General features: G+C 62.6%; 54 protein-coding genes (1 of these 54 running past the window's edge). 31 read left to right on the forward strand and 23 right to left on the reverse strand.

Translation table 11 applies throughout. The annotated features are described in order from the left end of the window. The first annotated feature begins 12 nt into the window (after positions 1 to 12). Positions 13 to 1,491 (forward strand): cysteine--tRNA ligase, encoded by a 1,479-nt coding sequence (gene cysS / locus ABIE62_RS02310; RefSeq protein WP_354323208.1) that lies wholly within the window; start codon positions 13 to 15, stop codon positions 1,489 to 1,491. Positions 1,492 to 1,603: 112 nt separating this feature from the next. After that, complete coding sequence (locus ABIE62_RS02315; protein ID WP_354323210.1) at positions 1,604 to 2,542, forward strand: D-2-hydroxyacid dehydrogenase; 939 nt, start codon at positions 1,604 to 1,606, stop codon at positions 2,540 to 2,542. Positions 2,543 to 2,567: 25 nt separating this feature from the next. On the opposite strand, the gene ABIE62_RS02320 is transcribed toward ABIE62_RS02315, so the two are convergent. The 3 genes from ABIE62_RS02320 to ABIE62_RS02330 form a co-directional block, all read right to left on the reverse strand. Continuing rightward, positions 2,568 to 3,269 (reverse strand): TonB-dependent receptor, encoded by a 702-nt coding sequence (locus tag ABIE62_RS02320; protein WP_354323212.1) that lies wholly within the window; start codon positions 3,267 to 3,269, stop codon positions 2,568 to 2,570. 66 nt (positions 3,270 to 3,335) lie between these two features. Continuing rightward, a complete protein-coding gene (locus tag ABIE62_RS02325; protein WP_354323213.1) occupies positions 3,336 to 3,761 on the reverse strand; it encodes a hypothetical protein in 426 nt (141 codons plus the stop codon). Further along, positions 3,758 to 3,961: a hypothetical protein gene (locus ABIE62_RS02330; protein ID WP_354323214.1), complete on the reverse strand. Its 204-nt coding sequence runs from the start codon at positions 3,959 to 3,961 to the stop codon at positions 3,758 to 3,760. Before ABIE62_RS02330 ends, ABIE62_RS02325 begins: the two co-directional genes overlap by 4 nt. A gap of 122 nt (positions 3,962 to 4,083) precedes the next feature. Here ABIE62_RS02330 and ABIE62_RS02335 point away from each other — a divergent pair, with 122 nt between their 5' ends. Further along, entirely contained in the window at positions 4,084 to 4,764 is a 681-nt protein-coding gene (locus ABIE62_RS02335; RefSeq protein WP_354323215.1) for a S24 family peptidase, read from the forward strand. Between the two features lie 12 nt (positions 4,765 to 4,776). On the opposite strand, the gene ABIE62_RS02340 is transcribed toward ABIE62_RS02335, so the two are convergent. Then, the gene (locus tag ABIE62_RS02340) at positions 4,777 to 5,352 is read right to left on the reverse strand and encodes a hypothetical protein (RefSeq protein ID WP_354323216.1); all 576 of its coding nucleotides are present in this window, start codon (positions 5,350 to 5,352) and stop codon (positions 4,777 to 4,779) included. A gap of 135 nt (positions 5,353 to 5,487) precedes the next feature. Here ABIE62_RS02340 and ABIE62_RS02345 point away from each other — a divergent pair, with 135 nt between their 5' ends. Next, positions 5,488 to 6,129 (forward strand): MBL fold metallo-hydrolase, encoded by a 642-nt coding sequence (locus ABIE62_RS02345; RefSeq protein ID WP_354323584.1) that lies wholly within the window; start codon positions 5,488 to 5,490, stop codon positions 6,127 to 6,129. Positions 6,130 to 6,227: 98 nt separating this feature from the next. Here the strand turns inward: ABIE62_RS02345 and ABIE62_RS02350 are convergent, their stop codons facing one another. After that, positions 6,228 to 6,623, reverse strand: coding sequence for an MAPEG family protein (locus ABIE62_RS02350; RefSeq protein ID WP_354323218.1), 396 nt, complete (start codon positions 6,621 to 6,623; stop codon positions 6,228 to 6,230). Positions 6,624 to 6,850: 227 nt separating this feature from the next. On the opposite strand from ABIE62_RS02350, the gene rpmF reads away from it, so the two are divergent. The 5 genes from rpmF (at position 6,851) to ABIE62_RS02375 (ending at position 10,017) form a co-directional block, all read left to right on the forward strand. Continuing rightward, on the forward strand, positions 6,851 to 7,027 hold the full coding sequence (rpmF, locus tag ABIE62_RS02355; RefSeq protein WP_354323220.1) for a 50S ribosomal protein L32: 177 nt from the start codon (positions 6,851 to 6,853) through the stop codon (positions 7,025 to 7,027). Positions 7,028 to 7,065: 38 nt separating this feature from the next. Then, positions 7,066 to 8,157, forward strand: coding sequence for a phosphate acyltransferase PlsX (gene plsX / locus ABIE62_RS02360; RefSeq protein ID WP_354323222.1), 1,092 nt, complete (start codon positions 7,066 to 7,068; stop codon positions 8,155 to 8,157). Further along, complete coding sequence (locus ABIE62_RS02365) at positions 8,154 to 9,128, forward strand: beta-ketoacyl-ACP synthase III (RefSeq protein WP_354323224.1); 975 nt, start codon at positions 8,154 to 8,156, stop codon at positions 9,126 to 9,128. Before plsX ends, ABIE62_RS02365 begins: the two co-directional genes overlap by 4 nt. A gap of 138 nt (positions 9,129 to 9,266) precedes the next feature. Then, a complete protein-coding gene (locus ABIE62_RS02370) occupies positions 9,267 to 9,566 on the forward strand; it encodes an integration host factor subunit alpha (protein ID WP_354323226.1) in 300 nt (99 codons plus the stop codon). A 19-nt stretch (positions 9,567 to 9,585) separates the two neighbouring features. Further along, positions 9,586 to 10,017: a MerR family transcriptional regulator gene (locus tag ABIE62_RS02375; RefSeq protein ID WP_354323227.1), complete on the forward strand. Its 432-nt coding sequence runs from the start codon at positions 9,586 to 9,588 to the stop codon at positions 10,015 to 10,017. Here ABIE62_RS02375 and ABIE62_RS02380 read toward each other — a convergent pair. The 5 genes from ABIE62_RS02380 to ABIE62_RS02400 all read right to left on the reverse strand — a co-directional run bounded on the left by ABIE62_RS02380 (position 10,014) and on the right by ABIE62_RS02400 (position 16,357). Further along, positions 10,014 to 10,739: a class I SAM-dependent methyltransferase gene (locus tag ABIE62_RS02380; protein ID WP_354323229.1), complete on the reverse strand. Its 726-nt coding sequence runs from the start codon at positions 10,737 to 10,739 to the stop codon at positions 10,014 to 10,016. The genes ABIE62_RS02375 and ABIE62_RS02380 overlap by 4 nt on opposite strands. Position 10,740: 1 nt before the next feature. Next, positions 10,741 to 14,163, reverse strand: a complete 3,423-nt coding sequence (gene smc, locus ABIE62_RS02385) for a chromosome segregation protein SMC (RefSeq protein WP_354323230.1) — start codon at positions 14,161 to 14,163, stop codon at positions 10,741 to 10,743. A 29-nt stretch (positions 14,164 to 14,192) separates the two neighbouring features. After that, positions 14,193 to 14,942 carry a DsbA family protein gene (locus tag ABIE62_RS02390; RefSeq protein ID WP_354323232.1) on the reverse strand — a complete coding sequence of 250 codons (750 nt, stop codon included), beginning with the start codon at positions 14,940 to 14,942 and terminating at the stop codon, positions 14,193 to 14,195. A 92-nt stretch (positions 14,943 to 15,034) separates the two neighbouring features. Then, entirely contained in the window at positions 15,035 to 15,793 is a 759-nt protein-coding gene (locus ABIE62_RS02395; protein ID WP_354323234.1) for a DsbA family protein, read from the reverse strand. Positions 15,794 to 15,817: 24 nt separating this feature from the next. Next, positions 15,818 to 16,357, reverse strand: a complete 540-nt coding sequence (locus tag ABIE62_RS02400; RefSeq protein WP_354323236.1) for a DUF721 domain-containing protein — start codon at positions 16,355 to 16,357, stop codon at positions 15,818 to 15,820. A 29-nt stretch (positions 16,358 to 16,386) separates the two neighbouring features. Between ABIE62_RS02400 and ABIE62_RS02405 the strand changes: the two genes are divergently transcribed. Next, positions 16,387 to 17,430, forward strand: a complete 1,044-nt coding sequence (locus tag ABIE62_RS02405; protein ID WP_354323238.1) for an A/G-specific adenine glycosylase — start codon at positions 16,387 to 16,389, stop codon at positions 17,428 to 17,430. Here the strand turns inward: ABIE62_RS02405 and ABIE62_RS02410 are convergent. Beyond that, positions 17,427 to 17,648: a hypothetical protein gene (locus ABIE62_RS02410; protein WP_354323240.1), complete on the reverse strand. Its 222-nt coding sequence runs from the start codon at positions 17,646 to 17,648 to the stop codon at positions 17,427 to 17,429. The two genes, ABIE62_RS02405 and ABIE62_RS02410, sit on opposite strands and share 4 nt — an antisense overlap. Before the next feature lie 117 nt (positions 17,649 to 17,765). On the opposite strand from ABIE62_RS02410, the gene ABIE62_RS02415 reads away from it, so the two are divergent. The 4 genes from ABIE62_RS02415 to ABIE62_RS02430 are packed head-to-tail and all read left to right on the forward strand — an operon-like array spanning position 17,766 to position 21,032. Continuing rightward, positions 17,766 to 19,088, forward strand: a complete 1,323-nt coding sequence (locus tag ABIE62_RS02415; RefSeq protein WP_354323242.1) for a serine hydrolase domain-containing protein — start codon at positions 17,766 to 17,768, stop codon at positions 19,086 to 19,088. Beyond that, entirely contained in the window at positions 19,088 to 19,978 is an 891-nt protein-coding gene (nudC, locus tag ABIE62_RS02420) for an NAD(+) diphosphatase (RefSeq protein WP_354323244.1), read from the forward strand. The genes ABIE62_RS02415 and nudC overlap by 1 nt, the downstream gene beginning before the upstream one ends. Next, on the forward strand, positions 19,975 to 20,661 hold the full coding sequence (locus tag ABIE62_RS02425) for a DsbA family oxidoreductase (protein ID WP_354323246.1): 687 nt from the start codon (positions 19,975 to 19,977) through the stop codon (positions 20,659 to 20,661). Before nudC ends, ABIE62_RS02425 begins: the two co-directional genes overlap by 4 nt. 23 nt (positions 20,662 to 20,684) lie before the next feature. After that, positions 20,685 to 21,032, forward strand: coding sequence for a hypothetical protein (locus ABIE62_RS02430; RefSeq protein ID WP_354323248.1), 348 nt, complete (start codon positions 20,685 to 20,687; stop codon positions 21,030 to 21,032). A 7-nt stretch (positions 21,033 to 21,039) separates the two neighbouring features. Here ABIE62_RS02430 and ABIE62_RS02435 read toward each other — a convergent pair whose 3' ends face one another. Then, positions 21,040 to 21,432 carry a DUF1489 family protein gene (locus ABIE62_RS02435; RefSeq protein WP_354323250.1) on the reverse strand — a complete coding sequence of 131 codons (393 nt, stop codon included), beginning with the start codon at positions 21,430 to 21,432 and terminating at the stop codon, positions 21,040 to 21,042. A 41-nt stretch (positions 21,433 to 21,473) separates the two neighbouring features. Beyond that, a complete protein-coding gene (gene mgtE, locus ABIE62_RS02440) occupies positions 21,474 to 22,922 on the reverse strand; it encodes a magnesium transporter (protein WP_354323252.1) in 1,449 nt (482 codons plus the stop codon). Positions 22,923 to 23,025: 103 nt separating this feature from the next. Between mgtE and ABIE62_RS02445 the strand changes: the two genes are divergently transcribed. Genes ABIE62_RS02445 through miaB form a run of 3 tightly spaced genes read left to right on the forward strand, consistent with a single transcriptional unit; the run spans position 23,026 to position 25,832 of the window. Then, a complete protein-coding gene (locus ABIE62_RS02445; protein WP_354323253.1) occupies positions 23,026 to 23,487 on the forward strand; it encodes a peptidylprolyl isomerase in 462 nt (153 codons plus the stop codon). Positions 23,488 to 23,523: 36 nt separating this feature from the next. Then, complete coding sequence (locus tag ABIE62_RS02450; protein WP_354323254.1) at positions 23,524 to 24,459, forward strand: alpha/beta hydrolase; 936 nt, start codon at positions 23,524 to 23,526, stop codon at positions 24,457 to 24,459. 35 nt (positions 24,460 to 24,494) lie between these two features. Next, the gene (gene miaB, locus ABIE62_RS02455; protein WP_354323256.1) at positions 24,495 to 25,832 is read left to right on the forward strand and encodes a tRNA (N6-isopentenyl adenosine(37)-C2)-methylthiotransferase MiaB; all 1,338 of its coding nucleotides are present in this window, start codon (positions 24,495 to 24,497) and stop codon (positions 25,830 to 25,832) included. Between the two features lie 27 nt (positions 25,833 to 25,859). On the opposite strand, the gene ABIE62_RS02460 is transcribed toward miaB, so the two are convergent. Further along, positions 25,860 to 26,765 carry a hypothetical protein gene (locus ABIE62_RS02460; RefSeq protein ID WP_354323258.1) on the reverse strand — a complete coding sequence of 302 codons (906 nt, stop codon included), beginning with the start codon at positions 26,763 to 26,765 and terminating at the stop codon, positions 25,860 to 25,862. 251 nt (positions 26,766 to 27,016) lie between these two features. On the opposite strand from ABIE62_RS02460, the gene ABIE62_RS02465 reads away from it, so the two are divergent. The 5 genes from ABIE62_RS02465 (at position 27,017) to ABIE62_RS02485 (ending at position 31,616) form a co-directional block, all read left to right on the forward strand. Then, positions 27,017 to 28,048: a PhoH family protein gene (locus ABIE62_RS02465; RefSeq protein ID WP_354323259.1), complete on the forward strand. Its 1,032-nt coding sequence runs from the start codon at positions 27,017 to 27,019 to the stop codon at positions 28,046 to 28,048. A 231-nt stretch (positions 28,049 to 28,279) separates the two neighbouring features. Then, positions 28,280 to 28,792 (forward strand): hypothetical protein, encoded by a 513-nt coding sequence (locus tag ABIE62_RS02470; RefSeq protein ID WP_354323261.1) that lies wholly within the window; start codon positions 28,280 to 28,282, stop codon positions 28,790 to 28,792. A gap of 410 nt (positions 28,793 to 29,202) precedes the next feature. Continuing rightward, positions 29,203 to 29,682: an rRNA maturation RNase YbeY gene (gene ybeY / locus ABIE62_RS02475; RefSeq protein ID WP_354323263.1), complete on the forward strand. Its 480-nt coding sequence runs from the start codon at positions 29,203 to 29,205 to the stop codon at positions 29,680 to 29,682. Positions 29,683 to 29,708: 26 nt separating this feature from the next. After that, positions 29,709 to 30,638: a hemolysin family protein gene (locus ABIE62_RS02480; RefSeq protein WP_354323265.1), complete on the forward strand. Its 930-nt coding sequence runs from the start codon at positions 29,709 to 29,711 to the stop codon at positions 30,636 to 30,638. A 93-nt stretch (positions 30,639 to 30,731) separates the two neighbouring features. Further along, entirely contained in the window at positions 30,732 to 31,616 is an 885-nt protein-coding gene (locus ABIE62_RS02485) for a LysR substrate-binding domain-containing protein (protein ID WP_354323267.1), read from the forward strand. Positions 31,617 to 31,623: 7 nt separating this feature from the next. Here the strand turns inward: ABIE62_RS02485 and ABIE62_RS02490 are convergent, their stop codons facing one another. From ABIE62_RS02490 to ABIE62_RS02520, 7 genes are all read right to left on the reverse strand, one after another. Next, complete coding sequence (locus ABIE62_RS02490; protein WP_354323269.1) at positions 31,624 to 32,535, reverse strand: lysophospholipid acyltransferase family protein; 912 nt, start codon at positions 32,533 to 32,535, stop codon at positions 31,624 to 31,626. Then, on the reverse strand, positions 32,528 to 32,950 hold the full coding sequence (locus tag ABIE62_RS02495; protein WP_354323271.1) for a Fur family transcriptional regulator: 423 nt from the start codon (positions 32,948 to 32,950) through the stop codon (positions 32,528 to 32,530). The genes ABIE62_RS02490 and ABIE62_RS02495 overlap by 8 nt, the downstream gene beginning before the upstream one ends. Positions 32,951 to 33,112: 162 nt before the next feature. After that, positions 33,113 to 33,556, reverse strand: coding sequence for a Ros/MucR family transcriptional regulator (locus ABIE62_RS02500; protein ID WP_354323273.1), 444 nt, complete (start codon positions 33,554 to 33,556; stop codon positions 33,113 to 33,115). A gap of 116 nt (positions 33,557 to 33,672) precedes the next feature. Continuing rightward, positions 33,673 to 34,149, reverse strand: a complete 477-nt coding sequence (locus ABIE62_RS02505) for a GNAT family N-acetyltransferase (protein WP_354323275.1) — start codon at positions 34,147 to 34,149, stop codon at positions 33,673 to 33,675. After that, positions 34,146 to 34,778, reverse strand: a complete 633-nt coding sequence (gene tsaB / locus ABIE62_RS02510; protein ID WP_354323277.1) for a tRNA (adenosine(37)-N6)-threonylcarbamoyltransferase complex dimerization subunit type 1 TsaB — start codon at positions 34,776 to 34,778, stop codon at positions 34,146 to 34,148. The genes ABIE62_RS02505 and tsaB overlap by 4 nt, the downstream gene beginning before the upstream one ends. A gap of 54 nt (positions 34,779 to 34,832) precedes the next feature. Beyond that, positions 34,833 to 35,441: a malonic semialdehyde reductase gene (locus ABIE62_RS02515; protein ID WP_354323279.1), complete on the reverse strand. Its 609-nt coding sequence runs from the start codon at positions 35,439 to 35,441 to the stop codon at positions 34,833 to 34,835. Then, a complete protein-coding gene (locus ABIE62_RS02520) occupies positions 35,438 to 36,016 on the reverse strand; it encodes a NifU family protein (RefSeq protein ID WP_354323280.1) in 579 nt (192 codons plus the stop codon). Before ABIE62_RS02520 ends, ABIE62_RS02515 begins: the two co-directional genes overlap by 4 nt. Positions 36,017 to 36,110: 94 nt before the next feature. Here ABIE62_RS02520 and ABIE62_RS02525 point away from each other — a divergent pair, with 94 nt between their 5' ends. The 4 genes from ABIE62_RS02525 (at position 36,111) to egtD (ending at position 42,959) form a co-directional block, all read left to right on the forward strand. Then, the gene (locus ABIE62_RS02525) at positions 36,111 to 39,125 is read left to right on the forward strand and encodes a M16 family metallopeptidase (RefSeq protein WP_354323282.1); all 3,015 of its coding nucleotides are present in this window, start codon (positions 36,111 to 36,113) and stop codon (positions 39,123 to 39,125) included. 141 nt (positions 39,126 to 39,266) lie between these two features. Next, positions 39,267 to 40,646 (forward strand): class II 3-deoxy-7-phosphoheptulonate synthase, encoded by a 1,380-nt coding sequence (locus tag ABIE62_RS02530; RefSeq protein WP_454184776.1) that lies wholly within the window; start codon positions 39,267 to 39,269, stop codon positions 40,644 to 40,646. Between the two features lie 83 nt (positions 40,647 to 40,729). Beyond that, positions 40,730 to 41,971 carry an ergothioneine biosynthesis protein EgtB gene (egtB, locus tag ABIE62_RS02535; protein WP_454184777.1) on the forward strand — a complete coding sequence of 414 codons (1,242 nt, stop codon included), beginning with the start codon at positions 40,730 to 40,732 and terminating at the stop codon, positions 41,969 to 41,971. A gap of 1 nt (position 41,972) precedes the next feature. Then, positions 41,973 to 42,959, forward strand: coding sequence for an L-histidine N(alpha)-methyltransferase (gene egtD / locus ABIE62_RS02540; protein ID WP_354323285.1), 987 nt, complete (start codon positions 41,973 to 41,975; stop codon positions 42,957 to 42,959). A 43-nt stretch (positions 42,960 to 43,002) separates the two neighbouring features. On the opposite strand, the gene ABIE62_RS02545 is transcribed toward egtD, so the two are convergent. Continuing rightward, positions 43,003 to 44,508, reverse strand: a complete 1,506-nt coding sequence (locus ABIE62_RS02545; protein WP_354323287.1) for a tryptophan halogenase family protein — start codon at positions 44,506 to 44,508, stop codon at positions 43,003 to 43,005. Positions 44,509 to 44,703: 195 nt separating this feature from the next. Here ABIE62_RS02545 and ABIE62_RS02550 point away from each other — a divergent pair, with 195 nt between their 5' ends. The 5 genes from ABIE62_RS02550 (at position 44,704) to ABIE62_RS02570 (ending at position 53,729) form a co-directional block, all read left to right on the forward strand. Then, positions 44,704 to 47,997: a TonB-dependent receptor gene (locus ABIE62_RS02550; RefSeq protein ID WP_354323288.1), complete on the forward strand. Its 3,294-nt coding sequence runs from the start codon at positions 44,704 to 44,706 to the stop codon at positions 47,995 to 47,997. 13 nt (positions 47,998 to 48,010) lie between these two features. Then, the gene (locus tag ABIE62_RS02555) at positions 48,011 to 48,988 is read left to right on the forward strand and encodes a glycoside hydrolase family 16 protein (protein WP_354323290.1); all 978 of its coding nucleotides are present in this window, start codon (positions 48,011 to 48,013) and stop codon (positions 48,986 to 48,988) included. A 22-nt stretch (positions 48,989 to 49,010) separates the two neighbouring features. After that, the gene (locus tag ABIE62_RS02560; protein ID WP_354323291.1) at positions 49,011 to 50,066 is read left to right on the forward strand and encodes a LacI family DNA-binding transcriptional regulator; all 1,056 of its coding nucleotides are present in this window, start codon (positions 49,011 to 49,013) and stop codon (positions 50,064 to 50,066) included. Further along, positions 50,063 to 51,259 (forward strand): MFS transporter, encoded by a 1,197-nt coding sequence (locus ABIE62_RS02565; RefSeq protein ID WP_354323293.1) that lies wholly within the window; start codon positions 50,063 to 50,065, stop codon positions 51,257 to 51,259. Before ABIE62_RS02560 ends, ABIE62_RS02565 begins: the two co-directional genes overlap by 4 nt. Positions 51,260 to 51,350: 91 nt before the next feature. After that, complete coding sequence (locus tag ABIE62_RS02570; protein WP_354323295.1) at positions 51,351 to 53,729, forward strand: glycoside hydrolase family 3 protein; 2,379 nt, start codon at positions 51,351 to 51,353, stop codon at positions 53,727 to 53,729. Here the strand turns inward: ABIE62_RS02570 and ABIE62_RS02575 are convergent. Beyond that, positions 53,726 to 55,539 carry the 3' portion of an alkyl/aryl-sulfatase gene (locus tag ABIE62_RS02575; RefSeq protein ID WP_354323297.1) on the reverse strand. It continues 151 nt past the right edge of the window, so 1,814 of the gene's 1,965 nt are visible here — the last part of the coding sequence; its start codon lies beyond the right edge, outside the window — the gene reads right to left on this strand; the stop codon is at positions 53,726 to 53,728. The two genes, ABIE62_RS02570 and ABIE62_RS02575, sit on opposite strands and share 4 nt — an antisense overlap.

Consider the following 55,539-nt stretch of genomic DNA (forward strand, 5'->3'; position numbering starts at 1 on the left):
AAGGCCGCCCATATGACCGACCTCAAACTGTTCAACTCGCTCACCCGCAAGCTCGAACCCTTCACCCCCGTCCACCCGGGCGAGGCGCGCGTCTACACCTGTGGGCCGACGGTCTATAACTACCCGCATATCGGCAATATGCGCGCCTATGTGTTCGCCGATGTGCTGGGGCGGACGCTGAGCTGGAAGGGGTATACACTCACCCACGTCATCAACATCACGGACGTGGGCCACCTTACCGACGATGCCGACGCGGGCGAGGACAAGATGGAGAAGATGGCTGCGGAAAAGGCGCAGTCGATCTGGGACATCGCCGAACATTACAAGCAGGCCTATTGGGCGGACGTGAAGGCGCTCAACATCCGCCAACCCGCGCAGTGGACGGTCGCGACCGATTACGTCGTGCAGATGATCGAATTTGCGCGAGGCATCGCGGACAAGCATTGCTACGAGCTCGACAGCGGGCTCTATTTCGATGTGTCCACCGTGGCCGATTACGGACGCTTGGCCCGCGCCGTGACCGAAGACGGAGAGGGCCGGATCGAAAGCGTCGAGGGCAAGCGCAACGCGGCTGACTTTGCGATCTGGCGCAAGACTCCGCCCGGAGAGACGCGGCAGATGGAATGGGACAGCCCGTGGGGCCGGGGCGCGCCGGGCTGGCATCTTGAATGTTCGGTGATGAGCGGCGAAGTGCTCGGCTTCCCCTTCGATATCCACACCGGCGGGATCGACCACCGCGAAATCCACCACCCCAATGAAATCGCGCAGAATCAGGCGCATTGCTGCACCAATGGCCTAGACGACCCGAAGAATTCGGGCGCCAAAATCTGGATGCACAACAACTTTCTGGTCGAACGCCGGAAGGATTCAGGGGGGGGCAAGATGTCGAAGTCGTCAGGCGAGTTCCTGCGGCTGCAATTGCTGGTGGACAAAGGCTACCACCCGCTGGCCTACCGCATGATGTGCCTGCAGGCGCATTACCGCAGCGAGCTGGAGTTCAGCTGGGAAGGGTTGGGCGCGGCGCTGACGCGGCTGAAGCGGATGGTGATGGCGCTGGCCAAGTGGCAGGCAAAGCACGATGAACAAGGCGGCCCGGTCTATGGCGATGCGTGGGAGCGCAACAGCGACACTGTCGCCCTGATCGAACGTTTCGATGCCGCCGTGGCCAATGATCTGAACACGGCGGACGCTTTGACCGTGATCGATGAATGTCTCGGGCTAAAGGGGGACAGCAATTCTATCATGTCGGCGGTAAGCCGGATGGATATGGTTCTCGGCCTTGGCTTGTTCGACCTCACCCGCGCCGACCTGCGCATCCGCCCCAAGGCGGCGACCATCACCGAGGCCGAAATCGAAACCGCGCTCGCCCGCCGCAAAGAGGCGCGCGCCACCAAGGACTTCGCCCGCTCCGACGCGATCCGCGATGAACTTGGCGCGGCTGGCGTCGAAGTGATGGACGGCGACCCGCTCGGGTGGGAGTGGAGGCTGTGAACCCCATTCCGTCACCCCGGCCCCCGAGCCGGGGTCCCGCTGCCTTCAACCGCGTTAGAAAAAAAGCGGGACCCCGGATCAAGTCCGGGGCGACGATAGGGGAAAAAGACCAATGACCATCCTAGCCATCTCCGGCCTGATCCGCCCGATGCTCGAAAGCCGCCTCCCCGAAGGGCTCGACGTGCGCTGGTTCATGACCCCCGAACAGGCGATGGACGCCGTTGCCGATGCGGAAATCGGCTGGTTCGACATGAACGATCAGGCCGCGATGGCGCAAACCCTGCGCGCGGCGAAAAAGCTCAAATGGCTCAATTCGATCTACGCAGGCCTCGATTTCCTGCCGTTGGACGTGCTGATCGAGCGCGGGATCACCGTCACCAACGGGGCCGGGATCAATGCCATCACCATCGCCGAATATGTGGTGATGGGGATGCTCAATATCGCCAAGGGCTACCGCGACGTGGTGCGAGCGCAGGAACGGCGCGAATGGCTGCTCGACAGCCCCGGCAAGCGCGAATTGGCGGGATCGAAGGCGTTGCTGCTCGGCTACGGCGCGATCGGCAAGCTGATCGAGCCGCGCCTCGCCGCGTTTGGTGTCGATGTCAGCGTGGTGCGCCGGTCGGGCGGGGATGGCACCTTGCGCCCCGACGAATGGCGCGCGCGGCTTGGCGAGTTTGACTGGATCATCCTTGCCGTGCCCGCCACGCCCGAAACCGAAGGCATGATCGGCGCAGGCGAACTGGCGGCGATGAAATCGGACGCGGTGATCGTCAACATCGCGCGCGGATCTGTGATCGATCAACCCGCGCTGGTGGATGCGCTGTCCGCCAAGGCGATCGGGGGCGCCTTCCTCGACGTGACCACGCCCGAACCGCTGCCTGCCGATCACCCGCTATGGGCGCTCGACAATGCGCATATCACCATGCACCTGTCAGGCCGGGCGCAGGACAAGATGTTTATCCGCTCCGGCGACCGTTTCCTGGATAACCTCGGCAAATATCTGCGCGGAGAGCCGGTCGCCCCGGTGTTCGACCCGCGGCTGGGTTATTGAAACTGGGACATATCTGCTGCTCAAGTCAGCGTTTCGGGATGATCCTCAGTTCATAGGGGATGAACAGGAGTACCTCGCCCGGTCCAGACTGCGCCCATTGCACCGGCATATTGAGCCCGGTCAGTTCCACGCCATAGCCATCGCCAAGCACTTCGGCCTGCCGTTTTGCATCATCTGCCACCAGCGCAACGATCTGCGATCGGTAGCTGTCCGGTCCGACGATAGAGAGGGTGGGGTCTTCAAGTACATCCATCTGAGCTCGGCCAACCTCCGGAACACCTTCGACAAATGCCTTTATCGCCGCCTGCGCCTGCGCCACCCCGCGTGTCCCGAGCGGGGCTTTGACCAGAAAGTCGATCCGTTCGCTGTCCGGTCTGCGGTCGTTGATCAGTTCCAGTTCGTCGGCATTCTCTGGCGTCAACCGTGTGAGAATGTAGTCGCCTGTGGCCAGTTCCACGCCTTGCTTGTCAGCCGCCCGGATTGCGTTGGCCAGCATGGAGCGGATTTCCTTTTCACGTCGATCAGGATCGCGAGAGTCGCCGCGAATGGTGACCTGCTGGACGAGGAAATCGGCCTTGCGTCGGAGGCCGACGGCGGGCCGAAAGTCGGAGTAATCATCCTGATCAACGCGTGATGCGGTAACGACGATTTCCTGCTGATGGAGATCCTGCGCTGCTAGCGGTGCCGCAATTGCCGTGGCGAGCATAGCGAAAATCAGCCGACGCATCGCAAATCTCCTTTTGGTTTCGTCGGTTTATCCGGCAAGCGGAGATCATGGTCAAGCAGTCCGCGCTCACCCGTCCTCCAGCAGCAGCAACACCGCCGTCACCTCCAACCGCTCCATTGCGCCGAAGCGGTGGTCGACGCTGGTGATCGTGGCATCGGCCACCAACTGTCCGGGGATCGTGAATTCGTGATCGGGCAGGCGCTCGATCAGTTCTTCGCCGTGGGCCACGGCCTCGGCCCCGCAGAACTCCAGCACCACTTCGTGGCGCGTGCCGGAAAAGGTGATCGAGGCCCAGGCCTTTTCCTCATGCGAGATCAGCGTGCCCGCGCCGTCGGTCAGCGCCATCAGCGCGCTGCGCACGCGGTCTGCGGTGGTGCGGCGGGCGCGCAAGGCGGGGGCGGGTTCAGGGGCGGGTGCGGATTTGACCTCGATATCACCGAAATCGGCAAAGATGTGGGCGAAGGGATCGCGTAAAGATTCGGTCAGCATCATGCGGCCTCCTTCATCTGATCGGCGACCCGGTCAGCATAGCCCTGCATCCATGCGCGGGTGCGCAATTCGGTATCGGGACGCGCGATGCGCCCCATCCGAAGGTCGAGCACAAAGCGCGGGTCATGGGCGGCGAGCCGCCCGAATTTGGTGGCGGGCATGGCGTGTGTCCGCAGGAAGGTTTCGATGGTCCGAAGCAGCATGGTTTGCGTCCCTGTTGAATGCTTGGCGTTGGGCGGGCATTGGGCGAATCGCTCAATGTTCCTTAAATGTTCCAGCTGAAATCCTACTTGTCTAGGAAAAATCCTTCGTGTAGGATGTTTCCATGAAAAAAGCCGATCAAAACCATGGTGAGAGCCCCGCTGGCCCGCGCGCCCGGCTGCTGGAACTGGCGCAGGCGCGCGGGGTGAGCCTTGCTGCGCTGTCCGAAATGCTGGGGCGTAATCCGTCCTATCTCCAGCAATTCATTCGCAAAGGTTCGCCGCGCAAGCTGGAAGAACAGGACCGCGCCACACTCGCGCAGTTCTTCGGCGTGGGGGAGGAGGAATTGCGCGATGTTAAGGATAATTCCTATATCGCGCCACTCAAGCCGCGCGAATCGGGCGCGTGGGTGGATGTGCCCCGGCTTGATCTGGGCGCGGCGGCGGGGCCGGGCCGGGTACCGGGAAGCGAAGCCGCGTTCGACACCTTCCGCTTCTCACGCCGCTGGCTGGCCGAACACGGGCTCGAACGCGCGCAGCTATCCGCGATCACGGTGGAGGGGGATTCGATGGAGCCGTTGCTCAATAATGGCGATGAGATTCTCGTCGATTGCGCGCCGCGCCCATTCCGCGACGGCATCCATGTGGTGCGGCTGGGCGAAACGCTGATGGTCAAGCGCGTGGCGAGCACGGGCGCGGGACGGGTGGCGCTGCTATCGCAGAACCTCGCCTACCCGCCGGTCGAGGTGGCGGCGGACGAGGTGGTGATTATCGGGCGGGTTGTGTGGAAGGGGGGGCGGGTGTGATGCCTGCGCCTGTCAGTCCAGGAGATAGGGCATATGCTTGCGCATGTAGCCCTCGGACACGAGTTCAGCCTCACCAATATCGTGGTAGGGCATTTTCGCGGTCTGTGGTGGGATCGGCCGGGCGAACATGTTTCGCGGAAAGCGGGGATCGTGGCCCAACTCTGCTAGCAGCTTAGGGCGTTCCTCTTCCCAGCCCGGCTCCAATCCGATGCCGTGCTCCGGCCATGTCCTTTGCTTGTCCAGTTCGCAAAGTCGGTCAATGATACGATTGATGCCGCGCTGTCTGCTGCGATAGGGCTCAGGCATATCTTCAGGAGGCAACACCCCTCCCGTGAGGCGATTTTTCCCGTTGGACTGCGCCATGAAGATTGCGAGCGCCGTCACGCGGTCCATGCGCTCCTGCTCCACAAGCCAGGCCATAAAGTCTTCATTCTCGACGCCGAAGATGACCATCGAGAGGGCCACCACGTGCCAGATGAGAGGGTCGCCCCTCTGTTTCACCCATGCCATGTCGTCGGCGTTCGTGAAATCGAGCGAATCGCGCAGTGGTGAGGATCCCGGTTCGCTCGTCGATTTCCTGCCAAACATGGTTCAGACTCCTGTAATTCGGACAGAAGATTGCACGACACGGGTTAAAATCGCGTGACTTGCCAGTCCGGCTGCGAAGACTATCTTGCGCGCATGATCGACACCGCCAAGCCGCTGCCCCCCCAAAGCCTACCCATGCGCGCCGCGATTATTCCGGTAACGCCGCTCCAGCAGAATTGCTCGCTGATCTGGTGCACCAAGACCATGCGCGGCGCGCTGGTTGATCCCGGCGGCGATCTCGACAAGCTCAAGGAAGCCGTCGCCAAGGCTGGCGTGACGCTCGAAAAACTGCTCGTTACCCACGGGCATCTCGACCATTGCGGGCAGGCGGGGATGCTGGCCGAGGAGTTGGGCCTCCCCATCGAAGGCCCCCACCCCGATGACCGTTTCTGGATCGAGCAATTGGATGATGACGGTGCGCGCTGGGGGATGGTCGCCAAAAGCTTTGAACCGGCCCGCTGGCTCCAGCAGGGCGACACGGTGACGGTGGGCGAACTGACTCTCGACGTGATCCACTGCCCCGGCCACACCCCCGGCCACGTGGTGTTCTACCACGCGCCCAGCCGCTTCGCGATTGTCGGCGATGTCTTGTTCCAGGGCAGCATCGGGCGGACGGACTTCCCGCGCGGCAATCATCAGGATCTAATTGTTTCGATCACCCAGCGGCTCTGGCCGCTCGGCGAAGACGTGATGTTCATTCCCGGCCACGGCCCGACCAGCACCTTTGGCCGCGAGCGCAAGACGAACGCGTTTGTGAGCGACTACGCCTTGTCCTGAATGATCGTCATTGCGAGGTGCCGAAGGCGCCACGGCAATCCAGAGCGTAACGCGAACTGCTCTGGATTGCTTCGCCTGCGGCTCGCAATGACGGGGTGTTACATCACCCCCGCTGCCACCAGCGCCGCGACCACCGCCAGCCCCAGCTGGGTCAGCATCGTGGTGAGCGTGCCGATCATCCGGCCGACCTTGGCGTTGCCGCCGTCCATCCCGAACCCGTGCGCCACCCGGCCGATAAAGTATGCCGCCGCAACGTAAGCCAGCCACCAGCTGCCTGCGCCCGCCAGTTCGATTGCCGCGATCAACACCAGCACAAACGCAGTGTTTTCGACATAGTTCAACTGCGCGCGCATCCGGCGTTGCAGCGGCTCGCTGCCGCCGTCGCCCACGCTGATGCCGAGCGCGGTGCGCAGTGCGCCGATGCGGATCGACAGCCAGATATTGAGCACAGCGGCGGCCGCGGCGGCGGCGAGTGTGACTGGAAGCACGGTCATGGTAAGATCCCCTCGTTATTGTGCCGAGCGTGCTAGGCGCGCGCAGGGCGGGTTGCAACGTGCGAATTTTCAGCTATAGCGCGCCCCTTCCCGCCGCTGCTGGCCAAGGAATGCACGCATTTGCTGCGGCTTGTGCGCTCGCTTCCCTTGCCGTAGAGGCGACCTTTCGAGAATCACGGCGCCCGGTGGCGCGATCAAACGCATTTAGTTGAGGAATTGGTGCCGCCATGGCTGTCCCCAAAAGAAAAGTATCCCCGCATCGTCGTGGCAATCGCCGTTCGCACGATTCGCTGCCGGTTGAAGCCTTCGGTGAATGCTCCAACTGCGGTGAATTGAAGCGCCCGCACAATATCTGCGGACACTGCGGCCATTACAACGGACGTCAGGTTGTTGCTGTCGGCTGATTGCCGGTGGCCCTCACCATAGACCGGAAGGAAGCGCAATGAGCCTCCCGCGTATCGCTGTTGACGCGATGGGCGGCGATGTAGGCGTGCGCGTGATGGTCGAAGGCGCCGCGCTCGCCCGCCGCAAGCATGAAGGTTTCAACTTCCTGCTGGTGGGTGATGGCAAGCGCATCGAAGCGGCGCTCGCCGACCATCCCAATATGCGCGGCGCTTCGGAAATCCTCCATTGCGAAGACGTGGTGGGCGGAGACGAACTGCCGAGCCGCGCGATCCGCCGGGCCAAGACCACTTCGATGGGCCTCGCCGTCAACGCCGTGAAAACCGGCGATGCTGGCGCTGCGGTCAGCGCGGGCAATACCGGCGCGCTGATGGCGATGAGCAAGATTGCGCTGCGCACCATGCCGGGGATTGATCGCCCCGCGCTCGCCGCGATCATGCCGACCTTGCAGGCGCATGATGTGGTGATGCTCGATCTGGGCGCCAATACCGAAGCCGATGCGCGCAATCTGGTGCAATATGCGGTGATGGGCGCGGCCTATTCGCGGATCGTCAACGGCTTTGAAAAGCCGGTCGTCCGCCTGCTCAATATCGGCACCGAAGAAATCAAGGGCACCGAAGAACTGCGCGATGCCGCCGCGATGCTGGTCGCCGCCTGCGCCCGCGAAGATGGTGGACTGGCGCTGGTGTTCGATGGCTTTGTCGAAAGCGACAAGATCAACCGCGGTGAAACCCATGTGGTGGTGACCGATGGCTTTTCCGGCAATATCGCATTGAAAGCGATCGAAGGTTCGGCGCGGTTCGTGACCGACCTGTTGAGGCAGGCGTTTACCTCCTCGCTGCGGTCGAAGATCGGGTTCCTGGTTTCGCGTCCGGCAACCGAATTGCTGAAGCATCACCTTGATCCCAATAATCACAACGGCGCGGTGTTCCTTGGCCTCAACGGCGTGGTGGTGAAAAGCCACGGCAGCGCCAATGCCAATGGTGTGGCCCATGCGGTCGCAGTGACGGCGCGGCTGCTTGAAAACAAGCTGACCGAACGGATCGCGCATGATCTTGCAGCCTTGGGCGAAGGCGCACTCAGCCGCAATGGGCGTTCCAGTGCCGCCAAAACCAGCGAGCCGGACGCGTGAACGGTTCGCGTATTATAGGCACGGGATCGGCACTGCCGCGCCGGATTGTGACCAATGCCGAACTGGCCGAGCGGGTTGATACCTCGGACGAATGGATCGTCGAACGCACCGGAATCCGTCAACGCCATATCGCCGAACCTGATGAGACCACCGCGACGCTGGCGACCGCTGCCGCGCGCGCTGCGCTGGCCGATGCGGGGGTGGATGCCTCCTCAATCGGGCTGATAGTGCTGGCCACGGCAACGCCCGACAATACTTTCCCCGCCACCGCAACCAAGGTGCAGGCTGCATTGGGATGCCGCGGCGGGATTGCGTTCGATGTCGCGGCGGTGTGTTCGGGCTTTCTTTACGCGCTGGCGACCGCCGATTCGCTGTTGCGCACCGGGATGGCCAAGCGCGCGTTGGTGATCGGCGCGGAAACCTTCAGCCGCATTCTCGATTGGGAAGACCGTACCACCTGCGTGCTGTTTGGCGACGGGGCAGGCGCGGTCGTGCTCGAAGCGCCGGACGCGGATGCGGGCGGCAGTGATGCGCCCGGCATCCTTGGCACCCGGCTCCATGCCGACGGGGCGTGCCATGATCTGCTGTATGTCGATGGCGGGCCTTCGACCACGCAGACCGTCGGCCATGTGCGGATGCGCGGGCCTGAGGTGTTCCGCCACGCGGTCGTCAACCTTTCCAGCGTTCTTAAAGAAGTGCTTGAAGAAACAGGCATTTCATCGGACGAAATCGATTGGGTCGTGCCGCATCAGGCCAATGCCCGGATCCTTGATGCCACCGCAAGGAAGCTTGGCATTTCGCCGGACAAGGTGGTGGTGACCGTGGATCGCCACGCCAATACCTCGGCCGCATCGGTGCCGCTGGCGCTCGATACAGCGCGGCGCGATGGGCGGATCAAGCCCGGCGATCTCGTCATGCTCGAAGCGATGGGCGGCGGCTTTACCTGGGGTGCCAGCCTGATCCGCATGTGATTGGGACGCGGGTAAGTGTCCCGTTCGCTGACACAATTGCTGAAAACTCAACATTCGGTTCGGCATCGCATTGCGAAACCGCCGAATATTTGTAAGATATCGGTCTTTAACGGGGTCGCACCGCTAGGGAGAAATCGCATGATGCGTTCGGTAGGCACGTTGACCCGCGCTGATCTGGCAGAAACCATCAACCGCAAGATGGGGTTCAGCCGGGCAGAATCGCTTGAATTGGTAGAAGCCATCCTCACCAAGATGAGCGATGCCTTGGCCAAGGGTGAAAACGTCAAGATTTCGGGTTTCGGCAGCTTTGTGCTGCGCGACAAGAACGAACGTATCGGCCGCAATCCCAAGACGGGCGTTGAAGTGCCGATCACCCCGCGCCGGGTGATGACGTTCCGCGCGAGCCAGCTGCTCAAGGAACAGATTACCAAGGGGTGAGCAATCAGGGTGAGGTTTGATGACCGGATTCGATGACGGCAAGGATGATGGCGCGCTCCGCACCATCGGTGAAGTCAGCGATGCACTGGGCATCAAACCGCACGTGCTGCGCTATTGGGAAGCGCAATTCCCGTTGCTCAAACCGTTGAAACGCAGCGGCGGGCGGCGCTATTACCGGGCCGCCGACGTGGCGATGGTGGAAACCATCGACCGGCTGGTGAACCACGAAGGCTACACCTTGAAAGGTGCCGAGGCGGTGCTGCGCGGCGCTGCCAAATCCGCGCTCGACCGGCGCGGTCAGGATCGTCGTAGCGGAGATCGCCGGGTTGCCGCCGAAACGGTTGAGACCCCCGGTGTGCGGCTGATGGTAAGCGACGGCCCCGACATGGCCGAAACCATCGCCGCGCTCAAAACGATCCGCGCAAAGCTGGCGACCGCGCTGGAGGCTTAGCCGCCGGGCTTGGTGCCGCACACCCCCGACGCGCAGCCAAAAAAGAAGCGGCGATAATTGGTCGCAAGACCTGCATTTCCAAGCATTTGCGAAAACTCTTCAGCATTGCCAAAGTTGGTCGAATAGGTGGCGATCATTGCAAAGTCTTGTGCTCCGCGAAGAAGGAGGCGTTCGACTGTGGGCAAAACCGTTTTCAGATGAAAAAGATAAAGTGGACGCAGGATCCAGCCCCTGGGATCGGACGCCTCAATGAAAGCGAAGCTGCCGCCGGGTTTGAGTACGTGGGCAGTCAATTGCGCAAGGCGTTCATGCTGCGCTGAATCGAACGTCTTGAGACCGAAGGTCGAGATGACGAAATCGGCGCTTTCGCTCGGCAGGTCGCTGGCGAGCACATCGTCTTCGACAAAGGTGATTTTGTGAGCGCGCATTGCGTGCAGGCGATCCATGGCGCGCAGATGCATCCCCGGCGATATGTCGACAGCGATTATCTCGCCAATGGTTGGATTGGTGCTCAAGAGATGGGGCCACACCTCCCCTGTACCGGCCATGAAGTCGTAGCCCTTTGCGCCCGGTGGTAGCTTCTCAAGCATTTCCGCACACTGTCGCCGCCAGCGCTCGGTGAAGCCGAACGAACACGCCGTGCTAAAGGCAATGTATTTTCCAGAGCAGCGGTCAAAGACATCGCGGACATAGGCAGGGTCGTAAATATTTGGCTTGGTCATATCACTCCGCCGCCAACAACGCGGCTTCGCCCAGATCCACGCTCACCAGCCGCGAAATGCCGCGTTCCGCCATCGTCACGCCGAACAAACGGTGCATCCGGCTCATCGTCACCGCGTTGTGGGTGACGATCAGGTAACGCGTGGTGGTGGTGTGCACCATCGAATCCAGCAGATCGCAAAACCGTTCGACATTGGCATCGTCGAGCGGCGCATCGACCTCATCCAGCACGCAGATCGGCGCGGGGTTGGTGAGGAACAGCGCAAAGATCAGCGCGGTGGCGGTCAGCGCCTGTTCGCCGCCCGATAACAGCGAGAGCGATTGCAAACGCTTGCCCGGCGGCTGGGCGTAGATTTCCAGCCCCGCCTCCAGCGGATCGTCGCTGTCGATCAGCGCCAGATGCGCCTGCCCGCCTTCGAACAGTCGGGTGAACAGGACGCGGAAATGCCCGTCCACTTCCTCAAACGCGGCGCGCAGCCGTTCGCGCCCTTCGCGGTTGAGGCTGCCGATTGATCCGCGCAGCCGCGCGATGGCTTCGACCAGTTCGGCCTGTTCGCTGGCGCTATTGCCGTGTTCAGCCTCGATCCGCGCGAGTTCGTCGGCGGCGACGAGGTTGACCGGCCCGATCCGTTCGCGCGCGGCGGTGAGGCGCTCCAATTCGGTCGATTCGTCGGCGGCTGGGGCAAGGTTGGCCTCATCAAATCCGAACTTTTCGCCTAACATCGGCGGCGGGCACTGGAAGCGTTCGCCCGAAATGCGCGCCATTTCCGCGCGGCGCAGTTCCTCGTTCTCGGCGCGTGCGGCCAGGCTGGCGCGGGCCTCGCGTGCCTGCGCCAGCGTTTCGGTGCACGCCGAAAGCGCGGCATCGGCGGCGCGCTGTTGTGCCTCGGCAGCGCGCATGGCCGCCTCGGCGGCGGTGAGGTCTGCGGCAAGGCGGGTGCGCGCTTCCTCACCCGCTTCGATCTCGGCAATCAGCGCGGCGGGTTTGGCGGCGTGGACGGCGCGATCTTCGGCGATTTCCGCCAGCCGACGACCGGTTTCGGCCATGCGGCGCTCGGCATCGCTGGATCGCGCCTGCCACCCTGCATGATCGGCCTGCTGCGCCGCCAGCCGTTCGCGCGCCACCGCCAGCGCCTGATCTTGCGCGGCGAGGTCTGCCAGTGCGGCCTGCACGGCGGTGCGGGCGGCTTCGTTGCGCGCCTGCGCGGCATCCAGCGCGGCGCGTTCGGCATCGCGCGCGGGCAGGCGTTCGCGCTGCGCCCGTGCGGCGGTAACTTCGGCGGCGGCAGCGGCGATTTGCGTCTCGATCTCGCCCGCATTGGCGGCCAGTTCCGCCAGCCGCGCGGCGATCCGTTCCTTGGCGGCCTCAGCCTGATCGAGCCGCCGCAATGCCTGCCGCTCCGCCTCGATTGCGCCGGCGATGCCGCGTTCCTGCGCCACCAGTGCGGCCTGCAACGCGCCGAGTTCTTCGCGCACAGCCTTGTCCTCGGCCTCGGCATTGGCAGCAGCAGCGCGCAGCGGCGGCAGCGCGGCGTCGAGTTCGGCAAAGCGGTTGGCGGCTTCCAGCTGCGCCGCCTCAGCCGCGCCTTCGCCGCGCGCGATAAACCCGTCCCAGCGGCGCAGGTGCCCGGCGCGGGTGACGAGCCATTCGCCGGGCGCGAGCGCGCGGCCATCATCGCCGTCCACGCAATGCACCAGCGCAAGCCGCGCGGCGAGTTCGGGCGGGCAGTTGGACAGCCGTGCCAGCAGGCTGTCCGCCACCGGCGCGGGCGCATCGGCCCCGGTCCAGAAGCGTCCATCCTGCGGGGTGGCGGGCGCGCCCAGCGGCGATTTGCCATCGCGCCCCAACACCGCGGCAAGCGCGCGTTCATAGCCCGGCGCAACGCTCACCCGGTCAAGCGCGGTCGCCAGCCCCTGCCGCCCCGCCTCACGCTTGGCCCGCGCGTCGCGATCACGGGCTAGCGCGGTGTGTTCGCGCTCAACCCCGGCGAGTTCGGCGCGCGCGGCGGCGAGCGCGCTTGCCGCGTTATCGCGCGCGGTCTGCAATGCGGCCTTGCGCGCCTGATCGGCGGTGAGCCTGTCGCGCAAGCCAGCGAGGCCATCCGCCGCATCATCGGCGGCCTTGCGCGCGGCGACCACATCGGCGTCCGCATCCCCGCTCTCCGCCAGATCAGCGCGGGCGCGGGCGATCCTTGCGGCCTCGGCCTCAATCCGGGCGAGCCGCGCCTCGGCCTGTTCGACCGCTGCCTCGGCGACCCGCCATTCGGCCTCGACCCCGGCGTGATCGGCAGTCGCTTTCGCCAGTGCGAGTTCGGCGGTGCGGTGCGCGCGTTCGCGATCCTCGGCCCTTTCGGCCAGCGCCGGGCGGGCAGTTTCTGCGGTGGTGACAGCGGCGCGGCTGGCGGCAACTTCCTGCGTCAACCGCGCCAGCGCCTCAACCGCAGCCGAGGTCAACCGATCGGCATCCTCGCGGTCTTCCTCCAGCCGTTTTTGCTGGCGATCCAGATCGGTGAGCCGGGTTTCGGCGGCGTCGAGCTTTTCAGCCAGCGCCGCCATGCGGTGCCCGTGGGCGCTGGCATCGTCGCGGCGGTCGGCGAGTTCTTCGCGGGCATCGGCCAGCTGCTGCGCCGCGCCTGCCTGTTCGGATTGCGCCGCCGTCACTGCGGCTTGTGCGGCGGCGACCTGTTGTTCGGCCGCCACCGCCGCCGCGCGCGCTCCTTTCGCCGCAGCGGCGGCTTCGCGCCAGCGGGCGAACAGCAGGCGGGCTTCTGCGCCCTGTATTTTGTGGGTGAGTTCGGTGTAGCGTTCGGCCTGTTTGGCCTGCCGCCGCAGCGAGGAAATTTGCGCGTCGAGCCCCGCCATCAGGTCTTCGAGCCGCGCAAGGTTCGCCTCGGCCGCGCGCAGCTTGCCCTCGGCATCCTTGCGCCGCACGTGCAGCCCAGCGATCCCGGCGGCTTCTTCCAGCATCGCGCGGCGTTCGGCGGGTTTGGCCGCGATCACTTGCGCGATCTTGCCTTGGCTGACGAGGGCGGGGGAATGCGCGCCGGTGGCGGCATCGGCAAAGGTTAACGCGACATCTTTGGCGCGCACGTCGCGCCCGTTGACGCGGTAGGCGCTGCCTGCCCCGCGTTCAATCCGGCGGGTGACGACCAGTTCCTCGCCGCCATCATCGCTGGCGTGCAGCACCACTTCGGCAAAATCGCGCGGCGGGCGGGTGGTGGTGCCCGCGAAGATCACGTCCTCCATCCCGCCCGATCGCATCGACTTGGCCGAGGTTTCCCCCATCACCCAGCGGATGGCTTCCAATAGGTTGGATTTGCCGCAGCCATTGGGGCCGACCACCCCGGTCAGGCCGGGTTCAATCCGCAACTCCGCAGGCTCAACGAAGCTCTTGAAACCGCTGAGCTTGAGCCGGTGGATCTGCATCAGGCTGACGTGCCGCCGCGCCTACGGCTTCAGCGCGCGCCGGCGCGTTGAAGCAGCGGTTCAAGCTGTGACCACTGGTTCACGTCCAGCTTCTTGCCGTTGAGCAGGAAGGTCGGGGTGCCGGTGATCTGGAACTCCCTCGCCTGCGCTTCGGTGTCTTTGACCAGAGCTTCTATCTTGGGCCCATCAGACAGGCACGCACGGGCCTGATCGGCGCTGAGGCCGCGCGCGGCGAAGAATTCGGTCAATCCGGTGACTTCGGCGATGCGGGCAAACCGCTGATCAATCGGCAATTGCCCTGCTGCCTCAACCGCGGCCGGATTTCCCTGCAAACCGGCAAAGACCTGATCGAGGTTCAGCCACACCTGATCTGACAGAGGCTGCATCTGCTCTTTCGCGCCGCACTGCGCCATCGCGGCGATGGCGACGTCATAGTGGTTGAGGAACACCTCACGCAGTTCAAAGCTGACTACGCCGGTCGGGATATACTTGTCCTTGATCACCGGCTTGCCGGTAGCGGCAAAGGTCGCGCAGTGGCCGCAGGTGTGCGAGGCGAATTCGACCAGCTTCAGCGGTGCATCGGGGTTGCCGATCATATAGCCGCCTTCTGGCGTGACCGTGACCGTATCAGCCCAATTTGTCCCCGCCGGGGCAGCAATCGCCGCAATCGTTTCGCCCGAAGCGACGGCGCCATCGGTGCCTTCGGTTTCGCTGCAAGCGGCAAGCGCAAGCGGGGCGAGGGCAAGCAAGGGAAGTGAGAGCAGGCGGGAAAGTTTCATCGACCGGGAATCCTTGAAAGTGGTTGCGGAATGAATAGCCGCGCACACGCCCTTGCAGCAAGGCTTGCCGCATGCGGTTGTGAATAAGGGGGTCAGCCGGGCGCGCCGGGGGTGGTTTCGGCGGGCGCGGCAAACCTGGCAGACAGCACCGGATAAAGCGTATCCCAGCTATGCACCTGATCGAGCAGCTTGCCATCCAATGCGAAGCTGGGGGTGCCGGGAACCGCAAATTCGGCATAATCTGCCCGGCCATTCTCGACCAGCTTTTGCGCGGCAGCATCATCCATCAGGCAGGCGTTGACCTCTCCAGCGGATTGCCCGCGCGTGGTCAGCATCTTGCCGAGGCCGAGAGCGTTGGCGGCGTTCATGCGCGCAGCCTTGTCGCCGCGCGCCCAGATTGCCTGCTGGCTTTGCGGCGCGTTGCGCGCCTTGCCCAGCCATTCATCCTGCGACAACATAAAGGCGCGGTGGCGATCCTTGAACCCCGCCGGATCGCCGCATGCGGCCAGCAGCGATACGGTAAGGTCAATCGCGTTGCGGATCACCGGGCGCACTTCCAGCGCCATTTTACCCGGCATCAGCAGCGCTAGTTCCAGTGCGGGTTCGCCCTGCGCTGTGAACTGCGCGCAATGTCCGCAGGTATAGCTGACGAATTCGATCATCTGCGCATCCGCCTTGGGATTGCCGATCAGGTGCCCGCGCGGTGTGCGGGTGATGGTGGTCTGCCAGTTGCCGGGGTTGTCCTGCGGCACAAACGCGCTGTCAGGATTGGACAGGTTCTGCTGCGCGCCCGCCGGGCCGATCGCCAATGCCAGCGCGGCAGCGGCACAAAGGAGGGGAAGCTTGATCATCTGCGGTCGTGTTCCTGTGCGGGTTCAGGTTTCGTTGTTGCCAAGGCTGCGCGCCAGCGATTCGAGCACGGTGCGCAGTTCGGGATCGCCAATATCGCGCAGGCTTTCGCCCAGTTCCAGCGGGATCGGTTTGAGCGATGGCGGCGGCTTGGCGGGCCTGCCATCGGTTGGCGGGGTGACTGCACCTTGCCGCAGCTTGACCCGCGCCACCGCTTTATAGCCGAAGAAGCGGTTCACCCGCTCGATGATTTCAGGGATGACTTGCTGGATCAGCGGCGCGTGGGCGGGCACCACCACCAGTTGCAGGATGCCTTCCGCCTTTTCACCGGGGGGAAAGCGGATCGCTTCGGGGCTGCAGATGCGGGCGTGCTGCGGGCCGACGATTTCGGGCCAACGGGTGACGACCGAACTTTGCACAAAGCCGAACCGGCGAAACGCGGTTCGCCCGATTTCGGGCATCAGATCGCCAATCGCGCGCGCACCCCTGCCGCGCGGGCGGGTATAGGGTTTTGCCTTGCCGGGTTTGCCCCCCGGCTTGCCTGAAGAGGTCTTGTCGCTTCCCATGATCGCGCCCGCCATGCCATAGGCGGGTCGTGACTGCCAGTATCTCCGACATTCTCCTGCAATGGTATGATGGCCATGCGCGCGATCTGCCGTGGCGCCTGCCGCCGAGCGCGGCGCTGCCCGATGATCCGGCGTGGCCTTACCGCGTGTGGCTGTCCGAAGTGATGCTGCAACAGACCACGGTAGCGGCGGTGAAGCCGTATTTCGCGCGGTTTACTGCGCTGTGGCCCACGGTTGACGCGCTGGCGGCGGCTCCAGACGAGGCTGTCATGGCGGCGTGGGCGGGGCTGGGCTATTATTCGCGGGCGCGCAATCTGGTGAAATGCGCGCGGGCCGTGGCAGAGCGCGGCGGGTTCCCTGCGAGCGAGGCGGAATTGCGCGCGCTCCCCGGTCTGGGCGATTATACTGCGGCGGCGATTGCGGCGATTGCGTTCGGGCAGCGCGCCGTGGTGGTTGATGCCAATGTCGAACGGGTGGCGGCGCGGCTGTTTGCGATCGATGATCCGCTGCCCGGCGCGCGCAAGGCGATCCGCGCTGCTGCGGATGCAATCACGCCCGATGTGCGTGCGGGTGATTTTGCGCAAGGTATGATGGATCTGGGCGCGCAGGTTTGCACCAGCAAAGCGCCGCGCTGCCTGCTGTGTCCCCTGCGCGACGTGTGCGCGGGCTTTGCGGCGGGTGATCCGGAACGCCTGCCGGTCAAGCCTGCGAAAAAGGCGGTGCCAGAGCGGCGCGGGACGGCATTCTGGATCATCTGCAAAGGTGGCGCCGCAGTGTGGCTCGTCACCCGGCCTGCCACCGGAATGTTAGGCGGGATGCGCGCGCTGCCTGATGATGGCTGGAGCGCGCAGGGCGATGGGTCTGGTAAGGCTCCGCTATCGGGCGAGTGGCGCGCGTTGGGCGCGGTGCGGCACAGCTTTACCCATGCGCACCTGACCCTGACGGTGTTGGGAATGGAGACCGCATCCGATCCGCCGGGAGAGGGCCAATGGTGGCCGCTTGATCACATTGACGAGGCGGGCCTTGCCACCTTGTTCCGCAAAGCTGCGCGGATGGCGTTAGCGGCTGATTAGATAATCCCGCCGCCCAGCATCAACCGCACCGCCGCGATCAACAGCACCACCAGACAGAAATTGCGCCCGCCGTCCTTGGATGACAGCGCGCCGATGATGATGCCGATCACGATCACCGGCAAGGCGATCCAGTTGGCCCAACCCAGCAGCGGGATTTGCGCCGGGATGACGATGACGAGGCTGACAAGCCCGATGAGATAGGCAAGCACGTTGAGCATGTGTCTTATATGCATAGGACACCTGCGATTTGCAAGTCTGAACGCGCAACCGGTGATTGACCCTTGCGGCAACCTGCCGCAGACAAGCAGCCATACCCCCCTTCGGAGATTCCCCCCATGGCTTACCGCGATCTCGATTTCCCCGTGCTTTCCCGCCGCGCCCTGATCCGTGGCAGCGCGCTGCTGGCGGGCGGCGCGGCCTTATCTACCCTGCCGTTCGGGCGCGGGGCATTTGCGATGCACGATGTCGGAGAGAGTTGGCCCAATGTCGCCGCGCTGGCCAACCGCTATGTCAGCGAACGCAAGCTCGCCAACCTGTTCCTGACCTTTGGCTGGGGGCAGGACAGCAGCGCGCATACCGTGGGCGGCGGCACGCTGTCGCTGGCCAAACCCACCCCGGTGGATCAGGATTCGCTGTTCCGGATCTATTCGATGTCAAAGCCGATTACCGGCATGGCGACGATGATCCTGATCGACCAAGGCAGGCTCGGCCTTGATCAGCCGCTTTATGAAATCCTGCCCGCGTTCCGCGATATGCAGGTGTTGATCGATCCCGAAGGATCGCTGGAAGAAACCGTGGCGGCCGAACGTCCGATCACGATCCGCCAATTGCTGACCCATACGGCGGGGCTTGGCTATCAGATCATCAGCAAGGGGCCATTGCAGGCCGCCTTCAACGAAAATGGTCTGGTTGGCGGACGGGTCAGCCGGATACCGCTTCCGGGCTTTCCGCCGGTTACGCCTGCACCGGGTCTGGCGGTCTGGGCAGACCGGCTGGCCGAATTGCCGCTGATGTATCAGCCCGCGACCAAGTGGAGCTATTCCGCCAGCCTCGATCTGCTTGGCCGGGTGATCGAAGTGGTCAGCGGGATGGAGTTCGAGGCGTTTCTCAAGGCGCGGATCTTCGAACCCTGCGGCATGAACAGCACCTTCATGCAGGTGCCGCAAAGCGAGGTTCACCGCCTCACCGACAATTACGGCATCGTCAACGGCACGGCTTTTCCGATCGATCCGGGTGCCAATTCGATCTTCACCGATCCGCCCGTAGTGCCTGCGGGCGGCGGCGGGCTGGTGTCGAGCCCGCGCGACTACGACCGTTTTCTGCGGATGCTGCTCGGCTATGGTCGGATTGATGGCACGTGGGTGATGAGCGAGCAAGCAGTGCGGGTTGGCACTTCCGATCTCATACCTGCGACAGTCGATACCGCTGGAACCTGGCTTGAAGGCCAGGGCCATGGTGCGGGCGGACGCAGCGTGAACGGCAGCTTTGGCTGGGGCGGGGCGGCGGGCACGCTTGCCGCAGTGGATTTCAATCTGGGCCTGCGTTCAGCGCTGTTCACCCAATATATGCCGCCCGATGCCTTCCCGATCCGCGACGAATTCCTCGCCGCGATGGAGGCTGATCTGGCGACCCTGCGCAACGCCAAGCAGGCAGCGTAATGCACCACCGCGCCTCTGTTCCACCGGGGATCGCCTTCTCCGGATCGCCGGTTGATCGGGCGGATAATATTCGCAACGACCCGGCGGCGCTCGGCAATCTGATGAACTGGCGCGCGCGGGTGCTCAACCTTGATGGCCTGCTGCCGGAATTCGACGATGACGGGCGGCTGCTGTGGCATACGCTGGCCGATGTCGCGCCGGATGCCGAACTCGTGTTCCTCGGGATGATGGACGAAAGGGCGCATTTCGCCCCCGTGCCGGAACAGGGGGCATCCGGCCCCGCCATGCCGCGCGCATGGCAGGTGATGCAGATGCTTCAGCCAGAAGATCTGGCGATCTATGGCGGGGCGCGCAGTCTGATCGATTGGCACGCGCGCCATCGCTTTTGCGCCAATTGCGGCGCGGCGACGAAGCTGGTGAAGGGCGGCTGGCAGCGGCATTGCGATGGCTGCGGCGCGGATCACTTCCCGCGCACCGATCCGGTCACGATCATGCTGGTCGAACACGAAGACAAGTTGCTGCTGGGCCGCCAGCCGCGCTTTCCGCCCAAGATGTATTCGGCGCTTGCTGGCTTTGTCGAACCGGGCGAGACGATTGAAGAAGCCGTGGCGCGCGAAATCCATGAAGAGGCGGGCCTGCGGGTGCGCGATGTGCGCTATATCGCCAGCCAGCCGTGGCCGTTCCCCAGCCAGCTGATGATCGGCTGCACATCGGTGGCGATTGACACGGAAATCACCATCGACCGCGAAGAATTGGACGATGCCCGCTGGTTCACCCGCGCCGAATTGGAAGAAGCGCGCGCGGCGGGCGAACACGGCACCGAACTGCTCAATTTCCCGCGCCCTTTCGCGATTGCGCATCATCTGGTTTCATGGTGGCTCGACAAATGACCGATACGCTGACGATTGATATCTATTCCGACGTGGTGTGCCCCTGGTGCCTGATCGGCTATGGCCAATTGACCAAGGCGCTGGAGCAGCTTGACGGTGAAATCGCGGCGCAAATCCGCTGGCGCCCGTTCGAACTGAACCCGCAAATGCCGCCTGAGGGCGAGGAGCAGGAAGCCCACCTGCAACGCAAATATCGCCGCTCGGCTGAGGACGGCGCGGCGCTGCGCGGGCAGATGAAAGCGATTGCCGAGGGCGCGGGGGTGTCGCTGTCTTACGAAGGAGAGGGTGAGGCCCCGCCCGCGATGATGTGGAACACTCGCGATTGCCACAAGCTGCTGACCTTCGCGCTGGAGGAGGCCGGGCCGCAGGTGCAGACCGCGCTGAAACTCGCGTTGTTCAAGGCGCATTTCAACGAGCGGGCGCGTCTGGGGGATCGCGACCTGTTGCTCGATATTGCCGCCAGCGTCGGCCTCCACCGCATGGCTGCCAAGGCCGCGCTCGATGATCCCGATCTGGAAGCGCGCGTGCTGGCCGAGGAGCAACAGGCATGGGATCTGAACATCTCCGGCGTTCCGGCGATGATCATCAACGGCAAATTCATGATCCCCGGCGCGCAGGCTCCGGAGGTCTATGTGAACGCGCTGCGCCGGGTCGCGGAAAAGAGCCGGATGGCGGCAGGCTAGGCGCAAACTAGGGACGGCACTGCGTGAAAGCCTTTACCGATATGGTGGCCGCATACCGGGAGCTTGGCCCGTGGCGTTCCATTTTGCTGGTTGGCGGAACCGTGGCAGTGATTTTGGCCTTTGCCGCAATCTTTTTCATGTTTGCCGACCGGATCGGCTGGCCCGAGGCCTATGGCTTCCAGTGTCGGCGCAAATGTCTGCTGGTTCACATTTGGCATAGCCCCAAGCTGCTCGCAGGCGGCTCAGGTGACGAACTTGCGCTGTTCGCGCTGATCTGGTTCTTCCCCTTCGTGGCCGCAGCGATCGCCATCCCCATCGTCGCGCGCCGCTGGCTAAAGCGGCGGCGGGGGCGCATCAGATCGATGAAATGACGGCTGACTAAACCAGCCCCAATCGCTCCAGCTTCGCCGCCAGCTTGCCGGGCAGCGCGTCGCCGATATCCTCGCCATCCGCCACATCGCGCGGGGCCTTTTCGTCGGTCAGGTAACGCCAGCCCTGATGCGCGCGTTTGGGCTGTTGGTGGACGCGGATCAGCACTGGTTCCAGGCAGATGTGCCAGCGCCCGTCATCGGTCTGGGTAAAGCCGGTGATCGGTGATCGCGCCACAATCGCGTGGTTCAATATCCAGAACAGCGAACCGCCCACCACCTCTTCATGCCGGGTTGGGCGGTTGCGGGTGGTAAGGCGCATGTCATCACGCGTCGCAAACCATCCGGCCAATTGTTCATAGCTTTTCGCGCCAAACGCGATTTTGGTTAGGTGCAGCGGCATGGCGCCTATCTACAATATCTGGCCGGGATTGCGAGCCGCCATCACAGCGGGGCAAGGCCCGCCGCCACCGCCAGGCCGAGGAAGGCAAAGAACCCCATCGAATCGGTGATCATCGTAACAAACACGGATGATGCGACCGCCGGATCCTGATCCAGCCGTTCGAATATCACCGGCACCAGCACGCCTGCCAGCCCCGCCACCGCGATATTGATCACCATCGCCAACGCAATCACCACACCCATCATCGGCGAAAACAGCACCCCTGCCGCAATCCCGATCAACAGCGCAATCGTGCCGCCATTCATCAGCGCGACGCGGAATTCGCGCCACAATATCCGCCGCGTGTTCGACCGGGTCAGCTGATTGGTGGCAATCGCGCGCACCGCCACCGCCATCGTCTGCGTCCCGGCATTGCCGCCGATGCTGGCAACAATCGGCATCAGCACCGCCAGCGCCACCAGATGTTCAATCGCCGCGCCGAACATCGCGATGATCGCCGATGCCACCACTGCCGTGCCCAGATTGGCGATCAGCCAGCGCACGCGGCTCGAATAGGCTTCGCGCAAGGGCTCGTTGATGTCGCCATCACCCGCGCCCGACAGCAGCAGCGCATCCTCGCCCGCTTCTTCGGAGATGATGTGGACAATATCATCGACCGTCATCTGCCCGACCATGCGCCCGCTTTCATCCACTACGGCGGCGGAAATCAGCGCGTATTTCTGGAACATCAGCGCGGCTTCTTCCTGATCCATCGTTACCGGGATCAGGGTCTGGTCGCGTTTCATCACGTCGGTGAGTTTGACACTGCGCGGGGTGGTGAGGATCCAGTTCAGCGCGCAGGTGCCAACCGGATGGTGGCGTTCGTCGATCACGAAAACTTCGAAGAAATCGTGTTCCAGATCGCCTTCTTCGCGCAGGTAATCGATCAGATCGCCCACGGTGAGGTGTTCGGGCACCGCCACGAAATGGCGGCTCATCAACCGCCCGGCGGTTTCTTCGGGATAGGCTAGCGCGCTCGACACCGCCTCGCGGGTTTCCGGCTCCAGTTCGGCCATCACCGCGCGCTGATCGGCTTCGTTCAAATCCTCGATCAACTGCACCGCATCGTCGGTGTCGAGCTGTTCGGCGATGACCGCGACCGCATGCGCGGACAGCGTGTCCATCAGGTCTTCGCGGACGTGATCGTTCAATTCCGCGATGACGTCGCTGGTCATCAGATCGCTGATCGCTGAGGCGAGCTGCGCACGTTCCGACCGGTCGAGCAGTTCGATCAGATCGGCGATGTCAGCGGCGTGGAGCGGTTCGACCAGATCGTAAACCGCGCCCTTGTCACCCGCCGCCAGCGCATCGTGGACGGCACTGACATAGGCGGGTTTCAGCCGGTTTTCCTCGTCATGGCGTTCATCATCGACCCGGTCATCGGGGCGCACCTCGGCATCACCGGAATCGGCGATCAGCAGATCGTCTTCGATGATGCGATCTTCGGCCATGTCGGCGGTTTAGGCGGGGAGGGGTGAAAAGCAAGCGCGGGAGGGTGACAGTCACGTTTTGCCTGCTAAAAGCGCGGGCAAATTCCCTCAGGAGATACAAGACATGGCAGACACCCTCACCTTCACCCTCGACACCGGCGACGGCGAGCCCAAGGACGTCGTGATCAAGCTGCGCCCCGATCTGGCCCCCGGCCATGTTGCGCGGATTGCCGAGCTGGCAGGCGAAGGATTCTATGATGGCGTGGTGTTCCACCGCGTGATCAACGGCTTCATGGCGCAGGGCGGCGATCCGACCGGCACCGGCATGGGCGGCAGCGACAAGCCTGACCTCGCAGCCGAATTCAACGCCGAACCCCACGTCGAAGGCGTGTGTTCGATGGCGCGTTCGCAAAACCCCGACAGCGCCAATTCGCAGTTCTTCATCTGCCTTGATGATGCGCGCTTCCTCGACAAGCAATACACCGTGTGGGGCCAGGTGACGAGCGGCATGGAACACGTCCACGCCCTGCCCAAAGGCGAACCGCCGCGCGCACCGGGCAAGATTGTGAAGGCGACAGTTGCCTGACGTTCGTCAGTTGCCTGACGTTCGTCGGGATTTGACATGATCCCGCGTCTCATCGCCCTCGCTTTTGCGCTGTTGGCGCTGGGCGGCTGCGTTACCTATCCCGATATCACCCAGTCGCGCTCTGCGTGCCGGGCGGAACCGGGCGGGTGGTGCGGTTTTGTGCGCGGTGCGGCGGTGGAAAGTTACCCCTACGCCATCGCTGCCACCAACGCCTATCAGGGTGACAGCGATCTGTTCGGCGATACCGGATCGCGGCTGGTGATGATCGATCGCCTGCCAATCGCGCCGGACGATGCCAAGACCGGGTTCGATTATCAGCTGTTCGCGCTCTATGGCGATGATGATGCGGGCCGGAACGGGGCTGTTCCCGTGGCCCGCGTCATGGCCTTTCGCGGAACGGATTTTGATGGCGTCGCCGATGTGTTTTTCGGCACTTTGCGCGATGATCAGATCGACATTGCCCGGCGCTATTTTACCGCTGAGCGCGAACGTTTTGACGATGCGGCGGCGTGGCACGTGGCGGGCCATTCGATGGGCGGGGCGTTGGCGACCGAGATTTCGATTGCCTATCCCGATGTGCGCGCGTGGCTGTTCAACCTTTCGCCCTTTTATCGCGGGGATTCGGATATCAACGCCGCCAACCGCACGCTGATCAACGAACGCGGTGAGGCGCTGCGCACGCTGCGCAAGTTCCGGTCTAACCCGGCGGCGGACGTGTTTGTGATTAATTGCCATCCGCAAAAAAGCAGGTTTTCCAAGCATTCAGTGCGCAAACTGGCCGATTGTCTGACGTGGATCGCGGCCTATGAAAGCAAGGATGCGCTGGCGGTGGTGCGCGCCAATGCGATTGCTAAGCCCGATGTGGAATGCGGCCCGCCGGACAAGCCGCATCCGGGACGCACGCTCGCGCCGCATCCTGTCTGCGCCCACCAGTCGCGCCCCGATAAGGTGCCCGATCCCGCGGCCGATTGAAACCGCCGCCCATCGGCGCTAAAGGCGCGGGCCTCATGAAACCCACCTCTCCCCCCAAAACCTACCGGGTCAAAAGCTTCGGCTGCCAGATGAACGTCTATGATGGCGAGCGCATGGCCGAATTGCTGGGGGAACGCGGCATCGCGCCCGCGCGTGAGGGGGAGGAGGCCGATCTCGTCATCCTCAACACCTGCCACATCCGCGAAAAGGCGGCTGAGAAGGTGTATTCGGACATTGGCCGATTGGTGAAGGCGGGCAACAAGGCGGGTAAGGCACCGCTGATCGCAGTCGCCGGCTGCGTCGCGCAGGCCGAGGGTGAGGAGATCATGGCGCGCGCGCCTGCGGTTTCCATCGTGGTCGGCCCGCAGGCCTATCACCGCCTGCCCGAAATGCTCGACAAGGCAGCGAACGGCGAGCGGGCGACTGATACCGACATGCCCGCCATCGCCAAGTTTGACGCGCTGCCTGCGCGCCGCAAACGCGGGCCGAGCGCGTTCCTGACGGTGCAGGAAGGTTGCGACAAGTTCTGCACTTACTGCGTAGTGCCCTATACCCGCGGCGCGGAAATCTCTCGTCCATTCAGACATCTGATCGCCGAAGCGCAGAAATTGGTTGAAGCAGGCGCGAAGGAAATCACGCTGCTTGGCCAGAACGTCAATGCGTGGGCGGGTGAGGATGACAAGGGTCGTACAACGGGCCTCGCCGGCCTGATCCACGCGCTCGCCCGGATCGATGGGCTGGAGCGTATCCGCTACACCACCAGCCACCCCAACGACATGGACGAGAGCCTGATCGCCGCGCATGGCGAGGTGGCGAAGCTGATGCCCTACCTGCACCTGCCCGTGCAGAGCGGCAGTGACCGGGTGCTCAAGGCAATGAACCGCCAGCACACGGCGGAAAGCTATCTGCGCCTGCTGGAGCAATTCCGCGCCGTGCGGCCCGATATCGCCCTGTCTGGTGACTTTATCGTTGGCTTCCCCGGTGAGACAGAGGCGGAGTTTCAGGACACTCTCAGCATAGTCGACGAAGTCCGCTACGCCCACGCCTTCAGCTTCAAATACTCCCCGCGCCCCGGCACGCCTGCCGCGACAATGGAGGGGCAGATCGCGCCAGAGGTGATGGATGATCGCCTGCAACGCCTGCAAGCCCGCATCGCCCACCACCAATTAGCGTTCAATCAGGCGAGCGTCGGCAAGACCTGCTCCGTGCTGGTCGAACGCACCGGGCGCAGCCCCGGCCAATGGCTCGGCAAATCGCCATGGCTGCAATCGGTGTGGTTCGAAGCGCCTGCCAGCTTGGGCGACCTGGTCGAGGTCGAATTGGCCGAGGCGGGGCCGAATTCGCTGATGGGGATCATCCAAAAAGTATTGTAAAAATATAACTGTATCGAAATGGCCGATTTATTCGTTAGTAGCGGTTTCCTGATTGTTGACATAACGGCTCGCCGCAGCGGCAAAAATCTGGCCGTCCATGCTGTTTGCAGGAAGTTCATAAAGCGCGCTCAGATACGCGCGATCAAATTCTGTCAGCGAATCCGGAGCATATTGTCCGTTAAACAGCGTCAGAATTGTGGGCAGGCTGGCATTGTCGTCGTTCACGTCGTCATTGGTTGATGCGAGCAGCCGCATGGTTGCATAATCGGACAATTGGCGAAAAGTCTTACCCTCTATTGCGGAGCCTTCAATCAGCACGACCGCACCCACCAAATTGTTGCGCAACCGCACAAACCGGCTTGCGCTCTCAACACGGTTGACCGCGTCGTTATGATCACTTGTGCCTCCACCGCCCTTGCGTGTGGCGGGTATTATTGAGCCATCAAGGTTGCGGAGATCGAACACATGCCACGCCCGCACACCATCCGAACCTTTGTATATTCGGTCTATTTGGTAGTCTAGAAGGCCTTCAAACAGCCACTTTTCCTTTTCACGCAATTGATCGACGGTTGCGTCCACCTCGTCGAGGAAGCCAACAAACGCATTCGGATCGCAGCCAGCCTCAGCCACCTCGATTACCTTGAGGTCTCCGATATTTTCCTCGATCCGCGCTTTGATAATCTCGGCCATATCGGCAGGAAGGCCCGAAACCTTCACACAGATTGGCGCGTCGAAGCGGCCCACCGGTAATCCTCTGCGCGATGGACGCGTGATGGCTTTGCCCAATGTCTCGACAGCCTCACGTTTCTTTTGGCCGACAACCGTTATTTCGTCTTCGACCTCGCCAGACGCCTGCTCTGATGTCTGCGCATTTGCATGGGTAGGCAGCCACGCGAAGCACAATAATGTCAGGGAAAATAGCGCTTTTTTCATATCTTCTTGTAACCCGGAAAAGCGCAAGCGACAAGCACATGATGGATCGTATCATCGCCGGGTGCGTGCCGAATTCGCTGCGGGGTCTGGTATAGGCGCCGTTGCCCGCGTGATCTGAGCGCAGCACGCAAGATTGCGTTGTTGTGACTTTCCACTGCCATCTCATCGCCATCGGCTTGCTTTGCCCTCACGTGCGCTTACCTTCGCGACTCAGGGCAGGGGATCGCCCCCGCCGCAACGCAAAGGAACCTATGGGCCGACGACCCTCCCGTGCCGGACATCCGGCTCTTTCGCCCGATCCGCGCGATCTTCCGGAACCCCGGCGCGCGCGCGTTGATCTGACCTTTGAAAACCAGTCGCTGCTCGGCCCCCTGTTCGGCCAGTTCGACGCCAATCTGGTGCAGGTCGAAAACCGGCTCGGCGTGTATATCCATGCACGCGGGCATCAGGTGGTGATCGAAGGGGCGGAGGATAACGTCGCCCGCGCCCGCGAGACGCTCAAAACCATGTATGATCGGCTTGCGCGGGGCGAGGCGCTGGATAGCGGGGCGATCGAAGCGCTGATCGCGATGTCGTCCGAACCCACGCTCGAAGGGATCATCTCGGGCGAGGCGGATGCGCCGCCGATCATGATCCGCACGCGCAAGAAAACCATTGTGCCGCGTTCCGCCACGCAGATCGAATATATGCGCAGCCTGGCGCGCGACGATATCATCTTCGCGCTTGGCCCGGCGGGGACGGGCAAGACCTATCTGGCGGTGGCGCAGGCGGTGGCGCAGCTGATCACCGGAAGCGTGCAGCGCCTGATCCTGTCGCGCCCGGCGGTGGAGGCGGGGGAGAAATTGGGCTTTCTGCCCGGCGACATGAAGGAGAAAGTCGATCCCTATCTGCGCCCGCTGTATGATGCCTTAAACGATTGCATGCCGCCCGAACAGGTTGAGCGGCGGCTGGCCAATGGCGAGATCGAAATCGCACCGATTGCCTTCATGCGCGGGCGCACGCTGGCGGACAGCTTCATCATTCTGGATGAAGCGCAGAACACCACGCGCGAACAGATGAAGATGTTCCTAACCCGGTTCGGCCAGAACAGCCGGATGGTGATCTGCGGCGATCCCCGGCAGGTGGATATTCCCGGCGGGCCGACAAGCAGCGGGCTGCACGACGCGGTATCGCGGCTGGAGGGCATCGAAGGCTTCGGCACGATCCGCTTCACCGCCGCCGACGTGGTGCGCCACCCGATCGTGGGGCGGATTGTCGAGGCGTATGAGGGCGAGGGGGCTTAGGGGAGAGGGTCCGGTTTGGGGTCATTGAGCAGGCAAAGCTGCCTTTCGGCTAACGACCCCATAGCGGTCGAGGCATCATGTTTCCACGGCAACATGTGGCACTGCGCCTAGCCGACTGTGCTGACCGCACACGCCAAATCCTCTTGCGGATTATCAATTACAGGATAGTGCGGTAGCACTAGATATTTTCAACATTTTCAGAGGGGTGTGGCGGCCATGGACAAAGACATCATGAACGCAGCTGAAGACGAAGAGGGAGCATCGGATGCGCTGAAGCTACTCGCCGCAAGTTTTGCCTTGTTATCCCTGGGGTATTTTACATTTCAAACATGGAATGGATCAAGTGATAGAATTGCGACTATGGTAAGCTTATTTTCCGCCATACCATTCACGCTCGTCGTATTTAGCACTATCATGGCAATCTCAACAAAGAGTGTTGCTCATATCGAGATGGCGATGAAGTTAATTAAGGTCTTTGCAATTGTATTATGCTCCATATTTTTGATAATCGCTTTCACGTTTTTTTACTTAGGTGCCATTTTTTATAGTGGACAAGATATCATGTCGGTAATTGAAATTGCGCTTCTTCCCGATCTTACTTTAGAAACAAAAAGATGGGCTCTATTTTTAAGTTGCGTAATTTTTGTGTTATGCGCTGGATCTGCTTCACTAATGCCCAAAGTAGTCCGTTATTTTTGGTCAAACCCTCTCAGCAGAAAAGTAATTCGCTTCAAAAATATCTAGAAGCCCAGTATTTTCGTCGCAATCATGCTCACATGATCACGCTTGCGTTGTGCAGAAGGCGCACTGAAGGAAATTCAGACAGTCCCGCGATCAGAAAATCGCCCATAACTTTATCGCTCTACTAACACATTCGAAGACCCTGTTAGGGTGAGCGGACTTTTGCCAGAATTAAGATGGCAGGGTTCCACCCAATCCCCGCCATTTGCCATCCTCCATCGCTCTCCTGAAAGCTGACATGGGCGGGGCGGGTTGAAGCGTTTCCCTTTCCTACCTTGCGGCTTTCGCGCTACCCTGCGGCTGCATGAACCACGCTTCTCGCCCTTGCCCGTTGCACCTGCGTCGCAGGCGGCTTTGTAAGGACCGGTTTTCTGCTTCAGGACAGTGTAACATGTGTCTCCTACAGGCGCGCCATGCAGCTTGATATCGACATCGAAGGCTGGCCTGCGGGCGAGTGGGAGGCGCTGGCGGAGCGTGCGGCGCAGGCTGCGGGCGAGGGCGAGCCGTTGCTGGCCAACCCGCGCCTGATGGCGAGCCTGCTGTTCACTTCCGATGCCGAAGTCCACGCACTCAACCGCGAATGGCGGCAGCGCGACAAGCCCACCAATGTGCTCAGTTTCCCGATGCTGGTGCGCGATGAACTCAGCCAACTTGCGCCGGACGGCCCGCCCGTCATGCTTGGCGATATCGCGCTGGCTTACGAAACCTGCGCGCGCGAGGCGGCGGACAAGGGCGTCAGCCTGGAAGCCCACGCCGCCCACCTGATCGTCCACGGCCTCCTGCATCTCGCGGGCCACGATCATGTCGATTCTGACGCACAGGCCGAACAAATGGAAGCGTTGGAAACGGTGATACTTGCAAAACTGGGTATCCCTGACCCATATGGCGAATAGCAACCCAAGGAGCTGTTTCTAAGGCCATGGCCGATTCTTCATCTTCTGCGCCTCAATCGGGAGACGCGGACAGTAGCAGCGGGCTTTGGCCTGCCTTGCGAAAGATCCTGGGCTTCGAAGCGGAGCGTTCCTTGCGTGAACAGCTCGAAGAGGCGATCGACGAGCACGAGGACGAGAATGACTCTGTGGGCGGCGAAGACCGCAGCACCGCGCGCGGCGACCTGTCGCGGGTTGAACGCCAGATGTTGCGCAACCTGCTGCATTTCTCCGAACATGACGCCGATGACGTGGCGGTGCCGCGCGGCGAGATCATCGCGGTGGATGCCGACATCAGCTGGGCCGAAATGGTCGCCGCCTTCAGCGAACACGGCCATTCGCGCATGCCGGTGTACCGCGAAACGCTCGATAGCGTGATCGGGATGATCCACATCAAGGATATTTTCCCCTTCCTCGCCAATGGCACCCAGCCGCCCGATGACTGGACGACATTGATGCGCCAGCCGCTGTATGTGCCGCAGGCGCGCGGGGCGCTGGATGTGCTGGCCGATATGCGCACCCAGCGCGTGCACCTTGCGATCGTGCTCGATGAGTTTTCGGGCACCGACGGGCTGATCACGATCGAGGATCTGGTCGAAGAGATCGTCGGCGATATCGAGGATGAGCATGATGATGCGCCCCAAGCGTTGATCGTTCCGATCGGTGAAGGGATGTGGGATTGTGATGCCCGCGCGGAGCTCGATGATGTCGCCGTGCAGGTCGATCCGCGCCTGGCTGAGGTTGAAGAAGCGGTCGATACGCTGGGTGGGCTGGCCTTCGTGCTGGCCGAGGCGGTGCCGCCGGTCGGCACGGTGCTGGAACACGCGAGTGGTTGGCGGATTGAAGTTACTGCGGGCGACGAAACCCATGTAACGCGGCTGCGGCTGCACCCTCCGGCAGCAGCGGGTGACGTGCAGTAGGCGCAACGCTGACACTGGGGATGCAATTTTTCTTCGATTTTTTGCATCCAAGCTGCGATTTTGGCGTATCTCCTGCCAGCAAGGAGATGTTTGATGCCCGTACGCCGCCTGCCCCCGCTTCGCGCGCTTGAAGCATTTATGCGCACTGTCCGGCTCGGTTCGGCGCGGGCGGCGGCCGAGGAGATCGGTCTCAGCCCCTCGGCATTGTCGCGACGGATCAGCAATCTGGAAGAATTCGTCGGCAAGAAACTGTTCACCCGCGCGCGCCAGTCGATGCAGCTGACCGATGAGGGCCAGGCGTTCTACGAAGCGGTGAACCCGCATATGGAGGCGCTCGCCCGTGCGGTGGAAAGCCAGTCGGACAATATCGCGCTGTTGCGCCTGCGGCTGGGCGTGTTGCCGATGTTCGGCAGCCAGCGATTGTTCCCGCGGCTGGGCGAATTGCGCCAGCGCCACCCGCTGCTGCATATCGACATTGACACTGCCCCGCATCTTGAAGACCGGGTGGGCGACACGCTGGACGCCGCGATCATCCTGTCGCGCGGCCCGGCCAGCGGGCTGCACGCGGTGCGGCTCGACCACAATCTTGTCCATGCGATCTGCAGCAAGGACGTGGCGCGGGCGATCGGGCCGAACATCACGCCCGAGACGATGGCCAGGCAGACCTTCCTGATCCACAACGAACTGCCCGAAAGCTTCGCCGCATGGAAAAAGGCAAACGATCTCGACAACATGAACCCTGCCGCCATCGATCATTACGATTCGGGTCAATTGATGCTGGAGGCCGCCGCACAGGGGCTTGGCATTGCGATCATGCACGATGATCACCTGCGCCGCGCCAATGATAGCCGGCTAATCAACCTGCCCGGCAAGCCCGTGGAAAGCCCCTATAGCTACTGGTTCGTGTGCCGACCGGTTGCGCTGGAAAGCCGACCGGTGCGGATCTTCCACGATTGGTTGGTGCGCGCGGGGCTGTAGAATCGCTCTAATCGACGGGCTGGCTTTCCGGGCGCGGTTCATAACGCACGGGCGGGACAGTGTGCGCAAACGGCCGCAGCGGGCGACCGAGTATCGCCACCAGACCTTCTTCGATCCGGCGGCGCGATTCCATGCCGATTGCCTTTCTTCCGCGAAAATCTTCGGGGCTGAAAGGTTCGAGGAAATGCACTTTGAGCCGGAAAGTGCCCCTGCGTGACAATACCCGCTTGGCGTTGTTGACGCCGCTTTCCTCGCCGATCCAGCCGATCCATTCCGCGGCCGCGCCATAATCGAGGATCACCGGCTGCACCAGCACACCGGGCGGCGGCGGTTCGAGCACCGACAACATCGAAGTCTTGAACGGCAGCAGCGATTGGCCATCGGTGGTTGTGCCTTCGGGGAACACCGTGACTGACCAGTTATCGAACAGTGCCTCTTTCAAGGCGTTGATCTGTTCGGCCACACCCATGCGGTGTTCGCGTTTGACGAATACTGTCCGGTTAAGCCGGGCCAGCCAGCCGACCACCGGCGCTTCGGCGAGTTCAGCCTTAGCGACAAAGGCGGTGCCGCTTGCCCCAGCCACCGCAAGTATATCCACCCACGACAGGTGATTGGCGACATAGAACACATCACGTCGCAGATGTGTGCCGATCACAGTAACCCGCGCGCCGCAAATCCGGGCAGCATAGCGCAGGAACAGCATCGGGAAGGGCGAGCCATAGGCGAGCGTCCGGTAGAGATAGTGCAGCGGCAAAAGCGTCAAAAGCAGGCAGACCAACGCCGCTGCGCGCAGGCCAAGACGCAGCCATCCGGCCCATGTAACCGGGGTGCTTTCCCCCCGGATTGCTGCCTGACGAAGTTCGTGTTCGCACTGATCGGAGGCTTTGTGGTTGCCGGGCGGAACAGCCGGGTCAGTCATTGCGCGACAGGCGAACGCCGTAAAGCTCCATGCGGTGATCGACTAGCCGATAACCCAGCCGTTCGGCAATCTGGCGCTGCAATGCCTCAACTTCGGGATCGACGAATTCGACAACCTTGCCGGTTTCGACATCGATCAGGTGATCGTGGTGCGCTTCGGGCACGGGTTCATAACGCGATCGGCCATCACCGAAATCATGGCGATCCAGAATGCCTGCCTCTTCGAACAGCCGAACCGTGCGGTACACCGTGGCGATCGAAATCCCCGGATCGACCTCCGCCGCGCGGCTGTGAAGCAGTTCGACATCGGGATGATCATCGCTTTCCGACAACACCTTGGCAATCACCCGGCGTTGTTCGGTGATGCGCAGACCTTTTTCGGCGCAGAGTTGTTCGAGATCGATTTTCTGGTTCAACGAAAGCTCCATCGCCGCACACGCCGCCCGAAACCGGATCGACCATTTGATAGCAAAGCAGCCCCATCCTTATAGGGATGAGGCTGCATGCTCAAGCTGGCACGGACACCCTCTCAACAGAGGCGGCCTTGCCAGCCAAGGATAGGCGACCTTTGGCCGGGATCAGGCCTTCTTTGCGCGGCGCGGGCGCACGACGGTTCCGGGTTTGCGACCAAGGCCGATCTTCTTGGCGAGTTCGCGGCGCTTTTCCGCGTAATTGGGCGCAACCATCGGATAATCAGCGGCGAGGCCCCAGCGTGCGCGATATTCTTCGGGGGTCATGTTGTAATTCGTGCGCAGGTAACGCTTGAGCATCTTGAGCTTCTTGCCGTCTTCAAGGCAGACGATGTAATCCGGCTTGATCGAATTACGGATCGCGACGGCAGGCTGCGGCTTGGGCACTTCAACTTCAACCTTTTCGCCCAGATTGGCGAGCGCGCCATAGACGTTGGTAATCAAGCTTGGCAGATCAGCAACATCGACATCATTGTTGCTGACATGAGCTGCGACAATGTCACTTGTCAGTGTGATAAGCGTTTCTTTCATTTCAAGTTCCAGATCCTGCATGGCTTCCTCTAGGGCGTCGGTGAATTTGCGCCGGTTCTTGGCTCATGACGCACGCATACAGTTTTTGCAACAGGCTTGCTTTGCATAATCCCGATTATGCGACAGGTTGAGCCGAACTAGATTGACCGGCCAAAAGTAATAGCATCAATTTTATCGCCATTTACCATTCGGTAATAGTTCTTTCGAACGCCGATCGGTTCAAAACCGAGTTTGATATAGAGATGAATTGCCGGATTGCCGCGCCGCATTTCTAGGAAGATACGGCCAATTCCGCGCGTGCGGGCTGCGGCGAACAGGTATTCGATCAAACCCGCGCCGATGCCGCGTCGCCGTGCGTCGGGAGCGACCGCGATTAGCAACAACTCTTCTTCATCAAGCACATGGCGGGTAAGCACGAAACCCGCAGGCGTTGCGCGGGGTGCTGGCCCATCGGGGATTACGGCGCCATCAGCATCAACCACCAATGCATGGGTGGAAGGCACGGTCAGCGCATCGACGACCTGCCGCCGGTTCCACGCTTCACCAAAGGCCGGGTCAAATGCGGTTTCCATCACCGCCATGATCCGGTCGACGAGGTGCGGGCAGGGGGTCATGTCCGCCCCTGCTGCGCCAATGGGGTAGCATCCGGCCCGCGACCATAGATCGGGGCGAGGTTGCGCGTCAGCAGCCGGGGATTGAGCAATCGCACCGCAGTGGCATCGGGCAGCAGGTCGATCGCTGTAATGCCCTGATCTGTGTGCAATGCGGCCAGCGCCGCTGCACGGTTGCCCGCAACCAGCGGGTGAGTTTGGCGCGCGCGCGCCGCATCGGGCGTCAGCGAGGAGGTCTGGCCCTGCGGCAATCCATCAGCGCCGAAATCCGCGACGAACCATTCGCCATGCCCGCCGTTCATGCAAATCGTCACGGCCTGCGCGGGATGGATATGCTGAGCCTGTGCGGCGGCCAGCGCGAGCGTTGGGTAGCCCAGCACTTCGGCCCCCCACGCGAACCCCAGCGCCCGCGCGGCGGCGAGGCCGATGCGCACGCCGGTGAAGCTGCCGGGGCCAAGTGAAACGAAAATGCGATTCGCGCGCCCCCTCTCCGGTAGGGCGGCGATCATCGGAACCAAGGCTTCGGCATGGCCGCGGCCGATCAGCCGGTGATCATGCGCAACGATTGCCTCGCCATCAAACAGGGCGATGGAACACGCTTCGGAAGCGGTTTCGATGGCAAGCACGCGCATTGCGGTGCGCGATGCCTCACGCTGCCGCGCTGTGCAAGCGGCAGATGCGGCGGATCAGGCGATGCGGTTGAAGCGCGCGAAGTCCGGACGCGGGCTACGGTCAAAAATGCTGGCCGGATCGCCATAGCCAACCGCGCAGATGAAATTGACCCGGTGGCGCGGTTGATCGGCAAAGAACGCGGCGTTGACGGCATCGGCATCGAACCCCGACATCGGCCCGCAATCCAGCCCCAGCGCCCGCGCTGCCAGCATCAGGTAGGCGCCCTGCAAGGATGAATTGCGGAACGCACCTTCCTCGCGCCCGGCCTCGTCACCTTCGAACCAGCTTTTGGCATCGGTATGCGGGAACAGCCACGGCAGCTGTTCGTGAAAATCGATATCGTAACCAATCACGGCGGTGACGGGGGCGGTCAGCACCTTGGCCTTGTTGCCCTCCATCACGCAGTCGGCCAGCTTGGCCTTCGCGCCGGCCGATTTCACCCACACAATCCGCACCGGCTGCATATTGGCCGAGGTGGGGGCCATTTTCACCAGATCCCAGATCGCGTGGATCTGCGCGTCCGAAACCGGCTTGTCGAGCCAGCCATTGTAGCTGCGCGCTTCGTTGAACAGCTGTGCGAGCGCTGCGTCCGACAGCACTTGGTCGTGAAATTGCACGGTCATGCTGCGCGAACCTCTGTGACTTCGGGGACGTAATGTTTCAGCAGGCCTTCGATCCCGTGCTTCAATGTTGCGGTGCTTGAAGGGCAGCCTGCGCAGGAACCTTGCAGCGTCAGATACACCACCCCGTCGCGAAAGCCGCGATAGGCGATATCGCCGCCGTCGCCCGCCACCGCCGGGCGGACGCGGGTTTCGAGCAGTTCGTTGATCGCCGCGATCACCTCGGCATCCTCGGCGCGTTCTTCGACCGCCAGATCGTTGTCGGGCGGGACGGCAATGCCGTGCGCGCTGCCGCCGGCAAATAGCGGCGCTTCGGACACGAAATGATCGAGCAGGATGGCAATGACCTGCGGTTTCAGCGCGCTCCAATTGGCCCCCGGCGCGGCAGTGACGCTGACGAAATCGGCGCCGAAAAACACGTTGACGACTTCGCCCGTGTCAAAAATCGCCTGGGCAAGCGGGCTTGCCTCGGCGGCTTCGGGGGTGGAAAATTCGCGGCTGCCTGCGTCCATGACGGCCTGACCAGGCAGGAATTTCAGCGCAGCAGGGTTGGGCGTGGTTTCGGTTTCTATGAACATGACCGCAATTTAGGTGCCGCAAGTCGATGCGGCAAGGGCGCGCGGGCACACACATTCACTATCGCTTCACACTTCGGCCCTCTATAAGCCGGGTATGACGTTGTTATCCCGCGCCAGCCGCGCTTTCGTTCTTTTGCTTGCGCCTGCTGCGCTGCTCCAACCGGCATTTGCCCAGCAAACCGCTGCGCCTGCACCTGAGGCGGTGCAGGCCCCGGCTGAACCAGCGATCCCGGCCCCGCGCGCGCTTCAGGTCAATGGCGAAGTGCCGTGGCTGTATCGGGGCAGCGATGTCCCGGTTGATGAACAATGGCTGTTTGGCGAAATGAAGAACGGCCTGCGCTATGCCGTGCGCGGCAACGGCGTGCCGCCCCAACAAGTTTCGATCCGGGTGCGCATTGATGCCGGGTCGCTGCACGAAAAAGACGCAGAACAAGGCTTTGCCCACCTGCTCGAACACCTGCTGTTCCGCGAAAGCAAATATCTGAAACAGGCTGAGGCGATTGCCGCATGGCAGCGGCTGGGCGCAACCTTTGGCAGCGATGCCAATGCCGAAACCAGCCCGACCCACACCGCCTACAAGCTGGATATTCCCAATATTGATCAGGCCAAGCTGTCGGAAAGTTTCAAGCTGTTGTCGGGCATGATCCGCGAACCGGTGCTGAATGATGCCAACGTTGCCGCCGAACGCCCGATCGTGCTGGCTGAAAAGCGTGAACGCGGCGGGGCGGGGCTGCGGATTGCCGATCTGACCCGGCAGACCTTCTTTGCCGGACAGCGGCTCGCCGCGCGCAATCCGATCGGCACTGATGAAACGCTGCGGGCCGCCAACGGCAAGGACGTCAAGGCGTTCTATGATCGCTGGTATCGTCCGGAAAACGCCGTGATCGTGGTTGTCGGCGATGCTGATCCGATGGTGTTGGCAGGGCTGGTTGAACAGTGGTTCGGCGACTGGGAAGGCAAGGGCAAACCCAGTGTCACACCCGATTTCGGCGATCCGGTTGCGCCCGCAGCCGCGCCTGAAAACCCGGTTGAAGGCACCCCGATTGGTGAGCTTGCGGTGGGGGTTGAACCCGATCTGCCGCGCAGCCTGACCTATGCGGTTATGCGTCCGTGGCGGCAGGTTGAAGATACCATCGTCTATAATGAAGGCCTGCTGATCGATGCGGTTGCGCAGTCGATCATCAACCGCCGGCTTGAAGCGCGCGCGCGCGGCGGGGGCAGTTTCCTGTATGCGCAGGTGCAGCAGGACGACGTTTCGCGTTCCACCGATGCGACCTTCGTCACCTTTGCGCCGCTGACAAGCGATTGGCAGGCGGCGCTTGCCGATGTGCGCAGCGTCATCGCCGACGCGCTGACCAATCCGCCCACGCAGGAGGAGATTGACCGCGAAGCCGCCGAATTCGACGTGGTGTTCGCCAATCAGGTCGAACAGGAAAGCGTGCAGTCAGGCTCCGACCTTGCCAACAACCTCGTCAATGCGGTCGATATCCGTGAAACCGTGGCTGCGCCGGACGTGGTGCTCAATGTGTTTCGCGGGATGACGGCGCGGCTCAATCCCGACGAAGTGCTGGCGCGCACCAAGGCGCTGTTTGATGGCACTGTTACGCGGTCGGTCTATGTAACGCCCACGCCGGGCGAAGCTGACGCCGATATGCTGCGGCTGGCCTTGGCGCGCGAAGCGGTGGTCGATGGCAGCGCCAGGCTGGCCGCGCAGACGATTTCGTTCGACGAACTTCCCCCGGTCGGCGAACCGGGCATCATTACCGAGCAAAAGCCGCTCGGCCTGCTTGATGTCGAACAGATCGATTTCGCCAACGGCGTAAAGGCGCTGGTGTGGGCCAATGATGCCGAACCCGGCCGGGTGACGGTGCGTGTGCGGTTTGGCGCGGGCTACCGGGCGTTCGACAAGGATAGTGCAGTCTATGCTGCGCTGGGTGAGGCTGCGCTGGTCGGCTCGGGACTTGGCGAATTGGGCCAGAACGAGATTGACCGGCTGGCAACCGGGCGCAAGCTTGGGTTTGATTTCGGCATTGATGAAGCGGTGTTCACCTTCACCGCCCAGACCCGGTCGGAAGACGTTGTCGATCAGCTCTATCTGTTCGCAGCCAAGCTGGGGATGCCGCGCTGGGACAAGGATCCGGTGATCCGCGCCAGGGCAGCGGCAGAACTTGCTTACAACACCTATTCGACCAGCCCCGGCGGCATTCTCAACCGTGATCTGGAATACCTTGTCACCGGCGGCGATCAGCGGTTTGCCACGCCCGACCCGGCGGCCCTGCGCGATGTCACCCCCGAAGGCTTTCGTGCGGTGTGGGAGCCATTGCTCAAACAAGGCCCGGTCGAGGTGCTGGTATTTGGCGAATTTGATCAGCCTGCCGTGATCGAGCAACTGCGCCTGACCTTTGGCGCCTTGCCGCCGCGCGAACCGATTGCGCCCGATGTGGCTGCGCGGGTGCCGTCGTTCGCGGTGGCGGGTGATCGTCCGGCCATCGTCACCCATCGCGGCGATGCCAATCAGGCCGCCGCTGTGGTCGCATGGCCCAGCGGGGGCGGGGTTGATGCCTTGCGCGAAGGCCGCCAGCTTGAAATCCTCACCCAGCTGTTCAACAACCGCCTGCTCGAAGCGCTGCGGGAACGCGCCGGGGCCAGCTATTCGCCGCAGGTGTTTTCGCGCTGGCCTGCGGATATTGCCAGCGGCGGACGGATCACTGCGCTGGCGCAGCTGGAGCCGGAATTCGTGCCCGTGTTCTTTGCCGAGGCTGACCGCATTGCCAAAGATTTGGCCGCCAACCCGCCCACAGCCGACGAATTGGAGCGAGTGACCGAACCGCTCGGTCAGCTGATCCGGCGCGCCTCGACGGGCAACCAGTTCTGGCTGTATAACCTCGAAGGCGCAGCGTTCGATCCGCGGCGCGTGGGATTGTTGCGCACGCTGCTGGCCGATTATTCGCAGACCAGCCCGCAGGTGATGCAGTTTCTGGCCGACCGTTATTTTGCCAACGGAGCGCCGTATCGTTTGGCGATCATCCCCGAAGGCCAGACCTTGGCTGAAGCGCCGGTTGGCGGGGCGAGTGCCGCTGGTGCCAGAGGGGGCATGACAGGCCGTTGATCGGCTCTGCCGCATAGTGTGGTCGGGAAATAAAGTTGTGCTACACACCGTTGCGGCTTTACAATTCAATCGTGCCTCCTGTAGCGGGCGGGCCCGCGCGAACCTTGCGCGCCAAGCCATGAAAGAGTTTTGACTGTGCCGATGACCTGGACCCCGGATAGCTGGAAGGCGCACGAAGCGCGCCACCTGCCGCATTACGAGGATGCAGCCGAACTGGCAGCGGCAGAGCAAACCCTTTCAAACTATCCCCCGCTGGTGTTCGCGGGCGAGGCGCGCGCATTGAAGGCCGATCTGGCCGATGTCGCCAATGGCCACGGTTTTCTGCTGCAAGGCGGGGACTGCGCGGAAAGTTTTGCTGAATTTCACCCCAACAACATCCGCGACACCTTCCGCGCGATTTTGCAGATGGCGGTGGTGATGACCTTCGCCAGCAAACGTCCGGTGGTGAAGGTGGGCCGCATGGCGGGCCAGTTCGCCAAGCCGCGTTCTGCCCCGACCGAAACGATCGATGGCGTGACCCTGCCAAGCTACCTTGGCGACAATATCAACGGGATCGAATTTGATCCTGTGTCGCGCCGCAATGATCCGGCGCGGATGGTGCGCGCCTATTCGCAGGCCGCCGCGACATTGAACCTGCTGCGCGCCTTCGCCAATGGCGGCTATGCCAACCTGCGCCAGGTGCATCAGTGGACGCTCGATTTCATGGGCCGCACCCCGTGGACCGAAAAGTTCAGCGAAATGGCCGACCGGATCGGCGAAGCGCTCGATTTCATGGAGGCTTGCGGGGTTGACCCGGCAACTGTCCCACAATTGCAGGGCACCAGTTTCTACACCAGCCACGAAAGTCTGCTGCTGCCTTACGAACAGGCGATGACCCGGCAGGATTCGCTCACCGGTGATTGGTATGCGACCAGCGCGCATATGTTGTGGATCGGGGATCGCACCCGCTTCCCCGGCTCTGCGCATATCGAATACGCGCGCGGGATCGGCAATCCGCTGGGGATGAAATGCGGGCCGACGCTGGAACCGGACGCGTTGCTGGCGCTGCTCGACGAACTCAACCCCAAGCGTGAGGCCGGGCGGATCACGCTGATCAGCCGGTTCGGGCATGACAAGGTTGAAGATGGCCTGCCGCGGCTGGTGCGCGCGGTGGAGCGGGAAGGGCATCCGGTGGTGTGGAGCTGCGATCCGATGCACGGCAACGTGGTGAAATCCGACACCGGCTTCAAAACCCGCCCGTTCGACCGCATCCTGCGCGAAGTGAAGGGCTTTTTCGCGGTGCATCGCGCCGAAGGCACGCACCCCGGCGGCATCCATATCGAAATGACCGGGCAGGACGTGACCGAATGCGTTGGCGGCGCGGTGGCGATTACCGAGGAACGCCTTGGCGATCGCTATCACACCCATTGCGACCCGCGCCTGAATGCGGAACAATCGCTCGAACTGGCGTTTCTGGTTGCAGAAATGCTCAATGAAGCGGCGGGTGAACGTGATGCCGGGATCAGCGCCAACGCGGCCTGAACGCGGCGCGCTGCGGCTTTGAATTGTCACCGCCTGCGGGCAGTGGCTGATGTGTTGAAGCAAGGCGGCAACAGGAGACGCGCGTGCCTCGTGGCGAACGGCAAAATCCCATCAGCGGCGCAGATGCGGCAACATTGGGTGAAAGTTTTCGTGCCACCCGTACGCTGACCGAGGCATTGGTTCGCCCGCTCAGCGATGCCGATGCCAGCCTGCAATCGATGGAGGATGCCTCTCCTGCCAAGTGGCACCTCGCGCATACGACGTGGTTCTGGGAGACGTTCCTGCTACGCGATCATGCGCCGGGCTATCGGTTGTGGCGCGACGAATGGCCGTTCCTGTTCAATTCCTATTACGAGGCCGAAGGCGCGCGGATGGCGCGGGGGCAGCGCGGGATGCTGTCACGCCCGACGCTGGCCGAGGTGCTGGAATGGCGCGCAGCGGTGAATGACGCGATGACGCCGCTGCTGGATGATCCGGCGCTCAGCGGCCTGATCGCATTGGGCGTTGCGCATGAACAACAGCACATCGAATTGCTGCTGACCGATATCAAACACGCGCTATTCCAGAACCCGCTTGGCCCGGCGATATGGGATGGCGCAGCGCCTTCCGCAGCGCCTACTGCGGCGATGGGCTGGCACCAGCACCCCGGCGGGATCGCGCTTGTCGGCCACCAGGGTGACGGCTTCGCCTTCGACAATGAAGGCCCGCGTCACCGCGTGTTGATTGAACCGTTTGCGCTCGCTGACCGCTTGGTGACCAATGGCGAATGGGATGGCTTCATCGCTGACGGCGGCTATCGCGATGCGCGGCTGTGGCTGTCTGATGGCTGGGGCTGGGTGCAGGCGCAAGGCATAGCCGCGCCGCTATATTGGCGTGATGATCAGCATTTCACCCACCAAGGCTGGCAGCCACGCGATGCCAATGCGCCGGTCAGCCATATCTCGTATTATGAGGCGGATGCCTTTGCCACCTGGGCGGGCCGCCGCCTGCCGACCGAGTTCGAGTGGGAGGCGATAGCGGCCAGCCATAATCCCGCCACTGGCAATCAGCTTGATGGCGCCGCGCCGCCACTCCCGCAGGGCGGGCAGCACCTGTTCGGTGATTGCTGGCAGTTCACCCGCTCAGCCTACCTGCCCTATCCCGGCTTTCGCATCGCCGAAGGAGCAGTGGGCGAATATAACGGCAAATTCATGAGCGGGCAGGTGGTGCTGCGCGGAGCGAGCTGCGCGACGGTGCGCGGACATTCGCGCGCGTCATACCGCAATTTCTTCTACCCCCAGCAGCGCTGGCAATTCACCGGCCTGCGGCTGGCCAAGGATGTTTGAGATGACGACGAATAGAGGGCTGAAGCTGGTTGAGCGCGATTCCGCCGGGGTTGATCGCGCCTTCCGGGCAGACGTGCTGGCGGGGCTGGCCGAACCGCAAAAAGCGATCCCGGCGCGCTGGTTCTATGATGATGTCGGATCGCAACTGTTTGAAGATATAACCCAGCAGCCCGAATATTACCCGACCCGCGCCGAAACCGAAATCCTGACCGAGCGCGCGGGCGCGATGGCCGATTTGATTGGGCCGGGCCGTGCGGTGGTGGAGTTTGGCTCTGGCTCTTCGGTCAAGACCCCGCTGCTATTATCCGCGATTGCGCCATCGGCCTATGTTCCACTTGATATCGCAGGCGATTTTCTGCGCGCGGCGGCGGCTGATCTGGCGGCGAAGTTTCCGGGTCTTCCGGTTTACCCGGTTGAGGCTGATTTCATGCGCCGGGTTGAATTGCCCGGTGCGGTTGCAGACCTGCCCAAGCTCGGCTTTTTCCCCGGATCGACCATCGGCAACATGATCGCGCGCACTGCCACTGATCTGCTGCGATCGATGCGCGAAACGCTGGGTGAAGGCGCGCTACTGCTGATCGGCATGGATCTCGTCAAGGACGAAGCGGTGTTGAAGGCCGCCTATGATGATGCGGCGGGGGTCACGGCAGCGTTCAACCGCAACCTGCTGACCCGGATCAACCGGGAGCTTGCAGGCGATATTCCGGTCGACCAATTCCGCCACGAAGCGCGCTGGAACGATACATTTGCGCGGATCGAAATGCACTTGGTCGCCGCCGCCGACATGACGTTCACGATCAGCGGGCAGCGCTTTACGCTTCGCAGCGGGGAAAGCATCCACACCGAAAACAGCCACAAGTTCACCCGCCGTTCGGCTCAGATGCTGTTGGCGAGCGCGGGGTGGGAACCGCGCGCGCGGTGGGCCGATAGCGCAGGGCAATTCCTGCTACTGTTGGCCGAAGCGTGTCCGCCACGCTCGGCCCCCTGAAACCCTCGGCCCTTTCGATTGCGTGCCGATGCCGTGCGGCGCGTTACGTCTCCGCTGGGCAATACCGCGCCACGTAATCGCCGTGCCCCGGCATGTGCTGCACCAGATAGCGGATGGATTTCTCCATCTCGTCGGCTTCCTCGCGGGTCTTGGCCGGATCAAGCGCGTCGGTCATCGCATTGCGCCCGCCCATTTGGATCCCTTGACCCATCATCACCGCCGCCCAGCTGGTTTCGGTGAATAATTCATCCTCTTCGCGGAAGATCTGGCCGTTGGCTTTGAATATCTCGATCTTCTCGGTCAGCGATTCGGGCACTTCCATCGTGCGAACGTAGTTCCAGAAATCGGAATCATCGCGTGATGTGGCGTTGTAATGCAGGATCAGGAAATCGCGGATGCGGCCATATTCTCGCGCGGTCAGGCGGTTGAAGGCATCTTCCTGCGCCTGCGTGATGCCATCCAGCGACAACAGTGAAATCAGCTTGTCGATCCCGGTATTGACGAGGTGGATCGAGGTGGATTCGAGCGGCTCCATGAAGCCCGCCGCCAGCCCGAGCGCGACCACGTTCTTGTTCCAGAACTTCTTGCGCCGGCCGGTAACGAAGCGCAGGAAATTGGGTTCGGCCTGCGGTTTGCCCGCGATATTGCCGACAAGGATGTCGAGCGCTTCCTGATCCTCCATAAAGCTGGAGCAATAGACGTGCCCATTGCCGTTGCGGTGTTGCAGCGGCACCTGCCATTGCCAGCCTGCGCGGTGTGCGGTGGCGCGGGTGAAGGGCGGGGGCGGGCTGCCATCTTCGCGCTGGCAGGGCAGCGCAACCGCGCGGTTGCACGGAAGGTAATGGCTCCAGTCATCATAGCCGGTCTGCAAAGCCTGTTCGATCAGCAGCCCGCGAAAACCCGAGCAATCGATGAACAGATCGCCTGCGAATTGCTGCCGATCATCCAGCGTGACGGTGGTGACAAACCCGGTTTCGCCATCCAGCGCGACATCGGCGATCCTGCCTTCCTGCCGCACCACGCCGCGCGCTTCGGCAAAGCGCCTGAGAAAAGCGGCATAGCGGGTCGCATCGAGGTGATAGGCGTAATTGACCGGCGGCAGATCGTCGCGCGCGAAATCCTGCGTGCGGGCGAACTTGCCGAAATAGGCAGCCATTGTTTCAAGGTTGAAAACCTGGATCGGGCGCTTGTCTCCCGCATTCGCCATGCGGTGCCAGACATGGTGAAACGAAATCCCGCCCATGGTGTATCCATAAGCGCCGAAGGGGTGAATGTAGCTGTCGCCGATGCGGTTCCAATTTTCGAACTGAATGCCCAGCTTGAACGTGCCCCCGACCGCGGCGAGCATTTCGGCCTCGTTGACGCCGAGCAGATCGTTGAAGCCGACGAAAGGTGGAATCGTTGCCTCACCCACGCCAACCGTGCCGATCGCTTCGGATTCGATCAGCGTAATTTCTACAGGCCGTCCAGCCTTGATCCGCGATAGCGCAGCGGCCGCCATCCACCCGGCTGTGCCCCCACCAACGATGATTATACGTTGAATTTGCATGATTTCCTCAATCCCGACCGTGCGCTTGACGGGTATTATCGCGCGTTTCCCCGGTCTCGCCAAGTGTTGCAAGAATGCAATAGCGTGTAGAGATTTCAAGTCTTGAGAACGCTCTCAAGATGCGTTACAAACGTCGCGTCAACACCCAGTGATCGGCACGAATCTATCACGGGACAAGGGGAGGTCTGAAACATCATGCAATTCGCACCGGTTGCGCCGTCGCGGCGTATTTTTGCTCTCGGCACCGCGTCGTGCCTCGCCTTGTCGGCGGCACTCGCTTCGCCAGCGCTTGCGCAGGATGCAAGCGCAGACGAGCCGCCTGCTGAAGACGTTGCTGCAGCAGAGCCGGTTGCTGGCGAGATCATCGTTTCGGGCTTCCGCGCCGCGCTGCAATCGGCGCAGAATATCAAGCGTAATGCTGACACCTTTGTTGACGTGATCACCGCCGAAGATATCGGCGCATTGCCTGATCGTTCGGTCGCAGAAGCTTTGCAGCGCGTGCCGGGCGTGAATATCGGGCGTTTCGAAAAGCCGTCCGACCCTGACCGTTTCTCGGTCGAAGGCACCGGGGTGATCGTGCGCGGTCTGCCGTTTGTGCGATCGGAACTGAACGGCCGCGACATTTTCTCGGCCACGGGTGGCACCGTTCTCAGCTTCAACGATGTCTCGCCCGAATTGCTGGGCCGGGTCGAGGTGTTCAAGAACCTCACCGCCGACATGGTCGAAGGCGGGATCGCGGGCACCGTGAACCTCGTCACCCGCAAACCGCTTGATCGGCGCGGCACCCATATCGCGGGAACGATTGAAGGCAATTACGGCGATCTTGCCGAAGAATGGTCACCGGGTTTCTCGTTCAATGGGTCAACCACCTTTGAAACGGGTGTAGGCTCTTTTGGTGTGCAGTTCGGCTATGCCAATTCAGAGCTGGTCAGCCGCACCGATGCCTCGCAATTGGGCGATCCGTGCTTCCGCGCACCAAGCCTTGATGGGCCGTGTATCCGGGTCGTGCCGGTGAATAGTGGCGGCTTTGACGGTGATCCTGTGTTTGACGAAGCCAATTTCCCGCCAGCGGGGTCGGTCGTGGTGCCCAAGGGTGCGGGCGTGCGGACGACCGAACTGGAACGTGACCGTGAAGCATTTTCAGGGGTGCTCCAGTACGAAAGCCCCGGCGGCGATTTCCTCGTCACCTTTGAATGGCTGCGCGCCGAAACCAGTTTTGATACTGATGAAGCGGCAGCGATTGCGCTGGTCAATGATGATCTGCTGTTCCCGGTTCCGGCGGCAGGCAGCACGTTCGAATTTGATGAAAACGGTATTTTCCAGCGCGGCATTCTTAGTCAGCGGATCGGGGATGCATTCGCCACCCCGTTCGGGCGCGGCGGTATTCCGCTCGAACTTTTGCGGTTTCAGCGCTTCACCGATTCGACGACCGAAGATTTCTCGATCGACATTGACTGGAGCGTCACTGACCGGTTTCGGGTGAATTTCGAAGCCCAGCGGATCGACTCTGACCTGGAGCAGGATTCGATCATTGGCACGATGATCACATGGGCCAATGTTGCGATTGATGCGAGCCGCAGCACGCCGCAGGTCGAATTCCTGGCACCTCCGGGATCACCCAGTGATTTCTTCACCAGCGGGGAAAACACTTTCTTTTGGTTTCTGCTCGACAGCAAGGCGCGTAATGAAGGCCAGCTTGATAGCCTGCGGCTTGATGCCGAATATGACATCAGCGACGAAGGCTTCTTCAAAACGGCCAAATTTGGTGCGCGCTGGTCTGATCGTGACCGGGTAACGCGCGACACCAATTTCAGCACCTGGGGGAATCTGTCTGCTCCGTGGACGGGTCGCGCGGGCTGCGCGCCGTGGAATGACGGGCCGGGCTGTGCCGCCACCGGCGGGTTTCAACCGGGACGTTTCTTCACCGGACTTCCGGGGCAGGATTTTGCGATTGCAGGCGGGGCCTTTGTCGATGATTTCCCCGATGCGGCGAACTTGCGCACGCCGTTTGACGATGGCTTTCAGCGTGGCGGCGCACCAGCACCCTTGCCGGGTGGCGGGTTCTTCTTTGGCGGCGATGATTTGCTTGGCGAATACCTGTCGGGCCTGTCAGAAGAACAAGCGCGCGAAATCAATACTTTTTCACAGACGCCCAACCCGTTTTTTGGCGTCAACAACCGCACGTTCAACAATGCCGTGACGGGTGAGGTAACGCCGTGCGATCCGTTCTGCACGCCTGAGATTTCGGCCGTGTCTGAGATTACCAGAGCCGCCTATGGCCGGATCGATTATGGTACTGATTTCAGCAATGGCTGGAAACTGATCGGCAATTTCGGCCTTCGTTATGTGGAAACCGAAGTGAAGACCGCCGGAATCATCGGCTTTCCCAACGGCGCGTTTTTTGATGACGTGGGCGCGGGCGGCAATGGTGACGGGGTGGTGCAGGTTTCCGAAGTTGAGGAATCCTGTGGTCGCGCACCTCCGGGCAACACTCCGGGGTTCTGCGGTCTATCGCCTGCGCGGCTCGCGGAATTTGCCGCAGCGCATACAGGTGAGGTGGTCATTGATGATCGGGATGTCACGTTTGATAACTGGCTGCCCAGCTTTAATGCGCTGCTTGATGTCGGTGGCGGGTTGTTGTTCCGTGGAGCAGTGTCGAAGGGGTTGAGTCGTCCCGATCTGGGCGCGTTCCGATCTGGCGGTGCGATTGGCGATAATACCGGTGATTTGCTCGCTGGTGGTACGCTGGAAACCGGCCCATTGTTCCAATTATCTACCGGCAACCGCAATTTGCGTCCGATTGAATCGTGGAACTACGATCTTTCCGTCGAATGGTATTTCGATAGGGTTGGATCGTTGACGCTTAACGGGTTTATCAAGGACATCAGCGGGATTGTTGATAACGGGTTTGCCCTGGTCAACTTCGTCAGCCCGGGCGGATCGTCGCTTGATGTTGAGGTCAATGGCCCGGTCAATTCGCAGAACGGCACGCTGAAGGGCGTGGAAATCGCTTATCAGCAGACCTATGATTTCCTGCCGGGCGTGCTCAGCGGCTTGGGGACGCAGTTGACCTATACCTATGTTGATGGTGGCGGTTTCAGCAATACTGATCTTGCCGGGACGCTCGGCCCGTTTGCTCCGGGTCAGCCGCTGGCGGGTATTTCCAAGAGCACGATCAATGCCACGCTGTTCTATGAAAAGGATTGGTTGTCGGCCCGTGCGGCCTATAACTGGCGATCAGCATTCCTGATCACCCCGCGCGATGATATCTTCCCGTTCTCGCCAATTTGGGGCGAATCGACTGGGCAATTGGATGCGTCGATCTTTGTAACGGTGATGGACGGGGTGAAGCTGGGCGTGCAGGGTGTGAACCTGCTGGATGAGGTAACGCGCACCAGCCAGGTGATCGACTTTGACGGGACCAGGGTAACGCGCTCGGCGTTCCGCAACGATCGCCGTTACACCTTCCTTGCGCGGTTTGATTTCTGACGAGGAAATAGTGATGATAACAGGGCCGCTTAAAGCAGGAATGCTGGCAGCGGCCCTGCTCCTGTTCGCGGGGTCAAGTGCCGCCGAGGCTCCGGTAGCCCTCGCCCCGTTGGAAGGGGCCGGGTGGAAGCTGGCGTGGGCTGACGAGTTCGACGGCGACAGCCTTGACCGCAGCAAGTGGACGCCCGAGGTGTCATGCTGGGGCGGGGGCAATTTCGAACGCCAATGCTACACTGATCGGCCCGAAAACATCGCGGTTGAAGGCGGGATGCTGCTGCTCAAAGCGCGCAAGGAACGTTTCACCGGCCCGGCGCGTCCGCCTGAAATTGCCGAAAATCCCAACCCTCAGCTGACTCAAAGCTACACCTCGGGCAAGGTGCGCACGCGCGGGCTGCACGCGTGGCGTTATGGCCGGATCGAAGTGCGCGCCAAGGTGCCGCCGGGGCAGGGCCCGTGGTCTGCGGTGTGGATGATGCCTGATGCCGACGCCTATGGAAGATGGCCGCTGTCGGGCGAGATCGACATCCTTGAGGCGGTCAATATTGGTGCCAAGTGCAAGCTGTGCGATGGCGGCCGGGGTGAAAACCGCACGATCAGCGCGCTGCATTTCGGTGATCTGCCGCCCCGCAATCGCTTGGTCGATGGCCGCACCACGCTGCCCGATGGGGCGTTGCCGTCGGACGATTTCCACGTCTATGCGGTTGAATGGGGCGAAGGTCTGATCCGGTTCCTGGTCGATGACCGTGTCCATCTGACTGTCACATCAGATCAATGGGATAGCGCATCGCCGCGTGCCAAGGGCAATGCCGCAGCCCCGTTCGATCAGCCGTTCTATGTCATGGCCAACCTTGCCGTGGGCGGACGCCTGGCAGAAGAAAACAATGCCAAGGGGGTTGCGGCCAAGAGCTTTCCCGCGCAATTCGCAATCGATTGGATCAGGGTTTACCAATGCGCCGAAGATCCCGATCGGGGGCGCGCGTGCATGCGGTAGGCAGGATGGGAACGGGTGCGTAATGGCGCGGGTGCGCAAAGCAGTCACGATCAAGGACGTGGCCGGGGATGCGGGCGTCTCGCTTCAGACGGTAAGCCGGGTGGTCAACGGCGGGCCGAACGTGCGCCCGCAATTGCGCGACAAGGTGCGCGCTTCGATTGAACGGCTGGGCTACGTCCCCTCGCTCGCCGCGCAGCGGATGAGCGGGTCGCGTTCCTACATCATCCTTGCCATCAACGACCGCGAACGCACGCTGGCTGACTGGAGCGAGCGGCGCGGCACTGACTGGGTTGACCAGATGCTGCTGGGCGGGATTTTGACCTGTTCCAAGCACGGTTACCGGATGATGGTGGAACTGGTCGATACCCATTCCGATCATGTCGAACGCGAATTGGGCGCGGCGATTTCCGCGCTGCAGCCCGACGGCGTGATCCTGACCCCGCCGCATTCGGAAAACCGGTTGATTACCGAATTGCTGGCCGCGCGCGCGATTCCGTTTGCGCGGATCGGATCGAATGCGCCGGGGCCGGGGATCCCGCTGACGATGGGCGATGAAGGCGCTGCGCATCTCGCCACCAGCCGCTTGATCGAACTCGGCCATCGCCGCATCGCGATGATCGCGGGGCCATCGCAATATAGCCTTAGCGCATGGCGCATCGATGGCTGGCGGCGCGCGCTGGGCGATCACGGCATCCCCAGCGAAGGGCTGCTGGAAGTGGGCGATTTCGGCTATGAATCGGGCACCCGCGCGGCGCGCGCTTTGCTTGATCGCAACCCTGATCTTACCGCGATCATCGCCAGCAGCGACCAGATGGCGCTGGCCGCGCTCGAAGTGGCGCGTGATCGCGGGCTGAACGTACCGCGCGATCTTTCGCTGATTTCCTTCGACAACACCCCGATCGTGCGCTTCTCTCAGCCGCCGCTGACGGCGATTGATCAGCCGATTGCCGAAACGGTATCACGCGCGGTCGAACAGTTGATTGCGCGCGGTGAAGATAGTGACAGCGACACGGTAATCGAAGTCGCTGCGGCGCTGGTTGAACGTTCGTCCACCGCACCTGCGCCGGGCACAGCTTGATCGCGCCTTTCGTCGTTTTACCGGAACGCCAGCCGCGCTGGTTCCTTGTGCTGTTCGCGCTTGCTGCCGCAGGGGGCGCGGTGGCCTATGTCCCGTTGCTGACGGTGCTGTTGCCGCAGCAGATCGTCACATTGCAGGGCGGCGAAGATGTCGCCGCGTTGGCGCAGGTGTCCTTTTTGGGCGCGGTCATGGCCAGTCTTGCCAATATCGCCGTGGGTGCGCTTAGCGACCGCAGCACTATGCGCCGCCCTTGGATAATCGCTGGGCTGATTGCCTCGAACATCGCGCTGATCGCTATCGGCAGGGCGGATTCGATTGCAGAATTGGTGCTGCTGATCATGGCGTGGCAGGTCGCGCTCAACCTGATGCTCGCCCCGCTGATGGCGTGGGCGGGCGATTGCTTCCCCGATAGCCAGAAAGGCGTGCTGGGCGGGGCATTGGCGCTGGCCCCGGCGCTGGGGGCGATTGCTGGGTCGGTGGTCACGTTTGCCGGGCTGGTTCCGCCCGATGCGCGGCTGGGGCTGGTGGCGTTGCTGGTGACTGCGCTGGTGCTGCCCGCCGTGGTGCTGGGCGGTGGGCGGGTGCGTGGTGAACTGATGCAGCCGGTTGTGCCGACAGGCGATCCGCTGCGGCTGCGTGACCGGGTGGTGGTAAGGATGTGGATCGCGCGGCTGCTGGTGCAGGTGGCAGAGGGCGGGATGTTTGCTTTCCTGCTCTATTGGCTGCGTTCGCTGGCGCCCGATTATCCTGAAAACGGCGCGGCCAATATCTTCAGCATGGTGCTGGTCTGCGCGGTGCCGCTGTCGTTGTTGCTGGGCCGCTGGTCGGATCGCCACGCGCGCCCGATACTGCCGCTGGTCGCCTGCGCGCTGCTGTGCACTGCCGGGATGCTGGTGATGGCGGCGGCAGGCACGCTGGAAATGGCGATTGCTGGCTATGTCTTGTTTGGCCTCGCGGCGGCGATTTTCCTTGCGCTTCATTCCGGCCAGACATTGCGCGTGCTGCCCGCGCCGCAGCATCGCGGGCGCGATCTTGGGCTGTTCAACCTTACCAACACCGTGCCGGGCATGGTGATGCCGTGGCTGACAGTGCTGCTGGTGCCCAGCTTCGGCTATTCAGCGCTGTTTGTGTTGTTCGCGGCCCTGTCGCTGATGAGCGCCGCATTGCTCACCGCCGTCATGCGCCGCGCGTGAAGCTTGCGCTTGATACTTGCCAAAGCGGGCGCGGCTCGGCATAAGTTGATAACGTTCTCAAAATGACACGGCCTTGGGAGGGGCTGGCTTAATGATACGACAATTGCTGGGGCGGTTGGCCTGCGGTGCGGGACTTGCTGCTTTGTTGGCGGGATGCGCGGGTGCGCCGCCGGTCGAAGTAAGCGGCACCAACGCTGCCGTTCAAGCTGGCGCGAACGCGCCCGAAGCGCTGCTCGCCCGGATGACCGTGGAGCGCAAGGTTGCGCAGCTGGTGATGCCCGATATCGGATCAATCACGCCGGACGACGTGCGGCAATACCGGTTCGGCACAATCCTCAATGGCGGTAATTCCGGCCCCGGCGGGGATGATAAGGCGCCTGCGCCCGAATGGCTCAAACTGGCCGATGCCTATTGGGAAGCGTCCACCGCGCCGCTGCCCAATGGTGAACCGGCTATCCCGGCGGTGTGGGCGACCGATGCTGTGCATGGCCATGCCAATGTGATCGGCGCGACGGTGTTCCCGCACAATATCGCGCTGGGCGCGACGGGCGATGCTGATCTGATCCGCCGGATCGGCGCGGCGACCGCGGTCGAAATCGAAGTAACCGGGATCGACTGGACATTCGCCCCCACCATCGCGGTGGCGCGTGATGACCGCTGGGGCCGGACATACGAAAGCTATTCCGAAGACCCGGCGCTGGTTAGCCGCCTTGGCGCAGCGATGGTCGAAGGGCTGCAAGGTCGCCCAGGCGAACCGGGGTTCCTTGGCGCGGGCAAGGTGGCGGCGACGGCCAAGCATTTCTTTGGTGACGGCGGCACCGCGCAGGGTGTGGATCAGGGCGATGTCAACGGCGATCTGGCCGAATTGATGGCGATCCACGCCGCGCCCTATCCTGCCGCAATCGGCGCGGGTGTTGCCAGCGTGATGGCCAGTTTCAATTCTATCAATGGCACCAAAATGCACGGCAATGGCCCGCTGTTGACTGGCGAGTTGCGCGGCAATCTTGGGTTTGAAGGCCTGGTGGTGGGCGATTGGAACGGGCATGGGCAAGTCACCGGTTGCACCAATTCCGATTGCCCGCAGGCGCTGCTCGCGGGCCTTGATGTCTACATGGTGCCCGAGGACTGGAAGGCGCTCCATGCATCGCTGACCGCGCAGGTCAAGGATGGCACGATCCCGATGGCGCGGCTGGATGAAGCGGTGCTGCGGGTGCTGCGGTTAAAGCAGCAAATCGGCATTTTTGATGGTGAGGTAATGCCATCGGCGCGCGCCTATGGTGGGCGCTGGGAACTGCTCGGCTCACCCGAACATCGCGCCATCGCGCGCGAAGCGGTGGCCAAATCGCAGGTCGTGCTCAAGAACCACGGCGTGTTGCCGTTGAAGCCGGGCGCACGGATCGAAGTGGCAGGCAGCGCGGCAGACAATATCGCGCAACAGGCGGGCGGATGGACAATCACCTGGCAGGGCGGCGGCGATTTGACCCCGGCTGATTTCCCCGGTGCAACCTCGATCTATGGCGGGATCGCAGCCGCCGCGAAGGCTGCCGGCGGTGAGGCGGTGCTGGCGGTTGATGGCGTTTCGACCGGCAAACCCGATGTTGCGATCGTGGTGTTTGGCGAAGAACCCTATGCCGAGTTTGTCGGTGATCGGAAGGATCTGGCGTTTCGCGACGAAGAAGGGCTTGCGTTGCTCAAATCCTATCGTGAGCGCGGCGTGCCGACGGTGGCGGTGTTCCTTTCAGGCCGCCCGCTGTGGATGAACCGCGAATTGAACGCCGCAGATGCGTTTGTCGCCGCATGGCTTCCGGGTAGCGAAGGGGCAGGCGTGGCCGATGTGCTGTTCGGTCAGCACCCGGCCACGGGGCGGCTATCATTCAGCTGGCCCGCAACTTGCGAAGGCACCCCGGTCAACGGCCCCGAAGGCGCGCTGTTTCCGCGCGGCTACGGGCTTGACCTGACAGCAAGCGCGCAGTTCGCGCCGCTGGATGAGACGTGCGATGCGCTCACCATCGATACCGGCGCGACGTGGTTCGCCAACGGAAAGCTCGGCATGCAGGTGCAGGCTGTGGCGGATAACGCGCTGCTGCCCGACCTGCGCGGTGTGGGCAGCGGCATTACCGCGACCGGCATCGATCGCAAGGCGCAGGAAGACGCGCGCCGCATCACCTTTGCGCCCGGTGCGAAGCTGGCGCTGACCGGGCCGGACAGCGGCGCGGCGTGGCGGATCGCCTATCAGGTAACTGCGCGCCCGACCGCGTCGGTCACTGTCAGCGCAGGCGCCGCCGCGTTCGACATCACCCATCCGATGGCGGTTGCCGAGGGCAAGGGTTGGCGCGAAATGGTGTTGACCAGCGCCTGTCTGGGCGCTGCGGGCGGCAACCTGAACTTTGCCTCGCAGGGCGCATTCACGCTCCAGATCAGCGAGATTACGCGCGATGACGCGGCGGCTGGCGCGGAGTGTTCGTTCTAGGGCGTTACGATGTCAAAGCCCTGCGGCACCGGATCGAGCGCATCGATCAGGTGTTGCAGCGCGGTGGCATCGCCTTCGACCTGAAGCCCGGCTTTTTGCATCGCGGCGACCGGCTGTTTCAGAAACAGCATCGCCAGCAACAGCGCACGCGGGCCGCGAACGGTAATGTCGGGCGCGGCGGGCAACGGGCCGACCCGGCCGATCAGCACGCGGCTATTGGCTTCGAGCATCGCCTGTTCCTTGCGGTCGGTGAGGTCGAGCGCAACGGTCAGCTTGCGCGCGCCGAACCGTTCCGGCGCAAACCGGGTGGCGGCGGAATCGAGCAGTTCGGCGGTGGCAATCGCGGCGATCAGATCGGTGCTCTGCGCCGCTGATCTTGGTGTGCTGCCCTGTCGCAGATCGCGCGCGGCGGCGAGGAACTGGTTGCGCCAGATCGCGCTTTCAGCCTGAAAGCCCTGCTGTTCATAACTTTCGGCCAGCAATGCCGTGGCCGCCGCATTGTCAGGCGCTGCAAAAACCAGATTTTGCAGCAAATCCGACGCCCAGCGGTAATCCCCCGCCGTCATCGCAGTGCGGGCCAGCGCCAGCGTGCGGTCTGCACCCCCCAATGCGTCGATCAGCCGCGTGGCGCGTTCCACCGGCGGATGGGCGTGGAGGTTGGCGGGCACCGCATCATACCAGCCGAGGTAGAACTGATAGACCGCCTTGGAATTGTGGCTGACCGTGCCGTAATAGCCATGCGTCGCCCATTCATCGCCCAGCCCCGGCGGCGGCGCGGCGGACAATGCCTCGGCAATCTCGCCCATTGTCTCACCCCGGTTCATGCGCCGCACGGTCTGATCGTGCAGCCAGCGGTAATTGTCGCGCTGCGCGGTGAGCCATGCGGTGCCTTCCGCCTGCCCGAAGATCGGCCAGCAATGGCTGGAAATCACCACCTCGCTTTGCGGGCCGTAACGGGTGGCCGCTTCGTCGAGGTAATGCGCCCATGCGCGCGTATCGCGCACCTTCGCGCCGCGCGGGGTGAGGATGTTGTGCAGCGTGCAGGTGGCGATTTCAGCGGCGAGGAAGGTCTTTTCGGGTGCGACGAACACGTTGAATTCCGCCGGAGCCTCGCTGCCCGAAACGATCTGGAATTCAAGCGCCACACCGTCAACCTCGCGGGTTTCGCCGGTCGCGGCGATGGTGGCGGTCGGCGCGATCAGCGACAGTGTGCCGCCCGATACCGCCATGCCGATCCCGCTGCCCATCTGGCCGGTTGGGCCGGGCGGCATCCCGGTGCCAAACTGATAGGCCGCGCGCCGCAGCATCGCTCCGCCGGCCATGACATTTTCCGACGTGGCTTCTTCCATGAAGCCTTCGGGCGCGATCACCTGCGTGCGGCCTGCGGCAACGTCTGCCGGATCAACCACCCCGCGCACGCCGCCGAAATGGTCGGCATGGCTGTGCGAATAAATCACCGCGCTGACGGCACGCTGGCCGAGGGTCGCGTTCACCAACTCCATCGCCGCGCGCGCGGTTTCGACGCTGGTGAGCGGGTCGATCACGATCCAGCCAGTCTGCCCGCGAATGATCGTCATGTTCGACAGGTCAAAGCCGCGCACCTGCCAGACATTGTCCGTCACCTGATACAGCCCGTGGTGCTTCAGGTGGCGCATATGCCGCCACAGGCTGGGGTGGACAGTGTCGGGCGCAGGGCCATCGACAAAGGCATAGGCGGCAAGGTTCCAGACCGGCTTGCCGCTGGCATTGGTGATCACCGGATCAGCGCGCGTGGCGATAAATCCGCGGGTGGAAAAATCCCCATCGCGCG

The sequence above is a fragment of the Porphyrobacter sp. MBR-155 genome (genome assembly GCF_040547625.1).
GTDB lineage: Bacteria > Pseudomonadota > Alphaproteobacteria > Sphingomonadales > Sphingomonadaceae > Erythrobacter.

What these genes read in the sequence shown, in the direction of transcription:
- cysS (WP_354323208.1), top strand. Translation starts at nt 13, where the DNA reads ATGACCGACCTCAAACTGTTCAACTCGCTCACCCGCAAGCTCGAACCC.
- ABIE62_RS02315 (WP_354323210.1), top strand. Translation starts at nt 1,604, where the DNA reads ATGACCATCCTAGCCATCTCCGGCCTGATCCGCCCGATGCTCGAAAGC.
- ABIE62_RS02320 (WP_354323212.1), bottom strand. Translation starts at nt 3,269, where the DNA reads ATGCGTCGGCTGATTTTCGCTATGCTCGCCACGGCAATTGCGGCACCG.
- ABIE62_RS02325 (WP_354323213.1), bottom strand. Translation starts at nt 3,761, where the DNA reads ATGATGCTGACCGAATCTTTACGCGATCCCTTCGCCCACATCTTTGCC.
- ABIE62_RS02330 (WP_354323214.1), bottom strand. Translation starts at nt 3,961, where the DNA reads ATGCTGCTTCGGACCATCGAAACCTTCCTGCGGACACACGCCATGCCC.
- ABIE62_RS02335 (WP_354323215.1), top strand. Translation starts at nt 4,084, where the DNA reads ATGAAAAAAGCCGATCAAAACCATGGTGAGAGCCCCGCTGGCCCGCGC.
- ABIE62_RS02340 (WP_354323216.1), bottom strand. Translation starts at nt 5,352, where the DNA reads ATGTTTGGCAGGAAATCGACGAGCGAACCGGGATCCTCACCACTGCGC.
- ABIE62_RS02345 (WP_354323584.1), top strand. Translation starts at nt 5,488, where the DNA reads ATGCGCGCCGCGATTATTCCGGTAACGCCGCTCCAGCAGAATTGCTCG.
- ABIE62_RS02350 (WP_354323218.1), bottom strand. Translation starts at nt 6,623, where the DNA reads ATGACCGTGCTTCCAGTCACACTCGCCGCCGCCGCGGCCGCCGCTGTG.
- rpmF (WP_354323220.1), top strand. Translation starts at nt 6,851, where the DNA reads ATGGCTGTCCCCAAAAGAAAAGTATCCCCGCATCGTCGTGGCAATCGC.
- plsX (WP_354323222.1), top strand. Translation starts at nt 7,066, where the DNA reads ATGAGCCTCCCGCGTATCGCTGTTGACGCGATGGGCGGCGATGTAGGC.
- ABIE62_RS02370 (WP_354323226.1), top strand. Translation starts at nt 9,267, where the DNA reads ATGATGCGTTCGGTAGGCACGTTGACCCGCGCTGATCTGGCAGAAACC.
- ABIE62_RS02375 (WP_354323227.1), top strand. Translation starts at nt 9,586, where the DNA reads ATGACCGGATTCGATGACGGCAAGGATGATGGCGCGCTCCGCACCATC.
- ABIE62_RS02380 (WP_354323229.1), bottom strand. Translation starts at nt 10,739, where the DNA reads ATGACCAAGCCAAATATTTACGACCCTGCCTATGTCCGCGATGTCTTT.
- smc (WP_354323230.1), bottom strand. Translation starts at nt 14,163, where the DNA reads ATGCAGATCCACCGGCTCAAGCTCAGCGGTTTCAAGAGCTTCGTTGAG.
- ABIE62_RS02390 (WP_354323232.1), bottom strand. Translation starts at nt 14,942, where the DNA reads ATGAAACTTTCCCGCCTGCTCTCACTTCCCTTGCTTGCCCTCGCCCCG.
- ABIE62_RS02395 (WP_354323234.1), bottom strand. Translation starts at nt 15,793, where the DNA reads ATGATCAAGCTTCCCCTCCTTTGTGCCGCTGCCGCGCTGGCATTGGCG.
- ABIE62_RS02400 (WP_354323236.1), bottom strand. Translation starts at nt 16,357, where the DNA reads ATGGGAAGCGACAAGACCTCTTCAGGCAAGCCGGGGGGCAAACCCGGC.
- ABIE62_RS02410 (WP_354323240.1), bottom strand. Translation starts at nt 17,648, where the DNA reads ATGCTCAACGTGCTTGCCTATCTCATCGGGCTTGTCAGCCTCGTCATC.
- ABIE62_RS02415 (WP_354323242.1), top strand. Translation starts at nt 17,766, where the DNA reads ATGGCTTACCGCGATCTCGATTTCCCCGTGCTTTCCCGCCGCGCCCTG.
- nudC (WP_354323244.1), top strand. Translation starts at nt 19,088, where the DNA reads ATGCACCACCGCGCCTCTGTTCCACCGGGGATCGCCTTCTCCGGATCG.
- ABIE62_RS02425 (WP_354323246.1), top strand. Translation starts at nt 19,975, where the DNA reads ATGACCGATACGCTGACGATTGATATCTATTCCGACGTGGTGTGCCCC.
- ABIE62_RS02435 (WP_354323250.1), bottom strand. Translation starts at nt 21,432, where the DNA reads ATGCCGCTGCACCTAACCAAAATCGCGTTTGGCGCGAAAAGCTATGAA.
- mgtE (WP_354323252.1), bottom strand. Translation starts at nt 22,922, where the DNA reads ATGGCCGAAGATCGCATCATCGAAGACGATCTGCTGATCGCCGATTCC.
- ABIE62_RS02445 (WP_354323253.1), top strand. Translation starts at nt 23,026, where the DNA reads ATGGCAGACACCCTCACCTTCACCCTCGACACCGGCGACGGCGAGCCC.
- ABIE62_RS02450 (WP_354323254.1), top strand. Translation starts at nt 23,524, where the DNA reads ATGATCCCGCGTCTCATCGCCCTCGCTTTTGCGCTGTTGGCGCTGGGC.
- miaB (WP_354323256.1), top strand. Translation starts at nt 24,495, where the DNA reads ATGAAACCCACCTCTCCCCCCAAAACCTACCGGGTCAAAAGCTTCGGC.
- ABIE62_RS02460 (WP_354323258.1), bottom strand. Translation starts at nt 26,765, where the DNA reads ATGAAAAAAGCGCTATTTTCCCTGACATTATTGTGCTTCGCGTGGCTG.
- ABIE62_RS02465 (WP_354323259.1), top strand. Translation starts at nt 27,017, where the DNA reads ATGGGCCGACGACCCTCCCGTGCCGGACATCCGGCTCTTTCGCCCGAT.
- ABIE62_RS02470 (WP_354323261.1), top strand. Translation starts at nt 28,280, where the DNA reads ATGAACGCAGCTGAAGACGAAGAGGGAGCATCGGATGCGCTGAAGCTA.
- ybeY (WP_354323263.1), top strand. Translation starts at nt 29,203, where the DNA reads ATGCAGCTTGATATCGACATCGAAGGCTGGCCTGCGGGCGAGTGGGAG.
- ABIE62_RS02480 (WP_354323265.1), top strand. Translation starts at nt 29,709, where the DNA reads ATGGCCGATTCTTCATCTTCTGCGCCTCAATCGGGAGACGCGGACAGT.
- ABIE62_RS02485 (WP_354323267.1), top strand. Translation starts at nt 30,732, where the DNA reads ATGCCCGTACGCCGCCTGCCCCCGCTTCGCGCGCTTGAAGCATTTATG.
- ABIE62_RS02490 (WP_354323269.1), bottom strand. Translation starts at nt 32,535, where the DNA reads ATGACTGACCCGGCTGTTCCGCCCGGCAACCACAAAGCCTCCGATCAG.
- ABIE62_RS02500 (WP_354323273.1), bottom strand. Translation starts at nt 33,556, where the DNA reads ATGCAGGATCTGGAACTTGAAATGAAAGAAACGCTTATCACACTGACA.
- ABIE62_RS02505 (WP_354323275.1), bottom strand. Translation starts at nt 34,149, where the DNA reads ATGACCCCCTGCCCGCACCTCGTCGACCGGATCATGGCGGTGATGGAA.
- tsaB (WP_354323277.1), bottom strand. Translation starts at nt 34,778, where the DNA reads ATGCGCGTGCTTGCCATCGAAACCGCTTCCGAAGCGTGTTCCATCGCC.
- ABIE62_RS02515 (WP_354323279.1), bottom strand. Translation starts at nt 35,441, where the DNA reads ATGACCGTGCAATTTCACGACCAAGTGCTGTCGGACGCAGCGCTCGCA.
- ABIE62_RS02520 (WP_354323280.1), bottom strand. Translation starts at nt 36,016, where the DNA reads ATGTTCATAGAAACCGAAACCACGCCCAACCCTGCTGCGCTGAAATTC.
- ABIE62_RS02525 (WP_354323282.1), top strand. Translation starts at nt 36,111, where the DNA reads ATGACGTTGTTATCCCGCGCCAGCCGCGCTTTCGTTCTTTTGCTTGCG.
- ABIE62_RS02530 (WP_454184776.1), top strand. Translation starts at nt 39,267, where the DNA reads ATGACCTGGACCCCGGATAGCTGGAAGGCGCACGAAGCGCGCCACCTG.
- egtD (WP_354323285.1), top strand. Translation starts at nt 41,973, where the DNA reads ATGACGACGAATAGAGGGCTGAAGCTGGTTGAGCGCGATTCCGCCGGG.
- ABIE62_RS02545 (WP_354323287.1), bottom strand. Translation starts at nt 44,508, where the DNA reads ATGCAAATTCAACGTATAATCATCGTTGGTGGGGGCACAGCCGGGTGG.
- ABIE62_RS02550 (WP_354323288.1), top strand. Translation starts at nt 44,704, where the DNA reads ATGCAATTCGCACCGGTTGCGCCGTCGCGGCGTATTTTTGCTCTCGGC.
- ABIE62_RS02555 (WP_354323290.1), top strand. Translation starts at nt 48,011, where the DNA reads ATGATAACAGGGCCGCTTAAAGCAGGAATGCTGGCAGCGGCCCTGCTC.
- ABIE62_RS02560 (WP_354323291.1), top strand. Translation starts at nt 49,011, where the DNA reads ATGGCGCGGGTGCGCAAAGCAGTCACGATCAAGGACGTGGCCGGGGAT.
- ABIE62_RS02570 (WP_354323295.1), top strand. Translation starts at nt 51,351, where the DNA reads ATGATACGACAATTGCTGGGGCGGTTGGCCTGCGGTGCGGGACTTGCT.